General features: G+C 45.9%; 54 protein-coding genes (2 of these 54 running past the window's edge). 51 read left to right on the top strand and 3 right to left on the bottom strand.

The window, feature by feature from the left end; all coding sequences use genetic code 11:
• From recG to rplS, 17 genes are all read left to right on the top strand, one after another.
• On the top strand, nt 1-1,293 hold the 3' portion of the coding sequence (recG, locus tag G343_RS14725; protein WP_020008685.1) for an ATP-dependent DNA helicase RecG. It extends 663 nt beyond the left edge of the window; 1,293 of the gene's 1,956 nt are visible here — the last part of the coding sequence; its start codon lies off the left edge, out of view; its stop codon occupies nt 1,291-1,293.
• A 19-nt stretch (nt 1,294-1,312) separates the two neighbouring features.
• Nucleotides 1,313-2,002, top strand: coding sequence for a sortase (locus G343_RS0113455; RefSeq protein WP_020008684.1), 690 nt, complete (start codon nt 1,313-1,315; stop codon nt 2,000-2,002).
• A 129-nt stretch (nt 2,003-2,131) separates the two neighbouring features.
• A complete protein-coding gene (gene fapR / locus G343_RS0113450) occupies nt 2,132-2,713 on the top strand; it encodes a transcription factor FapR (RefSeq protein WP_020008683.1) in 582 nt (193 codons plus the stop codon).
• A complete protein-coding gene (gene plsX / locus G343_RS0113445; RefSeq protein ID WP_026366410.1) occupies nt 2,706-3,686 on the top strand; it encodes a phosphate acyltransferase PlsX in 981 nt (326 codons plus the stop codon). The genes fapR and plsX overlap by 8 nt, the downstream gene beginning before the upstream one ends.
• Nucleotides 3,683-4,588, top strand: a complete 906-nt coding sequence (gene fabD / locus G343_RS0113440) for an ACP S-malonyltransferase (protein WP_020008681.1) — start codon at nt 3,683-3,685, stop codon at nt 4,586-4,588. The genes plsX and fabD overlap by 4 nt, the downstream gene beginning before the upstream one ends.
• A complete protein-coding gene (gene fabG / locus G343_RS0113435) occupies nt 4,581-5,315 on the top strand; it encodes a 3-oxoacyl-[acyl-carrier-protein] reductase (protein ID WP_020008680.1) in 735 nt (244 codons plus the stop codon). The genes fabD and fabG overlap by 8 nt, the downstream gene beginning before the upstream one ends.
• A gap of 34 nt (nt 5,316-5,349) precedes the next feature.
• Nucleotides 5,350-5,586, top strand: a complete 237-nt coding sequence (locus tag G343_RS0113430) for an acyl carrier protein (RefSeq protein ID WP_020008679.1) — start codon at nt 5,350-5,352, stop codon at nt 5,584-5,586.
• 99 nt (nt 5,587-5,685) lie between these two features.
• Entirely contained in the window at nt 5,686-6,453 is a 768-nt protein-coding gene (gene rnc / locus G343_RS0113425; protein ID WP_020008678.1) for a ribonuclease III, read from the top strand.
• Entirely contained in the window at nt 6,453-10,007 is a 3,555-nt protein-coding gene (gene smc / locus G343_RS0113420; protein ID WP_020008677.1) for a chromosome segregation protein SMC, read from the top strand. Before rnc ends, smc begins: the two co-directional genes overlap by 1 nt.
• The gene (ftsY, locus tag G343_RS0113415) at nt 10,004-11,128 is read left to right on the top strand and encodes a signal recognition particle-docking protein FtsY (protein WP_020008676.1); all 1,125 of its coding nucleotides are present in this window, start codon (nt 10,004-10,006) and stop codon (nt 11,126-11,128) included. The genes smc and ftsY overlap by 4 nt, the downstream gene beginning before the upstream one ends.
• The gene (locus G343_RS0113410; RefSeq protein ID WP_026366408.1) at nt 11,125-11,463 is read left to right on the top strand and encodes a putative DNA-binding protein; all 339 of its coding nucleotides are present in this window, start codon (nt 11,125-11,127) and stop codon (nt 11,461-11,463) included. Before ftsY ends, G343_RS0113410 begins: the two co-directional genes overlap by 4 nt.
• An 11-nt stretch (nt 11,464-11,474) precedes the next feature.
• A complete protein-coding gene (gene ffh, locus G343_RS0113405) occupies nt 11,475-12,821 on the top strand; it encodes a signal recognition particle protein (RefSeq protein ID WP_020008674.1) in 1,347 nt (448 codons plus the stop codon).
• A 99-nt stretch (nt 12,822-12,920) separates the two neighbouring features.
• Nucleotides 12,921-13,196 carry a 30S ribosomal protein S16 gene (gene rpsP / locus G343_RS0113400; RefSeq protein WP_020008673.1) on the top strand — a complete coding sequence of 92 codons (276 nt, stop codon included), beginning with the start codon at nt 12,921-12,923 and terminating at the stop codon, nt 13,194-13,196.
• Between the two features lie 6 nt (nt 13,197-13,202).
• Nucleotides 13,203-13,430 carry a KH domain-containing protein gene (locus G343_RS0113395; RefSeq protein ID WP_020008672.1) on the top strand — a complete coding sequence of 76 codons (228 nt, stop codon included), beginning with the start codon at nt 13,203-13,205 and terminating at the stop codon, nt 13,428-13,430.
• Between the two features lie 60 nt (nt 13,431-13,490).
• Nucleotides 13,491-13,985 (top strand): ribosome maturation factor RimM, encoded by a 495-nt coding sequence (rimM, locus tag G343_RS0113390; RefSeq protein WP_020008671.1) that lies wholly within the window; start codon nt 13,491-13,493, stop codon nt 13,983-13,985.
• Nucleotides 13,982-14,656: a tRNA (guanosine(37)-N1)-methyltransferase TrmD gene (trmD, locus tag G343_RS14720; protein WP_020008670.1), complete on the top strand. Its 675-nt coding sequence runs from the start codon at nt 13,982-13,984 to the stop codon at nt 14,654-14,656. Before rimM ends, trmD begins: the two co-directional genes overlap by 4 nt.
• Before the next feature lie 131 nt (nt 14,657-14,787).
• Nucleotides 14,788-15,135, top strand: coding sequence for a 50S ribosomal protein L19 (gene rplS / locus G343_RS0113380; protein WP_020008669.1), 348 nt, complete (start codon nt 14,788-14,790; stop codon nt 15,133-15,135).
• A 53-nt stretch (nt 15,136-15,188) separates the two neighbouring features.
• On the opposite strand, the gene G343_RS0113375 is transcribed toward rplS, so the two are convergent.
• The 3 genes from G343_RS0113375 to G343_RS0113365 are packed head-to-tail and all read right to left on the bottom strand — an operon-like array spanning nt 15,189 to nt 19,142.
• Entirely contained in the window at nt 15,189-17,816 is a 2,628-nt protein-coding gene (locus G343_RS0113375; protein ID WP_020008668.1) for a YfhO family protein, read from the bottom strand.
• A 1-nt stretch (nt 17,817) separates the two neighbouring features.
• A complete protein-coding gene (locus G343_RS0113370; protein WP_020008667.1) occupies nt 17,818-18,207 on the bottom strand; it encodes a GtrA family protein in 390 nt (129 codons plus the stop codon).
• A complete protein-coding gene (locus G343_RS0113365; protein ID WP_020008666.1) occupies nt 18,204-19,142 on the bottom strand; it encodes a glycosyltransferase family 2 protein in 939 nt (312 codons plus the stop codon). Before G343_RS0113365 ends, G343_RS0113370 begins: the two co-directional genes overlap by 4 nt.
• Before the next feature lie 89 nt (nt 19,143-19,231).
• Between G343_RS0113365 and ylqF the strand changes: the two genes are divergently transcribed.
• The 34 genes from ylqF to yfmF form a co-directional block, all read left to right on the top strand.
• Nucleotides 19,232-20,083, top strand: a complete 852-nt coding sequence (gene ylqF / locus G343_RS0113360) for a ribosome biogenesis GTPase YlqF (protein ID WP_026366407.1) — start codon at nt 19,232-19,234, stop codon at nt 20,081-20,083.
• On the top strand, nt 20,083-20,862 hold the full coding sequence (locus G343_RS0113355) for a ribonuclease HII (RefSeq protein WP_020008664.1): 780 nt from the start codon (nt 20,083-20,085) through the stop codon (nt 20,860-20,862). Before ylqF ends, G343_RS0113355 begins: the two co-directional genes overlap by 1 nt.
• 67 nt (nt 20,863-20,929) lie before the next feature.
• Nucleotides 20,930-22,099, top strand: a complete 1,170-nt coding sequence (gene sucC, locus G343_RS0113350; protein ID WP_020008663.1) for an ADP-forming succinate--CoA ligase subunit beta — start codon at nt 20,930-20,932, stop codon at nt 22,097-22,099.
• A 17-nt stretch (nt 22,100-22,116) separates the two neighbouring features.
• A complete protein-coding gene (gene sucD, locus G343_RS0113345; RefSeq protein WP_020008662.1) occupies nt 22,117-23,025 on the top strand; it encodes a succinate--CoA ligase subunit alpha in 909 nt (302 codons plus the stop codon).
• Nucleotides 23,026-23,184: 159 nt separating this feature from the next.
• A complete protein-coding gene (gene dprA / locus G343_RS0113340) occupies nt 23,185-23,985 on the top strand; it encodes a DNA-processing protein DprA (protein ID WP_020008661.1) in 801 nt (266 codons plus the stop codon).
• Nucleotides 23,986-24,091: 106 nt separating this feature from the next.
• The gene (topA, locus tag G343_RS0113330; protein WP_020008659.1) at nt 24,092-26,158 is read left to right on the top strand and encodes a type I DNA topoisomerase; all 2,067 of its coding nucleotides are present in this window, start codon (nt 24,092-24,094) and stop codon (nt 26,156-26,158) included.
• 215 nt (nt 26,159-26,373) lie between these two features.
• Entirely contained in the window at nt 26,374-27,255 is an 882-nt protein-coding gene (gene xerA / locus G343_RS0113325) for a site-specific tyrosine recombinase/integron integrase (RefSeq protein WP_033426629.1), read from the top strand.
• A 4-nt stretch (nt 27,256-27,259) separates the two neighbouring features.
• Nucleotides 27,260-27,799 (top strand): ATP-dependent protease subunit HslV, encoded by a 540-nt coding sequence (gene hslV / locus G343_RS0113320; RefSeq protein ID WP_020008657.1) that lies wholly within the window; start codon nt 27,260-27,262, stop codon nt 27,797-27,799.
• Between the two features lie 13 nt (nt 27,800-27,812).
• A complete protein-coding gene (hslU, locus tag G343_RS0113315; RefSeq protein ID WP_020008656.1) occupies nt 27,813-29,180 on the top strand; it encodes an ATP-dependent protease ATPase subunit HslU in 1,368 nt (455 codons plus the stop codon).
• Nucleotides 29,181-29,199: 19 nt separating this feature from the next.
• The gene (codY, locus tag G343_RS0113310) at nt 29,200-29,970 is read left to right on the top strand and encodes a GTP-sensing pleiotropic transcriptional regulator CodY (protein WP_020008655.1); all 771 of its coding nucleotides are present in this window, start codon (nt 29,200-29,202) and stop codon (nt 29,968-29,970) included.
• 148 nt (nt 29,971-30,118) lie between these two features.
• The gene (rpsB, locus tag G343_RS0113305) at nt 30,119-30,922 is read left to right on the top strand and encodes a 30S ribosomal protein S2 (RefSeq protein ID WP_020008654.1); all 804 of its coding nucleotides are present in this window, start codon (nt 30,119-30,121) and stop codon (nt 30,920-30,922) included.
• A gap of 132 nt (nt 30,923-31,054) precedes the next feature.
• Complete coding sequence (gene tsf / locus G343_RS0113300; RefSeq protein ID WP_020008653.1) at nt 31,055-31,933, top strand: translation elongation factor Ts; 879 nt, start codon at nt 31,055-31,057, stop codon at nt 31,931-31,933.
• 68 nt (nt 31,934-32,001) lie between these two features.
• A complete protein-coding gene (gene pyrH, locus G343_RS0113295; RefSeq protein ID WP_020008652.1) occupies nt 32,002-32,742 on the top strand; it encodes a UMP kinase in 741 nt (246 codons plus the stop codon).
• The gene (gene frr / locus G343_RS0113290) at nt 32,739-33,296 is read left to right on the top strand and encodes a ribosome recycling factor (RefSeq protein WP_020008651.1); all 558 of its coding nucleotides are present in this window, start codon (nt 32,739-32,741) and stop codon (nt 33,294-33,296) included. Before pyrH ends, frr begins: the two co-directional genes overlap by 4 nt.
• A 134-nt stretch (nt 33,297-33,430) precedes the next feature.
• On the top strand, nt 33,431-34,183 hold the full coding sequence (locus G343_RS0113285; protein ID WP_020008650.1) for an undecaprenyl pyrophosphate synthase: 753 nt from the start codon (nt 33,431-33,433) through the stop codon (nt 34,181-34,183).
• 1 nt (nt 34,184) lies between these two features.
• Complete coding sequence (locus G343_RS0113280; RefSeq protein ID WP_020008649.1) at nt 34,185-34,973, top strand: phosphatidate cytidylyltransferase; 789 nt, start codon at nt 34,185-34,187, stop codon at nt 34,971-34,973.
• A gap of 23 nt (nt 34,974-34,996) precedes the next feature.
• Complete coding sequence (locus G343_RS0113275) at nt 34,997-36,121, top strand: 1-deoxy-D-xylulose-5-phosphate reductoisomerase (protein ID WP_020008648.1); 1,125 nt, start codon at nt 34,997-34,999, stop codon at nt 36,119-36,121.
• Between the two features lie 4 nt (nt 36,122-36,125).
• Nucleotides 36,126-37,409 (top strand): RIP metalloprotease RseP, encoded by a 1,284-nt coding sequence (gene rseP / locus G343_RS0113270; protein ID WP_020008647.1) that lies wholly within the window; start codon nt 36,126-36,128, stop codon nt 37,407-37,409.
• A gap of 12 nt (nt 37,410-37,421) precedes the next feature.
• Nucleotides 37,422-39,110, top strand: coding sequence for a proline--tRNA ligase (locus G343_RS0113265; protein WP_020008646.1), 1,689 nt, complete (start codon nt 37,422-37,424; stop codon nt 39,108-39,110).
• A gap of 56 nt (nt 39,111-39,166) precedes the next feature.
• Complete coding sequence (locus G343_RS0113260; protein ID WP_020008645.1) at nt 39,167-43,447, top strand: PolC-type DNA polymerase III; 4,281 nt, start codon at nt 39,167-39,169, stop codon at nt 43,445-43,447.
• Between the two features lie 121 nt (nt 43,448-43,568).
• On the top strand, nt 43,569-44,036 hold the full coding sequence (gene rimP / locus G343_RS0113255; RefSeq protein WP_020008644.1) for a ribosome maturation factor RimP: 468 nt from the start codon (nt 43,569-43,571) through the stop codon (nt 44,034-44,036).
• A gap of 16 nt (nt 44,037-44,052) precedes the next feature.
• Nucleotides 44,053-45,105, top strand: a complete 1,053-nt coding sequence (gene nusA / locus G343_RS0113250) for a transcription termination factor NusA (protein ID WP_020008643.1) — start codon at nt 44,053-44,055, stop codon at nt 45,103-45,105.
• Between the two features lie 19 nt (nt 45,106-45,124).
• On the top strand, nt 45,125-45,409 hold the full coding sequence (gene rnpM / locus G343_RS0113245; protein WP_020008642.1) for an RNase P modulator RnpM: 285 nt from the start codon (nt 45,125-45,127) through the stop codon (nt 45,407-45,409).
• On the top strand, nt 45,406-45,717 hold the full coding sequence (locus G343_RS0113240; protein WP_020008641.1) for a L7Ae/L30e/S12e/Gadd45 family ribosomal protein: 312 nt from the start codon (nt 45,406-45,408) through the stop codon (nt 45,715-45,717). The genes rnpM and G343_RS0113240 overlap by 4 nt, the downstream gene beginning before the upstream one ends.
• 4 nt (nt 45,718-45,721) lie before the next feature.
• Complete coding sequence (gene infB / locus G343_RS0113235) at nt 45,722-47,857, top strand: translation initiation factor IF-2 (RefSeq protein ID WP_020008640.1); 2,136 nt, start codon at nt 45,722-45,724, stop codon at nt 47,855-47,857.
• 6 nt (nt 47,858-47,863) lie between these two features.
• Entirely contained in the window at nt 47,864-48,199 is a 336-nt protein-coding gene (gene rbfA, locus G343_RS0113230; RefSeq protein ID WP_020008639.1) for a 30S ribosome-binding factor RbfA, read from the top strand.
• A gap of 52 nt (nt 48,200-48,251) precedes the next feature.
• Complete coding sequence (truB, locus tag G343_RS0113225; protein WP_020008638.1) at nt 48,252-49,160, top strand: tRNA pseudouridine(55) synthase TruB; 909 nt, start codon at nt 48,252-48,254, stop codon at nt 49,158-49,160.
• An 11-nt stretch (nt 49,161-49,171) separates the two neighbouring features.
• The gene (locus G343_RS0113220) at nt 49,172-50,125 is read left to right on the top strand and encodes a bifunctional riboflavin kinase/FAD synthetase (protein ID WP_020008637.1); all 954 of its coding nucleotides are present in this window, start codon (nt 49,172-49,174) and stop codon (nt 50,123-50,125) included.
• Between the two features lie 98 nt (nt 50,126-50,223).
• Complete coding sequence (rpsO, locus tag G343_RS0113215; RefSeq protein ID WP_020008636.1) at nt 50,224-50,493, top strand: 30S ribosomal protein S15; 270 nt, start codon at nt 50,224-50,226, stop codon at nt 50,491-50,493.
• Between the two features lie 108 nt (nt 50,494-50,601).
• Nucleotides 50,602-52,710, top strand: a complete 2,109-nt coding sequence (gene pnp, locus G343_RS0113210) for a polyribonucleotide nucleotidyltransferase (RefSeq protein ID WP_156823648.1) — start codon at nt 50,602-50,604, stop codon at nt 52,708-52,710.
• Nucleotides 52,707-52,973: a hypothetical protein gene (locus G343_RS0113205; RefSeq protein ID WP_020008634.1), complete on the top strand. Its 267-nt coding sequence runs from the start codon at nt 52,707-52,709 to the stop codon at nt 52,971-52,973. Before pnp ends, G343_RS0113205 begins: the two co-directional genes overlap by 4 nt.
• A gap of 18 nt (nt 52,974-52,991) precedes the next feature.
• Nucleotides 52,992-54,665 (top strand): ribonuclease J, encoded by a 1,674-nt coding sequence (locus tag G343_RS0113200; protein WP_020008633.1) that lies wholly within the window; start codon nt 52,992-52,994, stop codon nt 54,663-54,665.
• Nucleotides 54,666-54,721: 56 nt separating this feature from the next.
• On the top strand, nt 54,722-57,163 hold the full coding sequence (locus G343_RS0113195; RefSeq protein ID WP_020008632.1) for an FtsK/SpoIIIE family DNA translocase: 2,442 nt from the start codon (nt 54,722-54,724) through the stop codon (nt 57,161-57,163).
• An 11-nt stretch (nt 57,164-57,174) separates the two neighbouring features.
• Nucleotides 57,175-57,671 carry the beginning of an EF-P 5-aminopentanol modification-associated protein YfmF gene (yfmF, locus tag G343_RS0113190; protein WP_020008631.1) on the top strand. 769 nt of this gene lie beyond the right edge of the window, so 497 of the gene's 1,266 nt are visible here — the first part of the coding sequence; the start codon lies at nt 57,175-57,177; the stop codon falls past the right edge of the window.

The following is a 57,671-nucleotide window of genomic DNA, read 5'->3' as shown; positions in this document are numbered from 1 at the left end:
CAGCTGCTTGAGCGACGCAACAAAGAACGTGTCAGAAACGAACGGTATGTCATCGATTATGATGCCGCCCGTTTGAAGTCTTTTATCTCTACACTCCCTTTCGAACTGACGGATGATCAGAAAAAAAGCGCCAACGAAATATGCAGGGATCTGAAGCAAAATGTATCGATGCATCGGCTGCTGCAGGGGGATGTCGGGAGTGGAAAGACAATCGTGGCAGGAATCGCCGCATTTTCAGTGAAAACAATCGGAGAGCAGACAGCGCTGATGGTTCCGACAGAAGTGCTGGCCAACCAGCATTATCAGTCGTTTACAGAAACATTCGGCGGTCTGTTGAATATCAGAAAACTTACAGGGAACACAACGAAGAAGCAGAAATTGGAAATCGCGGCATCGCTCGCAAATGGAGAAATCGATCTGATCATAGGAACACATGCATTGATTGAAGCAGATGTTCTGTTCGACAAGCTCTCCCTGATCATCACTGATGAACAGCACCGTTTTGGTGTTGGGCACCGCAGAAAATTAAATGATAAAGCCTATAGAAAGAATGTGCTTTATATGACAGCCACCCCGATTCCGAGAACGTTATCCATCACTACTTTCGGAGACATGGATGTATCCATCATCCGGGAGATGCCAAAAGGCAGGAAACCGGTACTGACTTATTGGAAGAAGGAAGATGAGGTAAATGAAGTGCTGGGGCAGGTGGCTGATGAAGTACAGCAAGGGCGCAGTTCATACATAGTTGCCCCATTAATAGAAGAGTCAGAGACGCTTGATCTGAAAAATGTCCAGGAGATCCATGGAATGTTCATCGACTATTTTGGGGAGGAGAAAGTGGAACTGGTCCACGGCCGCATGAAGCCATCTGAAAAAGAGGCAGGGATGGGCCGGTTCGAACGTCTGGAAAAACCGATCTTAGTATCGACGACAGTGATTGAAGTCGGTATCAATGTACCCAATGCCACTTTTATGGTAATATTTAACGCAGAAAGATTCGGTCTGTCCACTCTGCATCAGCTGCGCGGGCGTGTCGGCAGGAGCGGGCTGCAGAGTACCTGTATCCTGGTCAGTGATCCGAAAACCGACAATGCCAAACAAAGAATTGATATTATGACAAAAGTGACCGATGGCTTTGAACTCAGCGAACAAGATCTTGAAATGCGGGGGCCCGGTGATTACTTCGGCGTGAGACAGAGCGGACTGCCGCAATTTAAACTGGCGGATCTGAGCGAAGATTACAGAATGCTCGAACATGCGAGGATGAGTGCTTTCGAATTATCCAATTGAGAAATGGAGGGCATGAAAAATGAGAATGATTTTAAGGGCAGCGGGACTTCTGATGATTTTGTCGGCAGCTGTTCTGTTTTTCTGGCAGGATATTCGCGAGCATTTTACAGACAGAGTTAACACGAGGTTGATAGAAGCCTATCAGGATGGAGATACATCCGTGGATGTCAATCCGGTTGAAACAATGATTACGGGCATTGAACCGATGAATATCGGTACAGGCACAGCATCATCGGAAACCTCAGTGGAATCAACGAATAATGCTTCAGGGAGTGACAAAAGCAGCCCCCCTGATTTTGGCGGCGGAATGATCGGTGTATTGAATATCGATGCTGCGAATATCAACGAACCGTTGTTTTCGGGACCTGTTACAGAGGAGAAGCTGAAGAACGGGATCTCCCTCGTCAATGACGCTGACAATCTGGATATGCAGAATATCCCGATTGCCGGCCACAAAGTGGAAGGTGCGGGCATCCGATTCAATCATCTGGATCAGGCTGAAATTGGTGATCGGGTTGAAATGCAGACGAATGGCGGAACGAAAGTATATGAAATTTCAGACATCTTTGAAGTGAATCCGTCCCAGACCGAAGTCATGAACCAGAGTGAAGGGGACCCCCAGCAGCTGACACTGATCACGTGTGAAGATTATAATCCGGATACATTATTGTTTGAAAAACGCCTCATCGTACAAGCAACTATAGTATAAAATCCGCATTTCTGCTGCACTTTGAAAACAGAGTGCAGTTTTTTGTTTACGCTTTAATAATTTTATTTGAAATCGAAATAACAGTTATATATACTGATGCTAGTACCAACTACTAAATGAGGGTGTCCTATGGCTAGATATAAGAAAAAAGAACGCCAGGAACTGCTTGTTGAGAGCGTATCTTCAGACCCTTTTCTAACGGATGAACGGTTGTCGGAAATGTTTGCAGTAAGTATTCAGACGATCCGTCTGGACAGGCTCGAACTTAACATCCCGGAACTGCGGGAAAGGATCAAGCATGTTGCCCGTGAGGAAACGGAAAAGATCAGAAGTCTTTCTCTCCAGGAAGTCATCGGTGAAATTATTGATATCGAATTGAATAGTCATGCACTTTCATTATTTATAGTTGAAGAAGGTCATGTCTTCCAAAAGAACAGAATTGCTCGGGGGCATTATTTATTTGCACAGGCAAATTCTTTGTGTGTGGCCGTCATTGATGAACCGCTCGCATTGACAAAAGCTGCGGATATCGAATTCGTCAGACCGGCGAAACTTGGTGATAAGGTGGTTTCCAAAGCGTCTGTAGAGCAGATGGACGGCAATACTGCTGTGATTTCTATGGAATCCACCGTAGAGCAAAGGCTGGTCTTTAAAGGGGTGTTTGAAATGTATTACAGAGATGAAGATAATGAAGGTGAAAAAAATGGTTAAAATTGCTGTGGATCTAATGGGCGGGGACAATGCGCCAGAGGAGATTGAAACAGGTGTTTTAAAGGCTGTTGAAGAAGATGCATCACTGGAAGTGAAAGTGTTCGGGACTAAGGGTTCATATACAGGACAGCATCCTCGCATAGAATTCATTGAAGTCACAGAAAAGATCGAATCGGAGGATGATCCGGTACGGTCCGTCAGACGCAAAAAGGACAGTTCACTGGTGCGGACGGCTGAAGCGGTGAAGGACGGCGAAGCGGCAGCCTGTCTGTCTGCCGGCAATACCGGCGCGCTGATGAGTGCGGGGTTGTTTGTCGTCGGCCGGATCAAAGGCATAGAAAGACCAGCGATCGGCACACTTCTGCCTTCGGTCGACGGGGCGGGCATGATGCTCCTGGATATGGGGGCGAACGCAGACAACAAACCCGAACATCTGGCGCAGTTCGCCATGATGGCTGACATCTACATGCGCGATATTGACGGCCGTGACAACCCGTCGATCGGGCTGGTGAACAATGGCAGCGAGAAAAATAAGGGCAGTGAGCTGACGAAAGAAGCCTATCAGCTGTTAAATGAAAGCGGCATGAATTTTACAGGAAACTTCGAAACGAGGGATATCCTTTCAGGAAAAGTTGATGTCGCTGTTGCCGACGGGTTTACCGGCAACGTCATTTTAAAGACGATTGAGGGGACAGCTTCTGCATTGATGGGTGAAATCCAGGATGTCTTCCTTAAAAACACTAAGAATAAACTGGCGGCAATGGCGCTGAAAAATGACTTTAAATCCGTCAAAGATTTGCTGGATTACCGTCAGTACGGCGGTGCACCACTGCTTGGTCTTAACGGCAACGTGCTGAAAGCACACGGCTCAAGCGACTCCGTAGCGATGGTCTCCGCGCTGAGACAGGCTAAGCGGATGGCGGAATCAGATACAGTCAATAAAATCAAAGAAAGAATTGAGGAGAGCTCATGAAACGATTAATACTCTTCCCTGGCCAGGGCGCACAGTACAACGAAATGGCAAAAGATATTTATGAGGCTTCTTCAGAAGGGAAAACGGTGCTTGATGAAATATTCATGAATGTGGATTTTGACCTGAAGTCCATCATGTTTGAAGCGGACGAACGTTTAAATGACACACAGTATACCCAGCCCGCACTTTTTGCACACAGTTTAGCTGTTATTGCAGCCACAGGCATTGAAGGGGACATCGTTCTCGGACACAGCCTGGGAGAGCTGCCGGCACTGGTGCATGCTGGCGTGCTTGACATAAATGACGGCACCCGGATTGTCAGCAGGCGCGGGGAATTGATGGCTCAATCCACAGGCGGCGGTATGGCTGCGGTCATCGGCATGGAGTATTCAGAGCTGAAAGCATTGTGTGATTCCCTTTCAGGGAACGGTCTGGCTGTTCAGCCTGCAAATTTGAATACATCCGATCAGACAGTAGTGTCCGGCGATGCAGCATTGATGGACCAGTTTGCCGAAAAAGCCAAAGAAGCGGGCGCCAGGCGTGTGATGCCGCTTAACGTTTCCGGCGCATTCCACTCCCATCTGATGGAAGGCGCCAAAGCGGATTTTGCTCGTTTCATAGAAGGTATTGAATTCAAATCACCCAGGATTCCTGTCATTCAAAACGTTTCAGCCAAGCCCGAGACGGATCCTGATGTAATCAAATCGCAGCTTATTGAACAGATTACAAAGCCGGTGAGGTTTTTTGAATGTGTCCAGACAGCGGGTGAAATGGGGGCGGAAAACGCTGTAGAAGTCGGTCCGAAGAAAGTATTGTCGGGGCTGGTAAGGAAAATCGACCGCTCGATTGCAACATCAAACATCGACACTATGGAACAGGTAAAGGAGTTTAATGATGAGTAAAATTGCATTGGTAACGGGTGCTTCCAGAGGAATTGGCAGAGCGATTGCACTTTCACTTGGCAATGAGTACACTGTCATTGTGAACTATTCAGGCTCTAAAGATAAGGCGGAAGCGGTGGTACATGAAATCATCGATAATGGCGGACAGGCAGAAGCATATCAGTGCCATGTGCAAAATTTCGATGATGTTAAAGCAATGATCCGCCATATCACAGACACGCATGGGTCGATTGATCTGGTTGTCAATAACGCCGGTGTTAACAGGGACAACCTGCTGATGCGTATGAAAGAGTCCGAATGGGATCAGGTCATTGATGTGAATCTTAAGGGGACATTCAATGTCATACAGAATGTCACCCGCCCGATGATCAAGCAAAAGGGCGGCAGGATCATCAATATCTCCAGCATCGTCGGTTCATTGGGAAACGCTGGGCAGACCAATTATGTTGCTTCAAAAGCAGGGGTCGACGGCATTACCAAATCTGTTGCCAGAGAACTGGCACCGAAAGGGATTACTGTGAATGCAGTGGCACCGGGATTTATTAAAAGTGACATGACGGATGAACTGTCTGAGGACATTAAGGCTCAGATGCTTTCGCAGATTCCGCTTAACTTTTTCGGTGCGTCGAAGAATGTTTCGGAGACCGTGAAGTTTCTTGCTTCAGATGCCGCGGACTATATCACAGGCCAGACGATTCATGTCAATGGCGGTATGTACATGGGGTAAGACCTGTGATAATATTAAAAGGAGGTGAATTTGGATGGCAAATTTTGATAAAGTGAAAGACATCATCGTCGATAAATTGGGAATCGATGAAGAGAAAATAACTAAGGAAGCTTCATTTAAAGATGATCTCGGTGCTGACTCTCTGGATATCGCTGAACTTGTAATGGAACTGGAAGACGAGTTTGAAATGGAAATCCCGGATGAGGAAGCTGAAAAGATTAATACAGTAGGCGATGCGCTCGACTACATTGATAAATTGGAAGCGAAGTAATATTAAAATCCACTTTCCGGAGTGGATTTTATTTTTGTGACCAAACTTTTATTTACAGGGCCTATCCTATAAAATAAGGAAAGCAAGGAGGAATGCCGAATGGAAATCAGAGCGCTTGAAAAATATATTAACGATGATGCACATGCAAGGAAAGCGCTTCTCAATTTCAGGAAAGAATTTTTCAATTTTAAAGCCAGGACCGGTATCACCATCAATGAGGAGTCATTTTATATCCAGGCTTTTATGCACAGTTCGTTCATCAACGATCTTCAGCTTGATAAGATCCATAATAATGAAAGGCTCGAATTTCTAGGTGACGCAGTACTAGAATTGATGGTGTCAGACTATATCTTCAATCGGTTCAAAGAATTGCCTGAGGGGGATTTGACCAAACTCAGAGCAAACATTGTGTGTGAACCCTCACTTGTAGTATTTGCTTCCAAACTGAAAATGGAACCTCTGATTATGCTGGGGCGCGGGGAAGAAAAAACCGGCGGCAGACAGAGAGCTTCCATCATCTCGGATACCTTTGAAGCCTTTTTAGGCGCGCTTTATCTCGATATGGGCGCAGATGAAGTGCTGAAATTCCTCGAGCGATTTGTATTTCCCCATGTCAAAAATGAAAATTACAATGCAGTGGCCGATTACAAAACGCTGCTGCAGGAGCACATGCACCGCAGTTTTCAAAAAGGCGTCGAATACAAGCTGATAGAGGCGAGCGGCCCAAGTCATAACAAGAGATTTGTCACTGGTGTCTACCTGGAGAACACCCTTATCGGCCAGGGGGAGGGCCGGTCCAAAAAAGAGTCGGAACAGCATGCGGCCCAAGCGGCACTCGATAAATCTATGAGCGGGGAGAGCCACTGATGGTATATTTGAAAGCGATTGAAGCCCATGGCTTCAAATCATTTGCTGAGAAAGTGAATATAAAATTCGACGCCGGTGTGACGGCTGTGGTCGGTCCAAACGGCAGCGGCAAGAGCAATATCACAGATGCCATCCGCTGGGTGCTTGGCGAGCAGTCGGCGAGGAGTATCCGCGGGGTAAAGATGGAAGATGTCATCTTTAACGGCACTTCAGACAGAAAGGCGATGAACTATGCTTACGTGCGTCTCGTGCTGGATAATCAATCAGGCATGCTTGCTGTTGATGAAAGTACTGTTAATATTACACGCAAATTGTACAGGAATGGCGATAGTGAGTATTACATCAATGAGGACCGGTGCCGGCTGAAAGAAATCAATGAGCTGTTTTTGGACTCGGGCCTTGGTAAAAATGCCTACAATATCATTTCCCAGGGTGAGGTGGACGAAGTTTTAAAAGCCAGGCCGGAACACCGCAGAAGTATGATTGAAGAAACAGCCGGTGTGATGAAATACAAAGTCAGAAAAAACGAATCCGAAAAACGTCTGGAAGAGACGCGGTCAAATCTCAGCCGCGTGCATGATATCATTTCGGAACTTGACTCAAGAGTCGGCAGGCTCGAGCGCGAGAGTGCCAATGCCAAAGAATATCTGGCGTTAAAAGAAGAGATGGCCAAAAGCGATATCGAGGTCACCTTATACGATATCAATGAACTTTTAACCTCACTTGAAAATGAGGAATCAGGGTACAGGGATGTTGAGGCAGAGGTTGAAGCGCACAACAGCAATGTGGAAAATATGAATCGCCGGATATCAGATGTGAGCAAGCGTCGTGATGAATATGATCAGGAGAATCAGGCATTGAACAGCAGGCTTGTCGAGCTCTCAAAAAAGCTTGAAAGTACAAACGGCAGAATCGAACTGTACAAAGAGAGGAAAACCAATAAGGGGGAGTTTTCAAAAGAGCTTGAAGCAAGACTTGCCGAACAATCGCAGCGCAGGGATACTACTCTGGAACAGATCAATTCGGTAAAAAAGACCATTGGAGAGTTGAAAGGAACAGCTGAGACGCTCAAAGGCACGCTTAAAGATACTGAAATGCAGAAAGAATATCTTGCAGGAGACAAAGAAGGTGAAATCGAAAAACTGAAGGACAGCTATTATGATAAGATGGTTGAAAAAACCACACTTGAAAATGATCAGCGGCGGGAGGAGACAGAGAAATCCCGTAATCTGGGCAATGTCCGTCAAAAAGAGGAAAGATTGTCTTTACTTAAAACAGAATATGCCAATGAGGAACAGGAATTTGCCAGCTTCAATGATAAGATAGAGGCATCTGAAGCCGAACTGAAGCAGCAGAGGGAAAAGTACCGGGACAAAAAAGACGATTTGACAGCGCTCAACAGAAAGTATGATGAAGAACGGGAAAAACTCGGAAAAGCCACCCGGTACATCGAACAGCAGCAATCGAAGCTTGAAATGCTGAAGAATATGCAGAACGAATACCGGGGATATTATCCGGGCGTCCGTGCAGTATTAAAGAATAGGGATCAATTGAAGGGCATAAGGGGTTCGGTCGGAGAACTGATTGCCACTGATAAAGAATATATGACCGCGCTTGATACGGCACTCGGCGCACAGGCGCAAAACATCGTTATACAGGATGAACAAAGCGCCAAATCAGCAATCAGATTCCTGAAGGCGCAGAAGAACGGCTTTGCTACCTTTCTCCCGATGGATACCATCAGGCCCAGACATCTGTCAGGCGAAATCAGAAAACAGATTGAAAATTCCCGTATAGACGCACAGATCATGTCTGAAATATCATACGCTCCAAATGATATCATCGATGTTTTAAAGCATCTCCTCGGCACCACTGTTGTTGCTGAGAATATCGATGCAGCCGGAGCGCTGGCTGGGGAAATCAACCATCGGGCACGCATTGTCACAAAAGATGGCGAAACAATCATGCCGGGCGGTGCAATGAGCGGCGGGTCAAGGAACAATAAAGGTTCTGTCATTGAGAACCAGCGGGAAATGACTGAGACCGAAGAAAAATTAAAAGCGTATCAATCGACTGCTGCCAGCATGAAGGAAACGGTAAAAAAGCGGGGCGAAGAAGTGGCCGGGATGATGCAGGATTTGTCTGAGATTGAATCCGAAGTGGAAGGGCTGGCGGAGTCACATGAAAACCTGATTTCCCAAAAAGAACGCCTGGGCTATCAAATGGATGCTAAATCTGAAACGATGAAAGTGCTGGCGGATGAGCTGAAGCTGGCGGATGATCAGCCAGGGGCTGTGGATTATGACCGGCGGATTAAAGACGCAGCTGATGAGCTCGAAGTTCTGGATGAACGCATTCGGATGATGAGTGCTTCAGATAAGGATAAGAAGGCGGAGCTTGCCCAGTTGAACGATGAAGAGAATGCCATAGAACGGGAACTGGCTGCAGTAAAGGAACGCTCCGCACATAATGAAACAGAGCTGCAAAGACTTGAAGAAGCGCATGAAGAGATACTCGAAGCAATTGAAGAAACAAAAAACCAGCAGGCGATGGTTGCTGCGGATCTGAATAATCTGGATATTGATCAGCTGGAAAATGAGAAGGCGGAGCTGGCTGCTAAAGTTGAACATCTGTATGAAGATACGGAACTTGTATCCGACAAACAGAGTGAACTCAGGAGAGAATATAATTCATTGATCGAATCCCGCGATCAGAGTTCGAAAAAACTGGATGAACTACAGGAAACTTTACGCGGCTATACCGGCCGCAAAGAAAAATTGGATGTTAAAATAGAAACAAGGATAGAATATCTGTCCGAAACCTATAAAATCACTTATGAAAAAGCGAAAGAGACCTACACTGATCTTACAGATATCGATCAGAAGCGCAGGCAGATTTCCCTGAATAAGAAAAGCATCGAAGAGTTGGGACCGGTAAATATCGGAGCGATCGAAGAATTTGAACAGGTGAGTGAACGCTATGAATTCCTGAAATCACAGGAAAATGATTTAATGGAAGCCAGGGAGACACTGCTTGAAGTGATTGCAGAAATGGATGAGGAAGTTGCAGTCAGATTCAAAACGGCTTTTGAGAAGATCAATGCGCACTTCGCCAGTGTATTCAAGGAAATGTTCGGCGGCGGACAGGCAGAACTGCGCTTGACTGACGCGGATAATTATCTCGAGTCCGGCGTGGAAATATATGCTCAGCCGCCCGGGAAGAAGTTGTCTTCCCTGTCATTACTCTCCGGCGGAGAGCGTGCGCTGACAGCTATCAGTGTACTTTTCAGCATACTGAAAGTCCGGGTGAGCCCATTCATTATATTGGATGAAGTTGAAGCAGCACTGGATGAATCCAATGTCATCAGATATGCGGAATATCTGAAACAGCTGGCGAACGATACACAGTTCATTGTTATCACCCACAGGAAAGGGACCATGGAGCACAGTGACAGACTGTTTGGCGTCACAATGGCTGAACGTGGTGTCAGTCAGCTCATCAGTGTTGATCTGAAAAATTATGAAGAAAAGATTAGAGAGGAAGAGACAGTGTGAGCTTTCTAAAACGTCTAAAGGACAGGTTCCAGCCGAATAAGGAAAATAAACAGGAAAGAGCGGAACAAACGGTGGCAGAACAAGCGGAAGCGCTGGATGACGGTCTGATCAGTATTGATGAATTCGAGGAATGGGAACAGGAACGGATCGGTTATAAATTCAAAGCCGGACTTGAGAAAAGCCGTGAAAAGTTCCAGACTGAAATCAATGAACTGATGGCACGTTACCGTACGGTGGATGAAGACTTCTTTGAAGCTTTGGAAGAAGTGCTCATCGGCGCCGATGTGGGTTTCAACACAGTAATGGAATTGACCGATGAACTGCGTCATACAGCTAAAGTCAAAAATATTACCGAAACGAAGGATTTGAAAGAGACGATCGTTGAGAAGGTGGTCGAAATCTATGAACGCAACGACGATTTTCCTGAGACAATGAATATACAGGAAGATGGTCTGACGGTTATTCTTGTCGTTGGTGTAAACGGCGTCGGTAAAACGACAAGCATTGGCAAGCTTGCCCATAAGTACAAAACAGAAGGTAAAAATGTAATGCTGGCAGCCGGGGACACCTTCCGGGCCGGCGCAATCAACCAGCTCAGAGTGTGGGGGGAGCGTGTGGACGTGGATGTCATCAGCCAGTCAGAAGGCAGTGACCCGGCAGCAGTGATGTTCGATGCGATCAATGCAGCCAAAAAGCGCGGCACCGATGTATTAATCTGTGATACAGCCGGCCGTCTGCAGAACAAAGGGAATCTGATGAATGAACTTTCAAAAATGAAAAAAGTCATTCAGAGAACAGTGCCTGAAGCCCCGCATGAGTCGTTGCTTGTACTTGACGCGACCACTGGGCAGAATGCGCTCAATCAGGCTAAATCGTTTAAGGAGGTCACCGATGTTTCCGGTATTGTACTGGCTAAACTGGACGGTACGGCCAAAGGGGGCATCGTTCTGGCAATCAAGAATGAACTGGGCATCCCTGTCAAATTTGTCGGACTCGGGGAACAGCTGGATGACCTGCAGGAATTCAATGCAGAAAATTATGTTTACGGCCTTTTTGCTGATATGGTCTCTCACGCAGAAGAATTGGATGAAGATTCTAAAACTGCAGAGGATGATGCCTGATGGAACATGAATTAGAACGTACGATGCGTATGAATTACCTCTATGATTTTTATCATTCGCTGCTTACGGACAAGCAGAGAATCTATATAGAACTTTATTATCTGGAGGATTTTGCGTTCAGCGAAATTGCTGAGGAACTTGAAGTGACAAGACAGGCGGTATATGATAATCTAAAACGTTCCGGAGATCTGCTTGAACATTATGAGGGTAATTTAGGCATGTATCGTAATTTTATATACAGACAACAGCTGTACAACCAGCTTAAGAAAACCCTGGGAGAAGATATGGAGCCCGAAGTGGAAACCATCATCACCCAGCTTGAGGAATTAGATTAGGAGGAGCAAATATGGCTTTTGAAGGTTTAGGTGAACGTCTGCAGGCGACGATGAGTCGTATCAAGAGCAAGGGCAAAGTAACCGAAGCAGATATAAAAGTGATGATGCGGGAAGTCCGCCTGGCACTGCTCGAAGCGGATGTCAACTTCAAAGTGGTCAAACAATTCATCAACCAGGTAAAGGAGCGGGCGCTGGGTTCCGATGTAATGAAGTCATTAACACCCGGCCAGCAGGTTATAAAAATTGTGAAGGAAGAACTGACGGCGCTGATGGGCGGCGATAACCAGAAAATCAATCTGGCTCAAAAACCGCCGACAGTAATCATGATGGTCGGTCTGCAGGGCTCAGGTAAAACGACAACCGCCGGAAAACTGGCACTGCACTTGAGAAAGAACTTCAATAAGAAACCGCTTATGGTCGCTGGGGATATTTACCGTCCGGCAGCAATCGACCAGCTGGAGACTGTTGGCAAACAGATAGATGTACCTGTGTTCGCAATGGGAGATAAAGTGAAACCGCAGCAGATTGTCACAGAAGCAATGGATCATGCCAAAAATGAGCATCTTGATACAGTGATTATCGATACTGCAGGACGTTTGCATATTGATGAAGCACTAATGGATGAACTTAAAGATATTAAAGAAATTGCGCAGCCTGACGAAACCATGCTTGTCGTCGATTCGATGACAGGCCAGGATGCTGTCAATGTCGCTGAATCATTTAATGATCTGCTTGACATTACCGGTGTCACCCTCACAAAACTTGACGGCGACACCCGTGGCGGCGCTGCACTTTCCATCCGTTCGGTGACTGAAAAACCGATTAAATTTGCGGGTATGTCAGAAAAGATGGACGGTCTGGAAACTTTTCATCCGGAACGCATGGCTCAAAGGATCCTCGGCATGGGGGACATGATGTCAATCATTGAGAAAGCCGAGGAGACCGTGGATGAAGATGAACAGAAAGAACTGCAGCAGAAAATTAAAGATCAGAGCTTTACGCTCGATGATTTTCTTGACCAGATGGACCAGGTGAAAAATCTGGGTCCGCTTGATGAGCTCCTTAAGATGATGCCGGGGGCCAACAAGGTTAAAGGTCTCGACAAAATGCAAATGAGCGGCAATGAGATTGACCACGTCCAGGCGATCATTCGTTCGATGACCATGGATGAGCGTGAGAACCCGGCCAAACTCAATGCGAGCCGGAAAAAACGTATCGCAAAAGGTTCCGGACGCTCATTGCAGGAGGTTAACCGCCTGCTGAAGCAGTTTGATGAAATGAAGAAAATGATGAAACAGATGACCAGTAAAAAAGGGCGTAAAAAAAATCCATTTGGCGATATGGGACTGCCGTTCTAAAATTTCACCTCCTTGTAAAGATAAAACTCTTTACAAGGAGGTGTTTATCTGTTATCGTTGTAAAAGTGAAATTGAAAGCAGAAAGGAGTTCACATATACATGGCAGTTAGACTTAGATTGACACGTATGGGATCTAAAAAGAACCCTTATTACCGTATCGTAGTTGCAGATTCCCGCAGCCCGAGAGACGGCCGCATCATCGAACAGCTCGGTGCCTATAACCCGGTGTCCAAAGACGAAAACAATGTGACACTTGATGAAGATAAGGCGCTTGAATGGTTGCAGCATGGTGCGAAACCCAGTGATACGGTTCGTAATATCCTCAGCACCAGAGGCATTATGGAACGTTACCACAATGCAAAAATCGGGAAGTAAGCGCGTATGAAACAATTATTGCAAACCATTCTTGAACCAATGCTGGAATATCCCGGGGCACTCCATATCAAAAGCGAGGAAACGCAGCATAATGTTTCCTGCAGGATAGAAGTCCATGATGACGATGTTGGCCGTGTGATCGGCAAGGGCGGCCGTGTAATTAAAGCGGTGCGTACAATCGTCTCCAATGCGAACCATGGCAGTTCAAAGAAAGTGTTTGTCGATGTAGATTAGGCACACCGCAGGTGTGCCTTTTTTACATCAGCTGTTCAAATAATACTTGAGGGGTGACGCATGTTGATAACAGTCGGGCGTGTGGCCGGTTTTCACGGCGTACGCGGGGAGGTCAGAGTCCTCAGTGATTCAGACTTTACGTCTGAGCGGTTTGCCGCCGGTAATGAAATCACAATCAATGGTGAAACATGGATCATAGACAGCTATCGCACTCATAAGAATTTTCACCTCCTGAAGTTTTATGGCATCGATAACCTGAATCAGGTGGAGCATTTAAAAAATTCAGATGTCATGCAGGATATGAATGCTGTTGATATCGAACTTGAAGAGAATGAATTTCACTATTGGCAGATTATCGGGCTGAAAGTGAAACTCCAAGAGAATATGGAAACAATCGGTGAAGTCAGTGAAATATTCCAGACCGGTGCCAATGATGTCTGGGTGGTGCAGGGTGAGCGGGAACACCTGATTCCCTATATAGCAGAAGTGGTCAAGGCGGTTGACCTTGAATCCGGCAGTGTGATTATTGATCCGATGGAGGGGATGCTCGAATGAACATTCATTATCTGACTCTGTTCCCGGAGATGTATGAAGGGGTATTGAATGCTTCGATACTGAAACGGGCTCAGGAAAAGAATATTGTCGCCTACCATCTGGTTAACTTCAGGGATTATTCCTTGAGCAAACACAATAAAGTTGATGATTATCCATATGGCGGCGGTGCAGGTATGGTCTTGAAGCCTGAACCGGTATTCAATGCCATGGATGCCCTCGATTTAAAGAATCCAAGAGTGGTTCTCATGTCCCCCCAGGGCAGGCCGTTTGATCAGAAGATGGCTGAATCCCTGTCAAAGGCAGATGATATTGTCTTCATATGCGGTCATTATGAAGGCTATGATGAACGGATCCGGACATTGGCTACAGATGAAGTATCGATTGGAGATTATGTACTGACGGGCGGAGAACTCCCCAGCATGGCAATGACGGATGCCGTGGTCAGACTGATCCCCGGTGTGCTGAGCCGTGAGGAAAGCCACCAGAAAGATTCATTTTCCACGGGAGTGCTGGAACACCCGCATTATACCAGGCCAAGGGAATTTCGCGGCATGAAAGTGCCGGATGTGCTGTTAAACGGCAACCATAGACTGATAGAAGAGTGGCGCATGGAAGAAAGCTTCAAAAGAACCAGGGAACGGCGTCCGGATCTGCTGGATGATAGAAACTGATAAAAAACGATGGATGTGCCGTTGAAAAAGAAACCAATCTATGGTAATATTATACGAGTGTTTGAGTACACATATACACAACGATCCGCTGCTGCATCGGGCAAGATGGTTGGAAGAAGGAGAAGATAATTATGTCACAGCAATTAATTCATGAGCTCACCAAAGATCAGCTCAAAACGGATCTGCCGAATTTTAGACCGGGCGATACCGTAAAAGTACACGTACGTATTGTTGAAGGCAGCCGTGAACGTATCCAGGTCTTCGAGGGTGTTGTTATTAAACGCCGTGGCGGAGGCATTTCTGAAACATTCACAGTACGTAAAGTTTCTTATGGTGTAGGTGTTGAACGTACATTCCCTGTACATACACCTAAAATTGAGAAACTTGAAGTGACCCGCCGTGGTCGTGTGCGCCGTGCCAAATTGTATTATCTGCGTAACCTGCGTGGTAAAGCGGCACGTATCAAGGAACTTAGATAAAAATAAAAAAATTCCGTGTTCATTAAAAAATGGACACGGAATTTTTTTATGCCTTATGATTTAATCAGCCGCTTCAGCCCCCTTTTTATACCAAACAGATCAATATATATGATGGACAGGATGATTGATATCACCGTGATCATCAGAGTCAGCCAATAATAGGGCGGGGAATAGCTGATCTCAATACGGGTGTCATTCTCACCCACTTCAAACCCTGTCATCAGATAATTTGCCCGGAATGGTTCCAGATCGCCTGAGGCATTGCCTGTCACCTCTACCCCTTCTCTGTAGACGATTGGAATAGTCGCCAGTCCGCTCCGGGAGCCGTTCAGTGTGATTTCATATGAATTTGGATTTTCCTGAGTTTCATAGTCAACGTCCGGTTGTTCGCTGGCTGTTTCGAGCGTGCTGTAATCTTCGATGAAAATATTCTGGAGATCCATGTCATATGTGCCTGCGGATAACGTGATCGGTATCTCATTTTGCAGTTTGGCACGATAGAGCAGGTCATCGGCATATGTCCTGTATTTACTGTCCGCAAACAGTCGGTCGTTTGGATAGCCGTCGACAGTGATGGTAAAACGGGAGTGCGGTTCAATCAGCTGCAGGAACATCTGGATATAGACATCCGCGTCTTCAACCGGTCCGTTAATGATATCTTCAAAGTTCAGGATGAGACCGCCGCCGTCTTCATGGACTTCCAGGGTGTCTCCGTCATAAGTGGCGTTGACAGGCTTGATATTAACATCTTCCAGCCGGTTTTCCGGGGGATCGATGCGGCTGTCTGCCGGCCGTTCATCGGTGACGATACCGTTAAGCATCGCATGTTCTCGATGCAGCGGGTTATCCAGGTCCTCCGGGTCGTATACATTGTCACTGAATCTGATGAAGTTGAGCGGGGCCTGGTTTTCATATATTGTGTATGTCCCATCCGCATAAGCTGCTTCAAATTTCGTCGGCAGGCTGTGTGTGTTTCGGTCAGCACGCATCATATAATCCGTATTAAAAAGGGAGAACAGATTGCTGCGGTACTGGAATGATGAGTATCTGCTGATGGATTCATGTGTAAAGTTCACTTTTAAGTCGTTATAGTAGAAATCGATGATACTGCCGTTGATGATACTGGAATAGATACTCGTACCATTGAATCCCATATACATCGGTGTGTTGTCCTGGTCCCTGACTTTAAAATCAATTTTTTGTTCAGGTGTCTTCATCTGCTGGATCTGATCAATATTATAACGCTGTCTCTCGCTGGAGTAGTGGTTGCTGTTGATATAAAACAGATGATTCCTGTCAATAATGCCCGGATGGTAGATTTCTTCGTTGGTATGCGACGCGCTAACGATCAATGTAAAAAATATGATCAGCGCCGTTGCTGCACCAGTGAGCGCTTTCCTTTCCCCGCGGGACACAATGATGAAAAGGAGGACGGCATGTACGACCGGAATCAGCCATACCCATTCGACGATTTCCCCGGCCCACCACGCAGACAGCGGAATGATAATATATATCGGTATCAGGCTGAGCAGATATTCTTTCACCGACACTTCTCTGATATGTGACAGATACTGCGCAATCAATACGGCATGGAAGAACACCAGCATGTAGTGCCAGCGTTTCTGCGGCTGCTGGAAGCCGTTAAAGAATGTATCGATATACGGAGATAATGTAAATATCATAAAGACGATGGTTAGTATGGCAAACAGTTTATAGAAGTAGTAACGGTACAGTTTCTTTGTGAATAAAGCCTGGACGGCGATGAAAATAATGACAATCAAATAATTTTCATAAAAAATATTACTCTGGGCAGTGATATCGTCCAGAAAAGGAACTTCCACTTCATATTCTCGGTCATCATTATTCAAAAACCCTCTGACGGCATGAAGAAATGCGACCAGTGATATGCCAAATCCTAAAAGCCCGGAAGGTATGGCGCGCTTCAGCACTGATTGTCTGTTCAGGTCCCCTTTTCGTCTGAATATCAATCGGATTAAGAGATAGACCATTGAAATAATCAGCTGGAAATATGCAAAATAGAAATTGTTGATCAGTGTGATCGCTACTGCGAATATGAACAGCCCGGGTTTCCCCCGCCTGATAAGCACTTCAAGCGCCAGCAGTGTCAAGGGCAGCCATATGAATACATCACTGAAGAAAGACCAGAAAATCGTGAATCGGAAATAGGTCGGGGATGCGGCGAATATAAAGCCGCCGAGCACAGCATGGACCGGACGGACCCCGATATAGGTCAGAAATTTATAAGTGAAATATATGATTGCAAAAGTTTTAAGTATCGAGATAAAAAAACCGTTGTAAGCCCAGAATTCTATAGAACCGGTATCATACTGAAATAAAAATTCTCCGATCCTCACGAAGAATATATTGATATAATAGACGATATTTGTCGAATAATAGTAAGCGAGGTCGGTGTAAAAATCGCCGCCGAGTCCGAGAGCGGTATCGAAAAACAATGTGCCCTCCTTAAACTGCTCATAAAGATAGAGCTGCATCGGGAGCATCTGCTCCAAGCCGTCATTCGCTCCGGTCATAAAAACTTTCTGCTTTTCATCGTCAGGCGCGATGAGACGGTATAATACATATGCATGGGACAATACGGCGAGCGCCATGATTATAATCAAGTATTTGGCGCGCACCATTAATTTTCCTATACGCTTCATTTCACTGTACCTCTTTATCTGTTAGTACCCACCGTGTAATCGAATAAGTGACCGGCACTGTGACGAGCAGCACGGGAAGGGGTGAAAGGATTTCATTCCATCCGAAGATATCAACAAAAATATATAAAAGCAATGTCTGCAACCCCATATTGATCACCTGGGTGAGAGGGAATTTCAAAAATTTCGCCCAAGTGGGTTTCACGCCATATACAAAAAAGCAATTCAGGAAGAAAGAGATGATAAAGGCGGTGACAAAACCGAGTAAATGTGCAGCTATGTATGGGCAGCCTGCCCAGAAGAGCAGGGTGTAGATGACATAATAATTTATCGTATTTGACAGCCCGACCGCTATAAAACGGAAGAATTCATTGTTCAGTCTGCTTTTTCTCATCTAATCTTTTCCTCTTCCTGGGCCATTGAATCCGATTGTTCCCGGACGATATATTTTGGCCTGCTTTTCGTCTCGATGTAGATCCGCCCGACATATTCCCCGATGATACCGAGGGAAAAGAGCTGGATGCTGCCGAGCAGCAGAAGGCTTGCGATGATGGTGAAGTAGCCGGGCACGTCCACGCCATTGATCACGATATTAACCAGCATATAAGCGATATAGGCCAGCGAAATTAGCAGCACCATGAGCCCGAGATAGAAACATATCCTTAACGGCCGGTGGTTATAGGCGCTGATGCCGTCAATGGCATAATCCGCGAGCTTTAATGGATTGAAAGTGGATCGGCCGGAAGTTCTATGAATATGATCAAATTCAATCACTTTTTTATTGAATCCGACCCATTCGAAAATCCCTTTGGAAAACCGGTTGTTTTCACTGAGCAGCAGTATTGAGTCGATGACTTTTCTTGAAATCAGCCTGAAGTCGCCTTCTCCGTCCTCCAGATGCACTGTACTGGTATAGTTCATCAGTTTATAGAATATATTTGAAGGAATTCTGCGGCGCATGGGCTCGCCGTTCTTATTGCGTCTGGCGACCACCTGATCGTAGCCTGCCCTGTACTGGTCAATCATCTCTGTAATCAATGATGCAGGATGTTGCAGATCACCATCCATAATGATTGCCGCCTCCCCCCGGGCATGTTCAAGGCCGGCGACAATGGCAGCTTCTTTGCCAAAGTTTCTCGAAAAGGAAATGAAACGGCTATAATTATCATCGAGTTTTTTTATCGCATTCAGAGTGCCGTCCCGGGAGCCGTCATCTATGAATATTATTTCGTGATCCAGATTGATGACTGACATTACCTTTTTAACACTCTCATCGAGAATCGGTATATTTGACGCTTCGTTCAGGACAGGAACGATAATTGTAATCATGCAGCCGCCCTCCCTGTATTTTAATTGATGGTGTCTGTATTATATAATATGAGAGAGAATTTATGAAATATAAGGAACGGGTGGATTGTATGAATATAAATTGGTTTCCGGGTCATATGGCCAAAGCCAGACGGGAAATAGAAGAGATTCTAAAGAAAATTGATGTGGTGATCGAAATCGTGGACGCCCGGATTCCGGTATCCAGCCATAATCCGATGATGGATGAAGTGACCTCGGAAAAGCCCAAGGTTATCGTTTTAAACAAAAGGGATATGGCGGATGAGGACGAGACGAATAAATGGCTCAGCAAATTCAGATCGGAAGGACTGCATCCTGTGGCAGTCAACGGTCGTGATGAGCAGATCATACGCAAAATTGAACCGCTTGCCGTTGAAGCGACGGAGGCTATGTTCCGCAAAATGGAAGAGAAAGGAATCAACCGGCGCGCCATACGGGCGCTGATCATTGGCATTCCGAACGTCGGTAAATCGACAGTCATCAATAATATCGCAAAAAGGAAAATCGCTGATACAGCGAATAAACCGGGTGTGACGAAGCGCCAGCAATGGATTAAAGCAGGATCGAGGCTGGAGCTGATGGATACACCGGGAATTCTCTGGCCGAAATTTGAAGGGGAGGAGACGGGGAGAAAACTCTCCCTGACCGGTGCGATCAAAGATGATGTGGTGCCGCTGGATGAAGTAGCTATTTACGGAATGAACTTTGTGCTGAGACATGATCCGGAGGCGTTCAATAAATTTTATAGTATCCATGTGAATGCAGCATCGGATATTGTTGAGATTTATGAAGCGATTGGCAGAGTGCGCGGACTCAAAGCCGGCGGCAATGAAATCAATTATGAAGCGGTGACCAGCCGCATCATTTATGACATCAGGAATGCCAAAATCGGCAGATATACATTTGACCGGGTGGGGGAATGATGAAAACAGTAACTGAGATCAAAGCGGAGATAGCCGGGATAAAGTCCCTCACACAACTGGAGAGCTGTGAATTTATAAATGACACCAGAAAAGGAGTCATCCTTGCGCTTAAAAAACAGAGGCGCCTCATTGAAAAAGAGCAGCTGCTTATTGAAAAATATGAAAAAATGAGTACTTACGAAAATAATCTCCGATCGAATCACCCGCATATCGCAGGGGTGGATGAAGCCGGGCGGGGGCCGATTGCCGGTGAAGTGGTTGCTGCGGCAGTGGTCCTGCCGGAAGGCTTCAGACTGATCGGCCTTGATGATTCGAAAAAATTGTCGTCTGAAAAACGCATGTCGTTCAGGAAAATCATCATGCAGGAGGCGGATTACGCCGTCGGTGTTGCGAGTGTCATTGAAATCGAAAATTTGAACATTTATGAAGCTTCAAGACTTGCGATGGGGCGGGCTGTCCAAGGTTTGCAGCACCCCCCGCATCATCTGCTGGTGGATGCAATGACCGTAGGCGGTGATATTCCGGAGACGTCAATCATTAAAGGCGATTCAAACTCAGTGTCGATTGCGGCAGCGAGCGTGATTGCAAAAACCGAAAGAGATCTGATGATGGAGGCTTATGACCAGGTTTATCCAGGGTACAATTTCAAAACACATAAAGGTTATGGTACAAAGTCGCATTTGAAATCTCTGGATCAGTTAGGTACATCACCAATTCATAGGAAAACCTTTGAACCGGTCAAAAAATATATTGACAGTCAAAGAATTCAGCTTCATTAGTTTACTTTAAACGCGCGTTTTTCTATAATTGAGAGGTAAGCTTTAATAAAGTCTTAGGAGGATGAACATGAATATCCATGAGTATCAAGGAAAAGAAATCTTTCGCTCCATGGGCGTAGCCGTGCCCAACGGCACCGTTGCATATACACCGGAAGAAGCAGTGGATGCTGCTAAAACACTGGAATCAGATGTATATGTCGTAAAAGCCCAGATCCATGCGGGCGGACGCGGTAAAGCCGGCGGTGTAAAAATCGCTAAATCCATTGATGAGGTCAGGGAGTACGCCAAGGAATTACTTGGTGAAGTGCTTGTTACCCATCAAACAGGTCCGGAGGGCAAGGAAGTGAAACGCCTGCTCATCGAAGAGGGCTGCGATATCCAGAATGAGTTCTATGTAGGCTTTGTCGTTGATCGTCTGACCGACCGCGTTGTACTGATGGGCTCTGAAGAGGGCGGTACAGAAATCGAAGAAGTGGCGGCAGAAACACCTGAGAAGATCTTCAGGGAAACGATAGACCCTGTCCTTGGATTAATGCCTTATCAGGCGAAAAGACTTGCTTTTAACATGAACATCCCTAAGGAGTCTGTTAACAAAGCGGCTAAATTGATGCTTTCACTGTACAATGTATTCATTGAAAAAGATTGTTCAGTGGTAGAGATCAATCCGCTCGTCACGACCGGTGACGGTGACGCACTTGCACTGGATGCGAAAGTGAACTTTGATGACAATGCACTTTTCAGAAACAAGGATATCTTGGAAATGCGTGACATTGATGAAGAAGATCCAAAGGAGATCGAAGCATCCAAATATGATCTGTCCTACGTTGCACTTGACGGCAACATCGGTTGTATGGTCAACGGTGCCGGTCTGGCGATGGCGACGATGGACACCATCCACCATTTCGGCGGCGAACCTGCGAACTTCCTCGATGTAGGAGGCGGCGCAACAACGGAAAAGGTTACCGAAGCATTCAAAATCATCCTTGGCGATGAAGGTGTCCAAGGTATCCTGGTCAATATATTCGGCGGCATCATGAGATGTGATGTCATTGCTGAAGGTGTTGTTGAAGCTGTCAAGAATATTGGATTGGATATACCGCTTGTTGTACGTTTAGAAGGTACAAATGTCGATGATGGTAAAGCGATCCTTAACGAATCCGACTTCGACATCATCCCTGCAAACACTATGGCGGAAGGCGCGCAGAAAATCATTGAAGCGGTCAACCAAAATAACTAAAAACGGAGGAATCTATTGTGGGTGTATTTATTGATAAAAATACAAAAGTATTGGTACAAGGTATTACCGGTTCTACAGCACTGTTCCATACGAAACAGATGCTCGATTACGGTACACAAATCGTTGCCGGTGTAACACCTGGCAAAGGCGGCCAGGAAGTTGAGGGCGTGCCTGTCTTCAACACGGTTGAAGAAGCGAAGGCAGAGACAGGTGCAACAGTATCGGTCGTTTATGTCCCCGCCCCATTTGCCGCGGATTCTATCATAGAAAGCGCGGATGCCGAACTGGATATGGCGATCTGTATCACTGAACATATTCCTGTGATCGATATGGTGAAAGTCAAGCGTTACCTGGAAGACAAGAAGACACGCCTTGTAGGGCCAAACTGCCCGGGTGTCATTACTGCTGACGAATGTAAGATCGGAATTATGCCGGGATATATTCATAAGAAAGGTCATGTTGGCGTTGTCAGCCGTTCCGGCACGCTGACTTATGAAGCTGTGCATCAGCTGACGCAGGCCGGCATTGGTCAGACGACTGCTGTCGGCATCGGGGGCGACCCTGTAAACGGCACTGACTTCATCGATGCGCTGAATGCTTTCAATGATGATCCTGAAACTGAAGCGGTGGTAATGATCGGTGAAATCGGCGGTACTGCCGAAGAAGAAGCTGCCGAATGGGTTAAAGAAAACATGGATAAGCCGGTCGTCGGTTTCATCGGCGGGGTGACAGCACCGCCCGGAAAACGCATGGGTCATGCCGGTGCAATCATCTCCGGCGGTAAAGGTACTGCTGAAGAGAAGATCAAAACGATGAATGAATGCGGCATTGAAACAGCGGATACGCCATCAGAAATCGGTCAGACCCTGATTGACCGTATCCAAAAAGAAGATGGTTTATATGAAAAATGCTTAACTGTAAAGTAAATGTCATATAGTGCATGGATAAAGCATGAAAGAGGAGAATCCCTTAAGGATTTCTCCTCTTTTTTACTTTTTCTGGAAACAAAATTATTACATTATTAATCTAAGATTTCTGTAATTTCCTCTATAATAATAGATGACTATTTAAGAGGAGGGAAATTGATGGATTACTTGTGTATGAGTTATGCGAACATTACACCGCACGAATTTTCGTATTTAGCAGGCAAAACCCGCAAGCCGGATGGGAGTGACCTGCATCAAAAATTATCCCATGCAGGGCGGCTGGACCAAAGGTTGTTAATGGATGACCTTGACAAAAGGGGTGTCAGTTACATAACAATAGAAGATAAGGGCTATCCGGTGATGCTCAAAGAAATTTATGATCCCCCGTATATTTTATATTACCGAGGCGACATCAGTATTCTTGATGCCCCGGTACTGGGCGTTGTCGGCAGCCGTAAAGCGACCAGCTATACCAGGCATGCACTATTGAATATCCTCCCTGCTTTAAACAAAAAAATTGCAATCGTTTCAGGACTCGCTTATGGTGCAGATGAAATGGCTCATCATATCGCCATAGATTCAGGACTGAAAACAATCGGTGTACTTGCATTCGGCTTTGATATCCATTATCCGAAAACGACGGAAAAATTAAGGATGGTAATGGAAAAGGAGCATCTGGTAATCAGCGAATATCCACCCCGCACGCCAATAGACAAGTGGCGGTTCGTTGCAAGGAACCGCATAATATCAGGGTTCAGTAAAGGCGTCGTTGTGACAGAAGCCGAAGAGAAAAGCGGCAGTCTGATCACTCTGGACATGGCATTGAATGAAAACAGGATCGCTTATTGTGTACCCGGCAACATTACATCCTCCATATCAAAAGGAACAAACTTAAGATTACAGGAAGGTGCGAAACCTGTGCTCTCGGCAGAAGATATTATGGAAGATTTTTACGTATGATTTCATATACAGATAAAATGATTAAAACTTTTATAGTTGACAAACAATTTTACTTCACTGTATTATTTGGATTTGAAAATACAAGTTGAAAAAGGAGGCGGTCGAAATGGCAGATAATTTGGTTATTGTGGAATCACCAGCCAAAGCCAAAACCATCGAGAAATATCTGGGCAAACGCTATAAAGTCGTTGCTTCGATGGGTCATGTTCGTGATTTGCCTCGCAGTCAAACGGGAATAGATACAGAAAATAATTATAAGCCGAAATACATCACCATCCGCGGCAAAGGGCCACTGCTTAAAGATTTAAAAAAAGAGGCCAAAAAAGCAAAGAAAATATTCCTGGCAAGTGACCCTGACCGCGAAGGTGAAGCAATCGCCTGGCATTTAAGTCACGCACTGGGCGAAGATAATGATTATTACAGAGTCGTATTCAATGAAATTACCAAAGATGCGGTGAAGGAAAGCTTCAAGCATCCGAGCGGGATTAATCAGGAACTGGTGGATGCCCAGCAGGCAAGGCGTATACTTGACCGCCTTGTAGGCTATAACATATCACCGGTACTCTGGAAAAAAGTAAAAAAAGGGTTGTCTGCGGGCAGAGTACAATCTGTGGCACTCAGACTGATCATCGATCGTGAAAATGAAATCCGCAACTTTAAACCGGAAGAATACTGGACGATAACTGGTAAATTTAAACATGGCAGAAGCAGTTTTGAAGGTAAATTCAACAGGCTGGCAAATGACAAAATCAAGCTTCAAACCAAAGATGATGTGGATAAAGTGCTCAGACAGCTTGACGGAGATACATTCAATGTGGATAAAGTCGAGAAAAAAGAGAAGAAAAAATATCCTGCAGCCCCGTTTACGACAAGTTCCCTGCAACAGGAATCTGCGAGAAAACTGAACTTTAAAGCACGTAAAACCATGATGGTCGCACAGCAATTATATGAAGGAATTGACATTAAAAAAGAAGGAACTGTCGGTCTGATCACATATATGAGGACTGATTCAACGAGAATTTCACCGGTGGCCCAAAATGAAGCGACAGACTTCATAGTCAATGAATACGGAAAAGAATATGCCGGCGGGGGAAAGACCGGCAAACAATCTGAATCCGCGCAGGATGCTCACGAAGCTGTGCGCCCGACATCGGCCGGCCGCTCTCCTGCGAACATGAAACAATATCTTACCCGTGACCAGTACAGGCTGTACAAACTGATCTGGGAGCGTTTTATCGCTGCTCATATGGCACCGGCGATACTGGATACGGTTAAAATGGATATGTCCAACAACGGCGTAATATTCAGAAGTACCGGCCAGACAATCAAATTCAAAGGCTTCATGCGCATATATATCGAAAGCCAGGATGACGCGGAAGAGGATTTAAACAACCGTCTCCCGGACATCAAAGAAGGGGAGCAGGTCCGATCGGAACAAATAGACCCCAAACAGCACTTCACTCAGCCGCCGCCAAGGTTCACTGAAGCGAGACTCGTCAAAACACTTGAGGAACTCGGCATCGGCCGGCCGTCAACCTATGCGCCGACGATTGACACCATACAAAAGAGAAACTATGTAAAAATGGATCAGAAGCGTTTTATGCCGACTGAAATCGGGGAAATCGTCAATGAATCCATGACCGAGTATTTCCCGGATATCATAGATGTCGATTTTACAAGATCGATGGAAAAAAGTCTGGATAACATCGCGGATGGTGAGGCTTCATGGGTCAAAGTCATAGACGATTTCTATAAAAATTTCAGCCCTCAGGTGGCAAGAGCGGATGAGGAGATGGAGAAGATAGAGATCAAGGATGAACCGGTCGGTGAAGACTGCGAAAGATGTGGTTCGCCGATGGTCTACAAGATGGGACGCTATGGTAAATTTATGGCATGCTCCAACTTTCCTGAGTGCCGCAATACAAAGGCTATAGTGAAGAAGATCGGGGTCACATGTCCGAAGTGCGGTGAAGGGGACGTAGTGGAGAGAAAATCCAAGAAGAACAGACTCTTCTACGGCTGTGACAGATATCCGGAATGTGATTTTGTCTCATGGGATCGGCCAATCGGCAGAAATTGTCCCAAGTGTGAAAATTATCTTGTTGAAACTAAAAAAGGGAAAAACGCCAAAGTCAAATGTACAAACTGTGATTATGAGGAGAAAGCGGAATAAGTTGCGTTGCCCATATTGAAAATATGGGTATTTTTTCGCGACAATAAATTGTTATAAAAATATTCGTATTATTTTGTGCAATTTATCATCAAATGGTTTACAATATCTAATTGGACACAAAAAGCATGAATGTATATGATCAGTAACGTTCACACGTATCAGTTGAATGATTTTTTAAAATTGTGATAAGATTCTGATAAAGGGGGTGGAGATGTATCCAATACCTTAAAAAATTTCTGGATACACTGTCTTTCCAGAGAAATCTGTCAGAACATACGGTGTCAAGCTATGAAAAAGACATTCTGGAGTTTGGCAGATTCCTGGAAGTGGAGAGACTGACTATAGACGATTTCAAATATATGGATGCCAGAAATTATCTCAACTTCTTATATCAGAAGGGGCTGAAAAAGCCGACGGTTTCCAGGAAAATTTCTGCTTTAAGGAGTTTCTATAATTTCCTGCTGGATGGCAAAGCAGTAGATAATAATCCATTTGTCAATCTCCCCAGCCCCAAGCAGGAAAAGCCGCTGCCCGGTTTTTTGTATGAAAACGAAATCAATACGCTGTTTGACAGCCTGGACAAGGACTCAAAGATGTATGAACGGGACCTTGCCATACTTGAACTGTTCTACGCGACCGGTATCAGGGCATCAGAGCTGCTGACGCTCAAAACGTCGAATATCGATTTTACCGGTCAGTTGATAAAAGTTGCGGGTAAAGGCGGTAAAGAACGCGTCCTTCCCTTTGGTGAGCCGGCAAAAGAGGCATTGGAGGCCTATATTGATGCCAACAGGGAAGCGATAGAGCATGCGGGATCACTCTGGATCAATCATCGCAGAGGGCCTCTTACCGGGAGAGGCCTTAGATATGTCATCAATATGATGGTCAAACGGAGTGCGAGCAGCCTTCATGTGCATCCCCATAAGATCAGACACAGTTTTGCCACGCATCTGTTGAACAATGGGGCAGATCTGCGTGCGGTGCAGGATCTGCTCGGACATGAATCGCTGTCGACAACCCAGCGGTATACGCATATTTCCAAGGAACAATTGAGAAAGACCTATTTAACACATCATCCGGCAAATAATAAGAGGTGAAAGAATGGCGTTTGAAGGTACAACAATATTTGCAGTCAGGCACAGGGAGAAAATGGCGATGGCCGGAGACGGTCAGGTGACACTCGGCAATCAGGTCGTGATGAAGCATACAGCCAGAAAGGTGAGACGGCTGTTTGATGATAAGGTTGTTGCCGGTTTTGCCGGCAGTGTTGCCGATGCTTTTACGCTGTTTGAAAAATTTGAGGCCAACCTGCATGCCTATAATGGCAACCTGTCCCGGGCTGCAGTTGAACTCGCCAAAGAATGGCGCGGGGATAAGATCCTCCGACAGCTTGAAGCAATGCTGATTGTCATGGACAAGGAGTCGATGCTTCTTGTGAGCGGAACAGGTGAAGTGATCGAACCTGACGACGGTATACTTGCAATCGGGAGCGGGGGCAATTATGCTCTAAGCGCAGGGCGTGCCATGGTAAAACACGGAGACGGTCTCGGGGCGGAAGCGATTGCCCGGGACAGCTTGAACATTGCCAGTGAAATCTGCGTATTTACCAACGACAATATTATAGTTGAAACGATTGATTAAAGGAGCGTTTGAAGTGAAGCAAAACCTTTCTCCGAGAGAAATCACTGCAAGACTCGATGAAGATATCATCGGTCAGACGGATGCAAAACGCAAAGTGGCGATTGCGATGAGAAACCGCTATAGAAGGATGAAACTGGATGATGATTTGAAGGAAGAAGTTATCCCGAAAAATATACTGATGATCGGACCGACAGGTGTGGGAAAAACAGAAATAGCGCGGCGGATGGCCAAGCTTACTGGTGCACCATTCACTAAGGTTGAAGCAACGAAGTTCACCGAAGTCGGCTATGTCGGACGCGATGTTGAGAGCATGGTCAGGGATCTTGTGGAGGCAAGCGTGCGCATAGTGAAGGAAAAACAGATGGCACTCGTTGAGGATGATGCGGTGAAACTGGCTGATGAACGGCTCGTCGGTCTGCTGGCTCCAGGGGAAAAGCGGACCAAACAGGCCAGCAATCCGTTCGAGATGTTTATGAACCAGCAGGGGGATAATGAATATGAGGAAGTTACGGATGAAGTGCGTTCCAAAAGGATGAACCTGCGCGAGAAACTTTCGGCCGGTATGCTTGAAGACGAGAAAGTCACCATTGAAGTGGAGCAGAGCCAGAATCCAACGGGCATGATGCCGGGGATGGATGAAGGCGCTATGCAGGATATGTTCAAACAGCTGATGCCAAAGCAGAAGCATAAACGTACACTGTCGGTAAGGCAGGCCCGGGGGCATCTGCAGCGTGAAGAAGCTGAAAAGATCATTGATACTGATACAGTGAACAGTGATGCAATCGATCTTGCTGAAACAATGGGCATCATCTTCATCGATGAGATGGATAAAGTGACCAAAGGCGGACAGAATTCAGGCGATGTATCCAGAGAGGGCGTCCAGCGGGATATACTCCCAATCGTAGAAGGGAGTACCATTCAGACTAAATACGGCCCGATAGATACTAATCATATTCTTTTTATCGGCGCAGGCGCTTTTCATGTTTCCAAGCCAAGTGACCTGATTCCGGAACTCCAGGGCAGATTTCCGATCCGGGTTGAACTGGATAAACTGAAAGCAGAGGATTTTGAAAACATTTTAAGGGAACCAAAAAGCTCACTCCTGAAACAGTATGAAGCACTTCTCAAAACCGAAGGTGTAACAATATCCTTCACAGATGAAGCTGTCAGCGAGCTTGCCCATATCGCTTTTCAGGTCAACACCGATACAGATGATATCGGTGCCAGAAGGCTCCATACCATACTGGAAACACTGCTTGAAGAACTTCTGTATGAAGCCAGCGGCATGGAAGGCGCCCAGGTAGAAATCACCAGACAATATGTTGTTTCAAAACTGGACAAAATCAAATCAGATAAAAACTTAAGCGCATTTATCTTATAACTCACAAAGGAGAACAAAAATGACAAGCCTATTACAAAAGACAAGAGAGATTAACTCACTGATTCAAGGACAAAGAGGTATTAAAGTAGATTTTAAAGAAGTTTCCGAGATCGTCAGCAGAGTGCTGGAATGTAATGTGTTCATCGTTTCACGGAAAGGCAAGCTGCTCGGATTCGGGGTCAATCAGGAAATTGAGAACCCGCGCATCAGGGAAATGATTGAAAACAGGCGTTTCCCGGACGAGTACGTCAACAGAATCATGAAGCTTGATGAGACACAGGAAAGCATAGGATTTGATAATAATATGACAGTCTTCCCGACAGAAGATTCTTTCCAGGACTCAGATACATGTGTCCTGCCGATTCACGGTGGCGGAGAACGTCTGGGAACATTGGTGCTCGGACGGGTCAGCGTTCCTTTCAACGAAGACGACCTGGTGCTGGCTGAGTATGCAGGTACAGTTGTGGGCATGGAAGTATTGCGTGAAAAGCAGGAGGAAATCGAGAAAAAAGCGCGTGATAAAGCAAGCATTGCGATGGCAATCCGTTCATTGTCCTATTCAGAACGCGAAGCAATCGAACATATTTTTGAAGAGCTCGACGCGGATGAAGGTCTGCTTGTGGCTTCAAAAGTGGCGGATCGTGTCGGAATTACCCGTTCTGTTATTGTCAACGCGCTGCGTAAACTTGAAAGTGCAGGTGTCATCGAATCACGTTCGCTGGGAATGAAGGGCACGTTCATTAAAGTTAAGAAAGAGGATTTCCTGCCTGAACTCAGAAAAGAAGGCTAAAAGATATTTGATTCGAAGACTCCGATATGTTATATTTTATGATGGCTGAAACAGAGCTAATACGCACAGTATTACCGACTGGCAACTGGTGCCTGATGGTCGTTGCCATAGTGATGCTGGAGGCAAAAAACCGAAGGAGGAAATATTCATGGCAGTTATTACAATGAAACAACTTCTCGAGGCCGGTGTACATTTTGGACATCAGACTCGCCGTTGGAACCCTAAGATGAAAAGGTACATTTTCACTGAAAGAAACGGTATCTATATCATCGATCTGCAAAAGACAGTTAAAAAGGTGGCAGAGGCTTATGACTTTGTCAAAAGCATCTCTGAAGAAGGCGGAAAAGTCCTTTTCGTCGGTACTAAAAAACAGGCGCAGGATTCTATCAGGGAAGAAGCAGAAAGAGCCGGTCACCTCTACGTGAACCAAAGATGGCTCGGCGGTATCCTGACGAATTATAAGACGATTTCCAAACGAATCAAGCGTATCTCTGAAATTGAAAAGATGGAAGCGGATGGCACTTTTGATGTACTTCCTAAGAAGGAAGTGACTGAACTCCGCAAGGAATATGAACGTCTAAACAAATTCCTTGGCGGTATCCGCGAAATGAAAGAAATGCCGAAAGCACTCTTTATCGTGGATCCGAGGAAAGAACGCAACGCAATCAACGAAGCGAAAAAATTAAACATTCCAATCGTAGCAATGGTTGATACGAACTGCGATCCGGATGAAATTGATTATGTCATCCCGGCAAATGACGATGCGATCCGTGCGGTGCGGTTGATGACAAGCAAAATGGCAGATGCAGTTCTTGAAGGTCAGAAGGGTGTTTCTGATGAAGAAATTGCAGAAGAACAAAACATTGACCTGACTGAAAAGGAAGCTGAAGGCATTGAAGAGTCAGCAGAAGATGCCGAAACAATTGAAACTGCTGAAGCAGAAGAGAGATAATCTTGAAATATCGGTGATAAGTGACTATTCTTATCACCTTTTTTTACAAGATTAGGAAAATACAGCCTTTCTTATCTTGCATAAGTTTTCTAAAAAAATTCCATTTAAAATAATTGCTCAGGAGGATGAACAATGGCTATTTCCGCAAAATTGGTTAAAGAATTACGTGAAAAAACCGGTGCAGGTATGATGGACTGCAAAAAAGCACTGAGTGAAACAGACGGAGATCTTGATAAAGCACTGGATTATCTTCGGGAAAAAGGAATTTCAAAAGCTGCTAAAAAGGCAGATCGTGTAGCTGCTGAAGGTCTGGTCGGAGTCAAATCTGAAGGCAATGCTGCAGCAATTGTCGAGATAAACTCTGAAACTGACTTCGTTGCGCGCAATGAGAGTTTCCAGGCGCTGGTGGATGATATTGCGTCTCATATTCTTCAAATCCGGCCGGCTGACTTAGACGAGTTGAATGAATCTGAATTGAACGGCAGAAAAGTTCAGGATGTCGTCACTGAGGCAGTTTCAAAGATCGGAGAAAAATTGACGCTGAGAAGGTTTGCAGTTGCTGAAAAAGGCGAGGGCGACGCTTTCGGAGAATATCTCCATATGGGCGGACGTATTGGTGTCCTCACAGTTGTTGAAGGAACAACGGATAAAGATGTCGCTAAGGATGTAGCAATGCATGCAGCTGCACTCAATCCTAAATATGTCTCCAAAGATCAGGTGTCTTCTGAAGAACTTGAATATGAAAGGGAAGTACTAAAACAGCAGGCAATCAATGAAGGCAAGCCGGAAAAAATCGTCGATAAAATGGTTGAAGGCAGAATGCGCAAATATCTTGAAGAAATTTGCATTGTTGATCAGCCGTTCGTCAAAGATTCAGAACAGACGGTGGAAGAGTTCCTGAAATCCAAAGGCGGAATTCTCAAAGACTTCACCCGTTTTGAAGTCGGAGAAGGTATAGAGAAAAAAGAAGAGAATTTTGCTGACGAGGTACTCGATCAGGTAAATAGATAAAAAAGACACTCCGGTGTCTTTTTTTCTAAACAGTTTGCTGAGAATAAATGATAAGGATGGAGACATATATGCCTGAAACTTCCAGATACAATCGTATTGTACTTAAATTGAGCGGTGAAGCTCTGGCAGGGGAAGATGGTTATGGCATTAACCCTGTAGTGATTAAAAATATTGCCAATCAGATCGTGGAGGCAAAGACCCTTGGTGCTGAAATTGCAGTGATCGTCGGCGGCGGAAACATTTGGAGAGGCCGGATCGGCAGCGACCTCGGTATGGATCGCGGTACTGCCGATTACATGGGAATGCTGGCAACCGTGATGAATTCACTGGCGCTGCAGGACAGCCTGGAACAGTTCGGGTGTGAAACGAGAGTGCTGACATCCATTGAGATGAAGCAGGTTGCCGAGCCATATATCCGGAGACGGGCAATCAGGCATCTTGAAAAAGAGCGCATTGTCATATTTGCAGGCGGTATAGGGAATCCGTATTTCTCCACCGATACGACTGCAGCGCTGCGGGCAGCAGAGGTGGAAGCCGATGTTATCCTGATGGGTAAAAATAATGTTGACGGTGTTTATTCTGCAGATCCTAAAGTTGACAGCGGTGCCTTCAAGTACGATACGCTGACCTATATGGAAATGCTCCAGGAAAACCTCCAGGTAATGGATGCCACGGCTTCATCCTTTTGTATGGACAATGATATACCGCTTGTGGTATTTTCGATTACAGAAGATGGTAATATCAAACGTGCCGTCTCAGGTGAAACAATCGGCACGGTTATTAAAAGTAATGGGAGAGAAATAATATGAGTGATTCAGTATTAAAAGATACCAAAGCCAAGATGCAGAACGCCCTTGAGAATCTGCAACGGGAACTTGCATCGATCCGCACAGGCCAGGCCAATGCGAGTCTCCTTGACCGGGTCACCGTGGATTATTACGGCGCGCCTGCGCCCGTCAACCAGCTGGCTTCAATATCCGTACCGGAAGCACGCATGCTCACGGTAACGCCGTATGATAAAAGTTCTGTAGACGATGTATTAAAAGCGATACAAATGGCAGACTTAGGTATCAACCCGACATCTGACGGGACAATGATCCGTATTACCGTGCCGCAGCTGACAGAAGAACGCCGTAAGGAATATGTAAAAGATGCACGCAAAGAAGGCGAGAATGCCAAAGTTGCGGTGCGCAACATCAGACGTGAGTCAAACGATGAGCTGAAATCCCTGGAGAAAGACAGTGAGCTATCCGAAGATGAACTTAAACGTGCGACAGATCAAGTTCAAAAGCTCACTGATGAGCACATCTCAAAGATCGACGCTGCATGTGACGACAAAGAAAAGGACATCATGGAAGTTTAGTCCAATCTATCCTTTACAGGCGGGATTTCCCTGCCTGTTTTTTTGTGGCTCCTTTACTGTGATAGAATAAAGTGATTGAGGACGTCTGCCTATCAATGTATACTAATGAATATAAATGCTTCAGGAGGATTATCATGTTTGGATGGAGAAAGCAGAAAAGGGCGGATAAGGAACGGGCGCTGCCTGAACATATCGCCATTATAATGGATGGCAACGGCAGATATGCAAAAGAGAGAAACAGACCCAGGATAAACGGTCATTATGAAGGTATGCAGAATGTAAAGAAAATTACCCGCCATGCTTCAGATATCGGGATAAAGTATCTGACACTTTATGCTTTTTCTACAGAAAACTGGTCCCGTCCCCAAAATGAAATCAGCTACCTGATGAAATTGCCGGGAGATTTTCTGAGTACTTTCCTGCCGGAGCTCATAGAAAAGAATGTCAGGGTACTGACAATCGGCAGCCCGGAAGAGCTGCCTGATTACACTGTGAAAACAGTTTCCGAAGCAGTAGAAAAGACGCAGGATAACACCGGGCTGAATCTGGTATTCGCGCTAAATTACGGCGGCCGGGATGAGCTCGTCCAGGCAATCAGGTCCATGTCTGCAGATGCAGTGGCAGGGGCGATTGACCCTGAGGACATTAGTCAGGGAACAATAGATCAATATTTGATGACACGTAATATACCAGAGCCGGAAATGATGATACGGACAAGCGGCGAATACCGTTTGAGCAACTTCCTTCTCTGGCAGTCATCATACAGTGAATTGTTTTTCACTGATACATTTTGGCCGGAATTTGCAACTGAAGAACTCGATCTGATGATTTCACAATATCAAAAACGTTCAAGAAGGTTCGGGGGAATCGACGAAGAGGAGGTATGACATGAAGACAAGGACAATTACTGCCATAGTTGCAATATTGCTGTTCATTCCAATAATAATCACTGGCTCCTGGCCGATGCTCATATTGGTTTATCTTCTTGCTTATACCGCATTGTACGAAATTCTGAAAATGAATCGCATCCATATTCTGTCTATCCCCGGTATGCTGTCGATGGTTGCATTATTCATCGTGATGATGCCCCAGGAAAGTTACGTTCCCCGCATATCAGGCCTGCAGGGTGATCTTATAATAGTCATGGCACTGGTCATGTTGAGCTTTACAGTAATTAGTAAAAACCGTTTTTCGTTCGTGGATATGGGATTCTGCGTCCTGGCGGTGGCTTATGTTGGTATTGGATTTATGTATTTTTATGAAACCCGCGATGCAGGACTCATATACATACTCTACGGTCTTCTGATCGTCTGGGTGACGGATACGGGCGCATATTTTGCCGGCCGCGGCTTCGGCAGCAAAAAGCTGTGGCCGCAAATCAGCCCGAACAAAACAATTGAAGGGTTCATCGGGGGTATACTGAGCAGTCTGCTTCTGGCTGTCCTGTTCTATACTGCCGGCTGGATCCAGAGTTCACCCTTCCCTCTGTTCATCCTATTCACCATCATTCTGAGCGTGTTCGGTCAGCTCGGCGATCTTGTGGAATCTGGATTAAAACGCCATTTCGACGTCAAGGACTCCGGCAGGCTGCTGCCAGGTCACGGGGGGATACTCGACCGCTTTGACAGCTTTATATTCGTCCTTCCCCTGATGAATATATTACCGCTAATAAACTAATCAGATAGTTAAGGTGAAGATAAATGAAAAAGATATCAGTACTTGGTGCGACAGGTTCAATTGGTTTCCAGGCGCTCGAAGTCATCAGCAGTCAGCCGGAAAGTTTTTCACTTGAAAGTATTTCAGCAGGCAGAAACATTCAAAGGCTCCAAGAAATCATCGCTTTACACAGACCGAAAATGGTCAGCGTAATGCTTGAAGCTGACAGGAAGAACCTCTCACAAAAATACCCGGATATTGACTTTCTTTCCGGTGCCGAAGGCCTGGCTGCAGTTGCTGAAGATAACTCTGATATGCTGCTCACAGCAATCATGGGAAGCGTTGGCCTCGAACCGACATTGAAAGCGATCGATGAAGGTAAGGATATTGCGCTGGCCAATAAGGAGACACTGGTCGCTGCAGGTGAAATCGTGATGACAAAAGCCAGGGAAAAAGGAGTGTCAATCATCCCTGTTGACAGTGAACATTCAGCGGTTTTCCAATGCCTCAGAGGGGAGCGGCCAGCAGAAGTCAAACGCATTATTTTAACAGCCAGCGGCGGTTCATTCCGGGATCTCTCCAGAAAAGAACTCACGGAAGTAACGCTTGATGATGCGCTTGATCATCCGAACTGGGCGATGGGGCAGAAAATAACAATCGATTCTGCCACAATGATGAATAAAGGACTCGAAGTTATTGAGGCGAAATGGCTGTTTGACACTGCTCCGGATCAGATAGACACAATCCTTCACAGGGAAAGCACCATACATTCCATGGTAGAATTTGTGGATAACAGTTTTATGGCACAGATGGGGGCAGCGGATATGAAGCACTGCATACAGTTTGCGTTCAGCTATCCGGACAGGCTGCCGGCCAGTCACCCGATGGATCTGAATGCACTCAGCCAGCTCAACTTCGAGCCGATGGATCTGGCACGGTTCAGGATGCTGCAGTATGCTTATGATGCTCTGGATGCCGGCGGTACGATGCCGGCTGTACTGAATGCAGCCAACGAATATGCAGTGGGACAATTTTTAAATGGTGCAATTTCTTTTACAGATATTGAAAAGATAGTAGAATTACGTATGAATGATCACACTCCGGTCAAGCATCCGGATCTCGAATCCATTCTGTATTACGATCGGCTTTATAAGTCCGATATGAGGTGATTAAATGGTTGGAATTTTAGCGTTTATAGTCGTCTTCGGCGTGCTCGTGACGGCACACGAATGGGGGCATATGGTCGTGGCCAAAAGAGCGGGCATCATGTGCCCCGAGTTCGCAATCGGAATGGGTCCGAAGCTGTTTTCCTATAAATATAATGACACACTTTATACAATCAGACTGGTGCCTGTCGGCGGCTATGTCCGCATGGCTTCGGAAGATATGGAAATCAACCCGTTGAATTCCGGGATGCGCATCCAGCTCAAGGTCAATGATAAAGATGAAATCACCCATGTAATCCTTGACGACAAGCACAACTTCACCCAGGTGGAGGAAGTTGAAGTCGTCGATTCGGATATCAGTAAAAACATGTATGTGAAAGCGACTAGACTTCATGATAATGAAGTTGTCCGGTATCACATTGCACGTGAAGCCTATTATGTTCAGAATTCACAGCTTGAAAGAATTGCGCCCCGCGACGCAAGGTTCGAATCGAAATCGGTGCCGGCGAGATTTTTAACAATGTTCGCCGGGCCGCTGATGAACTTTGTGCTTGCCTTCGTACTGTTTACAGTATTGTTTTACATCAACGGTAAACCTGTTGAAGAGCCTGTCGTCGGAACGGTAGCCGAAGATACACCTGCTGAAGAGGCAGGCCTCGCTGAAGGGGACAGGCTCCAGACGATCAATGGGACTGAAGTCGATTCTTGGGATCATATGTCCCAGCTCATACAGAATGAAGGTGAATCTGAACTGGCCATTGATGTGGTCAACGATGGTGAAGAAAGAACCGTGGAAATGACGCCGGTGATCGAGGAGACTGAGCTCCCTGACGGGGAGGTTTCTGAACGTCTGATCATTGGCATCGGTGCAGCGATGGAAACCGGTACGTTCGCCCCGCTTGTGTGGGGTGTGCAGGAGACCTATGAAATGGGGACATTGATATTCGAGCTTGTCGTGCAGATGATACTGAGTATTTTCGAAGGCACATTTTCATTTGATATGCTGAATGGTCCAGTAGGCATATATCAGGTGACTGAAGAAGTCGCTTCACAAGGGCTGCTTGTACTCATGAATTTTACTGCCATTCTCAGTGTTAACCTTGGGATTATGAACCTTCTGCCCATCCCTGCCCTGGATGGTGGCAGAATACTGTTCATCCTTTATGAAGGTATATTCAGAAAACCATTGAACAAACAGGTGGAAATCAACATCCAGCTTGTGGGCGTTTTATTCCTGCTGGTCGTGATGGTGCTTGTGACATGGAATGACATAAAGACATTTTTCCTTTAGGAGTGAAGCAAAATGAGACAATCCAAAATGTTTATACCGACGATGAGAGAGACACCGCAGGACGCAGACAGTCTGAGTCACCGCCTGATGCTCAAGTCCGGCATGATCAAGCAGATGGCGAGCGGCATATATACCTATCTGCCAATAACCAAGCTTGTGCTTAATAACATTGAGCATATTGTCAGAGAAGAGATGAACAATATCGACGGTGTTGAAATTCACATGCCGGTCCTCCACTCGAGAGAGCTATGGGAAGAGTCCGGCAGATGGCAGGCATACGGCGATGAACTCATGCGTATGAAAGACCGTCATGAGCGGGAGTTTGCACTCGCTCCGACGCATGAGGAAATGATCACTGCATTACTTCGCGACGAACTCAAGAGTTATAAGAAGCTGCCGCTGACCCTCTTTCAGATTCAGACGAAATTCCGCGATGAGAGAAGGCCGCGATTCGGCCTTCTGCGCGGCAGGGAATTCATCATGAAGGATGCCTACTCGTTCCATAGCAATGAGGAATCTCTGGATGTCACCTACCATGATATGTACGAGGCATACGCCAGAATTTTCAGCCGGGTCAGTCTGGAGTACCGTGCGGTAGAAGCAGATTCCGGCGCTATCGGCGGTTCCCATACACACGAATTCATGGCGCTGGCTGATATCGGGGAAGACACGATTGTTTATACAACTGAAAGTAACTACGCCGCCAATATTGAGAAGGCTTACTGTCCTGTACCTGAACCTCCGGAATTGTCCGCCATGAAGGCATTCGATAAGGTTGCGACACCGGGCGTCACGTCCTGCCAAACCCTGGCTGACTTTCTTGAAATCAATTTGGAGGAGACCACCAAAACGATGATTCTTAAAGTCGATGGAGATTTTATCATGCTGCTCATCAGGGGTGATCACGAATTGAATGACATAAAGGTCAGGGATTATTTCGGCGCACAAGATGTAGAATTTGCCACGGATGCAGATATCAGGGATACCCTGAACGCGTCCCCAGGCAGTCTCGGGCCCGTCGGCACAGAGCTGCCGGTATATATAGACCATCAGGTGAAAATAATGCCGGATTATCCCACCGGGGCGAATGTCGATGAATACCACTATATCAATGTGAACCATGAGCGTGATTTTGAAGTTGCGGGTTATGGAGACTTTCGTTTCATCACCGAAGGGGAAATGGCTGAAGACGGCAGCGGTAAAGTGAAATTCATGAGAGGCATTGAAGTTGGACAGGTGTTCAAACTGGGCACCAAATATTCAGAGTCCATGAATCTCCATGTTCTGGACGAAAACGGCCGCAGCGTGCCTGTACTCATGGGCTGCTACGGTATCGGCATATCCCGTACACTGTCAGCAATCATTGAAAGCCATCATGATGGACGCGGGATTATTTGGCCGAAGAGCGTGACTCCATTTGATGTCCATATTGTTACCGCCAATCACAAGGACGGCCTTGCAAGAGAAGAGGCTGAAACACTTTATGAATCGCTCAGTCAGGATTATAATGTTTTGTACGATGACAGAAAAGAGCGCGCAGGTGTAAAGTTTGCGGATTCCGATCTGATTGGCCTGCCATACAGGATAGTGATCGGCAGAAGCATCAAAGAGGGCAAAGTCGAAGTGAAACCAAGAGACAGTGAAACAGCTGTTGAAATAGGTACGGAAGAAGTCCATGGATATTTGGAAAAGAACTATTGACTGAAATGTACAGCGCGTAAATCATGGATTTACGCGCTTTTATAGGAGTGTTGCACGTGAAAGGGAAGGAACAGTTCGACATTCTGCTTGAACAGGCCGGCCTCAGGGGCCACGAGCAGCTGTCAGACGGGTATCTCGAAAAGATTGTCACTGATGATGCACAGAGGGTATGGGAGTTTCATATGCACTTTGCCAATATGATACCCGCGGCTCTCAGGAATTTGATGGAAAACAACATCACCGAAGCTTTCTCCTCCATCGCACACATTGAAATATATATTAGCTGTGACCATTATGAAGATAAGGATGTGCTGGATTATCTGGAATACGCGCTGGATAAAGCCGGTGTGAATGCCAATATCAAATTTCAGCTGCTTAACTGTGATAAAGAATTCAGTGATGGACAGCTGATCTTTTCGGTCCAAAATGAAATCGAAGTGTCACATTTCAATAAACATATCAACGGCAATCTTGCCCAGGTCTACAATACATTCGGCATGCCGTTGAAGGGCATATCATTTAAGGCGGACACGAATCTTGACACTGACCGGCGCACAAAACTTGAAGAGCGGCTGAAAGAAGAGAAAACAGAGCTTGTCCAGGATTTTATAGAAAACCGTAAAGAGCAGGAACAGGACATCAGGAAAAAGACAGAAGTGACCAGCAAACAAATCGGCAAAGCCCTGAATTTTGACGGGGTCAGACTACTTTCAGATGTTATTGATGAAGAGTTTAATGTCAAGGTTGAGGGTGTCATTTTCGATTCTGAAGTGCGTGAACTGCGCACTGGCAGGAAGATTCTTCAGCTTAAAATCACAGATTATACGGATTCCATTGCTGTTAAAATGTTTTCCCGCCATGGTAAGAATGATGAGGATGTCTTTGACGCACTCTCTAAAAATGACTGGGTGGTCATTGAGGGCAATGTTGAATATGATGAGTTTGCCCGTGATATGGTGCTGATGATCAGAAACCTGAATGTCATCAACAAGCCTGCCAAAGAAGATACGATGGCAGAAAAGCGTGTGGAACTCCACCTGCATTCTGAAATGAGCCAGATGGACGGCCTCCGAAACATCGGCGAATATGTGCAGCGTGCCAGTGATTATGGCCATTCTGCCATCGCTGTCACTGACCATAATAATGTTCAGGCGTATCCGGATGCATACCATGCGGCACAGTCTGCCGGCATCAAAATGATCTATGGTATGGAAGGGCTGCTTGTTGATGATGGTGCACCGATTGCGTATAACCCCCAGGATCTTGTACTTGAAGATCAGCAATATGTCGTATTTGACGTTGAAACGACAGGACTTTCCTCAAAATACGATAAGATTATAGAGCTCGCCGGCGCGAAGGTACAAAACGGGGAGATTATCGATCGTTTTGAACGCTTCAGTAATCCAGGTGAAAAACTGACGGAAACGATCAAGGAAATTACAGGCATTACAGATGATATGCTGGCGGATGCCCCGGATATCAGTGCGGTCATTAGAGAGTTCAAGGAATGGGTTGGGGATGCAATATTCGTTGCCCATAACGCCAGTTTTGATATGGGTTTCATAGAAGCGGCCTATCAGCGTGAAGGCATCGGTGCCTATACAAATGGGGTCATTGATACTTTGGAGCTTTCCCGGACGATCAACAAGGATTTCAAAAAGCACGGACTGAACATACTGGCAAAAAGGTATAACGTGGAACTCGCACAGCATCACAGAGCCATTTACGATACTGAAGCCACAGCCTATATTTTTATTAAAATGCTTGCGCAGATCAAAAAGCTGGGCATCGTCAATCACAATGAAATCAATACCATACTGGCAGACTCTGAGTCATATAAACGGGCGATGCCAACACATGTCACGCTTCTCGTCAAAAATCAGACGGGTCTTAAGAACCTGTTTAAAATCGTCTCTGCTTCATTGACGGATAACTATTATAAATCTCCAAGGATCAGAAAACAGCTGCTTGAATCGCACCGTGAAGGAATTCTGATCGGCAGCGCATGTGATTCCGGAGAAGTGTTTACCGCGATGATGCAGAAACCTTATGAGGAAGCGAAAAGAGCGGCAGAATTTTATGATTATCTGGAAGTCTTTCCAAAAGCACTGTATCAGCGGCTGCTGGACCGAGAAATCGTACGCGATGAAGGCACGCTGGAAGAGATCATCAAAAATATGATCAGACTGGGTCATGAAACAGACAAACCGGTTGTTGCCACCGGCAATGTGCATTATCTGGATGAATCTGAAAAATTGTGCCGCGATATACTGGTGAAAAGCAACCCGGGGAATCCGCTCAGCCGGGGCAGGCTTCCGGATGCACATTTCAGGACCACCACAGAGATGTATGAAGCATTTTCATTTCTCGATGAAGAAATAAGGCAGGAAATAGTCATCGATGCTCCAAACAGAGTGGCGGATTCCATTGACGAAGTGGTACCGATCCAAGATCAGCTTTATACACCGGAAATCGAAGGCGCCGATGAAGAGATACGGGAGATATGTTTTACCAATGCCACAAATCTTTATGGTGAAAATCTCCCCGGGATTGTTACAGATCGATTGGAAACAGAACTTGAGAGTATCATCCGCAATGGCTTTTCTGTCATTTATCTGATCAGTCAGAAGCTGGTTAAAAAATCTCTTCATGATGGCTACCTTGTCGGCTCCAGGGGATCTGTCGGTTCCAGTTTTGTTGCTACTATGATGGAAATTACTGAGGTCAATCCACTGCCGGCACACTATGTCTGTCCTTCGTGCAATAAGAATGAGTTCTTTACCGATGGCAGTATCAGTTCCGGCTATGACCTGCCCGATAAGTCATGCGAGCACTGCGGTACGCCGCTCCTTAAAGAAGGGCAGGATATCCCATTTGAAACTTTCCTTGGTTTCACCGGAAATAAAGTGCCGGATATCGATTTGAACTTCAGCGGTGATTATCAGCCGATCGCCCATAACTATACAAAGGAACTGTTCGGTGAGGACAAGGTCTTCAGAGCAGGGACTATCGGCACTGTGGCTGAAAAGACTGCATTCGGTTATGTTAAGGGATATATGAACGACAACGGACTGAGCCGGCGCGGTGCGGAAATAGACCGGCTGGTTCTGGGCTGTACAGGCGTGAAACGTACGACCGGCCAGCATCCCGGCGGGATCATCGTCGTCCCGGATTATATGGACATCTATGATTTTACACCGATCCAGTATCCGGCGGATGATACTGAAGCAGAGTGGAAAACAACCCACTTTGACTTCCATTCGATTGAAGACAATCTTTTGAAACTGGATATTCTCGGGCACGACGATCCGACGATGATCCGCATGCTGCAGGATCTTTCAGATATCGATCCCAAGACGCTTCCAGTGGATGATGCGGAAACGATGTCATTGTTCAGCTCTCCGGAAGTACTCGGCGTGAGCGAGGAAGATATCATATGCAGGACAGGTACGCTCGGCGTCCCTGAATTCGGAACGGGTTTCGTCAGACAGATGCTGGAAGATACAAGGCCCTCCACGTTCAGTGAACTGGTGCAGATTTCCGGGCTTTCACATGGTACAGATGTGTGGCTCGGCAACGCACAGGAGTTGATCAGGAACGGGACATGTGACCTTAAGAATGTCATCGGCTGCCGTGATGATATCATGGTTACCTTGATGTATCAGGGACTGGAGCCGTCTCTGGCATTCAATATCATGGAAAAGGTGAGAAAAGGCAAGGGGCTCACTGAAGAACACGAATCAGCGATGCGCGAAAATGGGGTTCAGGACTGGTATATCGAGTCATGCAAGAAGATCAAGTATATGTTCCCGAAAGCGCATGCGGCTGCTTATGTGCTCATGGCTGTAAGGATTGCCTATTTCAAAGTTCATTACCCGCTTTATTACTACGCGAGCTACTTCACTGTCCGCGCTTCAGATTTTGATCTGCTGACGATGGTCAAAGACAGTTCTACGATCAGATATAAAGTCAAAGAGATGAATCAGAACGCCCAGGAACTGACCAAAAAGGAAAAGGACACGCTGGTGGTTCTTGAAATTGTGAATGAAATGGCACAGAGGGGGTATAAAGTGCAGCCTGTAAGTGTTGAATCCTCAGACAGCTTTGATTTCAAAATTGAAGGTGACAGCCTGATTCCCCCATTCATTGCCGTGCCGGGTCTTGGTGCGAGTGTTGCCAAGCGTCTCGTTGAAGCCAGGGAGACTGAATCTTTCATCTCAAAAGAGGATCTTAACAAACGTGCAGGGGTGTCGCAGAAAATTATTGATTATCTGACTGAACTCGGCAGCCTCGGTCATCTTCCGGATAAGGCGCAGCTTTCAATATTTGACATATAACTTTAAGTTGCGGCCGGGTTCGCATTATGATATAATAACTTTGATATTTTATGACTGAAGTCACACGGAGAAGAACGGGCGCGCCCGTTCTTCTCTTAGTTTTGAAGGAGGCGAATGGACAATGAACCGTACTGAGCAAAAAGTCATGGACCACGCACAGCCGGTTGTTGAAGAGTTGGGGTATAAGCTGATCGATGTTGAATATGTCAAAGAAGGTCCGGACTACTTTCTCAGGCTCTACCTTGATAAAAGGGGCGGTATCACGCTTGAAGATTGTGCTGAGGCAAGTGAAACACTGAGCGGGAAGCTGGATGCCTGGGACTTGATTCAGGGATCATATTACCTCGACGTTTCATCTCCAGGAGCCGAACGTCCGATCAGAAATGACGAGGATTTAGAAATGACGCTTGCAGAGGGGATCTATGTCAAGACTTACCAGCAGATTGACGGCGAGAAGGAATGGACAGGTATACTTGCCGATTACGATCGAGAGTCAGTAACTGTTGAATTCAAGGTTAAGACCCGTAAGAAATCTGTAAGGATTGACAGAGACAAGATAGCCACGATTAGAAAGGCGGTATTATTATGATTGGGGGCGCTGGTCAATGAATCAGGAGCTGTTGAATGCGATTAACTACCTTGAGAAAGAGAAGAGCATTCCAAATGAAGTGTTGCTTGAAACAATAGAAGCGGCACTGATGACTGCTTATAAAAAGAATTACACACAGCACAGGAATGTTAAGGTGGATCTTAACATAGAAAATGGATCGTATCGTGTGATTTCCAGAAAAGATGTTGTGGAAGAAGTGGAGGATCCAACGGCCGAGGTCGATCTTGCAACCGCCCGGACTGTAAATCCGGCGTATGAAATCGGCGATCCTTTTGATGAGGATGTCACGCCCAAAGATTTCAACCGCGTCGGTGCACAGGCTGCTAAGCAGGCTGTCATGCAGAGACTTAGAGATGCTGAACGCGGAATACTCTACGATGAATTCATCGAAAAGGAAGATGAAGTAATGACCGGGCTCATAGACAGGGTGGATAACCGCTTTGTCCATATCCAGCTGGGTCGCACAGATGCAGTGTTGAGTGAATCCGAACGGATGCCGAATGAAACATATACGCCGAATGAAAGGGTTAAAGTATATGTTAATAAGGTTGAACAGACAACAAAAGGCCCGCAAATTTTTGTGTCCAGGACGCATCCCAATCTGCTTAAGCGCCTTTTCGAAAGAGAAGTGCCGGAAATCTTTGACGGCACAGTAGAGATTATGAGTGTGGCACGGGAAGCGGGTGAACGTTCCAAAATAAGTGTTCATGCCGAGAATCCGGATGTGGATGCTGTGGGTTCATGTGTCGGCGCCAAAGGCACACGTGTTGAAGCCATTGTAAATGAATTGTCGGGAGAAAAGATTGATATTGTGCTATGGGATGAAGATCCGACAGTCTTCGTTAGAAATGCTCTCAGCCCTTCGCAGGTCCTGGACGTTCTGGTTGATGAAGCGGAGCAGGCGACGACAGTAATTGTCCCGGATAACCAGCTGTCGCTTGCAATCGGCAAAAAAGGTCAGAATGCCCGCCTGGCTGCAAAGCTTACAGGGTGGAAAATTGATATTAAAAGTGAATCGGATGCCAGGGAAGATGGCAGTTTAGAATAATATTTGCAGGTGATTATTTATGAAAAGGAAAACACCTCTCAGAAAATGTATTTTAACGAATGAAATGCATCCCAAAAAAGAATTGCTCAGAATTGTAGTCAATAAGGAGCGCGAAATATTTGTCGATCCGACAGGGAAGAAAAACGGCCGGGGCAGTTATGTTGTCAAAAACCTGGAAAAAGTGAATAAAGCACGTGAAAACGCTGTGCTTGAATCCAAACTTGGTTTTGACAGGGAAACGCTCGAGCCTGTATATGATGAAATCATACGCCTGATCTACAGGGAGGCCATCCCGAAAAGATGAATGACCACAGGGTTTTGAACATGCTTGGATTGGCCAAACGTGCCGGCAGGATCATCGCTGGTGAGGAAAGAACACTTGAATCAGTAAGGTCAGAAAATGCAAAAATTGTCTTTATTGCAAATGATGCCGGCGAAAGCACTGCTAAAAAAATAAAAGATAAGTGCAGTTACTATAAAATACCGTTGATCGATCAGTTTACCAGCCATGAGTTAAGCCTTGCTACAGGTGCTTCCAACAGGGTTACACTGTCGATAGCGGACCCAGGTTTCAGCAGAAAGCTGCTGGAGCTTATAGAGAAAGGAAAGTGATTCAATGAGTAAAATCAGAATCTACGAATACGCAAAAGAACATAAAGTTCCCAGTAAAGAGGTCATTGGAATTCTTAGGGCCGAGGGCATAGAAGTGAACAGCCATATGGAGTCTTTAAAAGACAATGAGATTACCATACTGGATAAGAAATTTAAAAACTCCCAACCAAATGCATCCGTTGGTGCCGATAAGACTGACCGCAAGAAAGGCAGCCAGCAAAAATCCGGTCAAAAACAGAATGACAGACCTGCCAGTGATAAAAAACAGCAGGGCCAAGGCAAAGGCCAGAACAATAGTAAAGGTAAAAACCAGAATAAGAACAGGAATCAGAAACCACAAAATAAAGGCAAAAAACAAAATACCCGGAAACCTGCCCAAAAGCAGAAGGAACTGCCTAAAGAGTTCACTTATAAGGAAGGGATCACAGTCGGAGAACTGGCTGAGAAGATCGGTGTAGAAGCTTCCCAGATCGTTAAAGATCTCTTCTTAGTCGGCGTGGTGACCAACATCAATCAGGCGCTTGATAATGAATCAGTGGAGCTGATTGCAGCTGATTATGGTTTTACTGCTGAACAGGAAGTAATTGTCGACGATACTGATCTTGAAAATTATTTCGAACTTGGAGAGGATCTTACGGAGGAAAGACCAAGTGTAGTAACCATCATGGGGCACGTGGACCATGGTAAAACAACGCTTCTTGACTCCATCCGCCATACCAAGGTGACAGCGGGGGAAGCCGGAGGCATCACCCAGCATATCGGTGCTTATCAGATTGAATCCGGCGGTAAGAAAATCACATTCCTTGATACACCTGGCCATGCCGCTTTTACGACGATGCGCTCCAGAGGTGCGCAGGTCACCGATATTACAATCCTGGTGGTGGCTGCAGATGATGGTGTGATGCCTCAGACAATTGAAGCGATCAACCATGCAAAAGCCGCCGAAGTGCCGATCATTGTTGCTGTCAACAAGTCCGATAAACCGACAGCAAATCCAGATCGGGTGATGACTGAACTGGGCGAACACGGATTATACCCTGAAGCCTGGGGCGGGGATACGATCTTCGTGCATCTATCTGCATTAAGCGGTGAAGGTATTGAGGAACTTCTCGAAATGATCACCCTTGTCGGCGAAGTGGAAGAGCTTAAGACAAAAAGTGATATACCTGCCGTTGGTACCGTCATCGAAGCGGAACTGGACAAGTCACGCGGACCCGCTGCCTCGCTGCTTGTTCAGCATGGCACACTCAATGTGGGCGATTCTCTGGTCGTAGGCAGTACGCACGGCAAAGTCAGAGCGATGGTCAGTGACCTGGGCCAGCGCATTAAACAGGCAGGACCGTCGACCCCCGCTGAGGTTACCGGACTGAACAGCGTGCCGCAGGCAGGGGACAGATTCGTTGTCTTCAAAGATGATAAAAAAGCCAGAAGCATCGGTGAGGCGCGATCAGAGCAGAAGGTATTGAAAGAACGTGAACAAACACAGACAGTATCGCTCGATAATCTGTTTGAACAGATGAAAGAAGGGGAGATGAAAGATCTCAACCTCATTATCAAAGGTGACGTTCAGGGTTCAGTAGAGGCACTTAGCGCGTCATTGATGAAAATTGATGTCGATGGTGTCAATGTCCGCATCATTCATACTGGTGTCGGCGCAATCAATGAATCCGATGTTACACTGGCTTCGGCATCAAGCGCAATCATCATCGGTTTCAATGTACGTCCTGACGCCAATGCCAAAAAAGCGGCAGATCAGGAAAAAGTCGATATGAGATTACACACCATCATCTATAAAGTGATCGAAGAGATCGAATCGGCGATGAAAGGCATGCTGGACCCTGAATATGAAGAGAAGGTCATCGGTAATGTGGAAGTGCGTCAGATATTCAAAGTCTCCAAAGTTGGTACAATTGCCGGGGCGTACGTTACTGACGGCAAAGTGACACGGGATTCGGGTGTAAGAGTGATCAGAGAGGGTATAGTCATTTATGAAGGCGAGCTCGACACCCTAAAGCGTTACAAGGATGATGTCAAAGAAGTGACCAACGGTTATGAATGTGGTATCACGATTAAAAACTTCAACGATCTCAAAGAAGGAGACCAGATTGAACCTTATATCATGGTCGAAATTGAAAGGTGATAATCTATGAGTAACAGAAATGAGAGAGTCGCTGAGGAAATTAAAAAAGTAGTAAGTGAAGCGATCAGAACGAAAGTTTCAGATCCTGACATCGGCATGGTGACTGTTACCGATGTCGAGGTGTCTACTGAAATGGAAACAGCCACTGTCTACTTTACGTCGCTCAATGACAACAAGGACGAAGTACACGCCGGGCTCGATAAAGCCAAAGGATTGATCCGTACTGAAGTTGCGAAGGGTGTCAGACTCAGAAAAGCGCCTGAAATTGAATTCAAGTACGATAATTCAATTGAATATGGTAACAGGATTGAATCACTGCTTAATGAAATTAAGGATAAATAAGCCTGAGGGGATGCCCCCCCGGGCTTTTATTTTTACATACAGGGAGGCAACTATGTTAAACGGAGTAATCCCGGTGGATAAACCACGAGGAATGACGAGCCATGACGTCGTCTTTCATATGAGAAAAATCTTAAAGATGAAAAAAGTCGGACATACAGGGACGCTTGATCCCGAAGTGACCGGTGTCCTGCCAATATGTGCCGGAGAGGCGACGAAACTGACGGAGTACATGCAGTCGCAAAGTAAAAGCTATCACGCCAGGGTTACTCTGGGGTGTTCGACAGATACAGAAGATCAGATTGGTAAAATACTCTCAGATAGCGATCCTTCGCACGTCACCGAAGAAATGATCCAATCGGCTGTTAACTCTTTTTCCGGAGATTATCGTCAGCAGGTACCGGCATACTCTTCAGTGAAGGTAGGCGGCCGGAAACTTTATGAATATGCACGCGAGGGAAAACCCGTTGAACGGCCGTTCAAAACCGTGAAAATTCATGGCATTGAGCAGACCGGGGCAATCATTCGTGAGGACGGCCGGATTCACTTTGATATTGATGTCGTCTGCTCCAAGGGCACGTATGTCAGGTCGCTTGCCAGGGATATCGGCGGTGAGCTTGGTACAGAAGCACATATGTCCTCGCTTGTAAGGACAGGATCATGTGGTATTGATATTAGCCAAGCGGTTTCTCTGGAATCTTTGGAAAAACACGGGGGCGGTCATTCGGTAATCCCTATTATGGATGTTCTTAAAGATGAACCGGTCGTCGATATTAAAGATGAGTCGTTGCGCTTCAAAATACGAAACGGGCAGAAAATGCTTAAATCTGATATTATGGAAAGGGTTGAATATAACGATATTTACTATGTGGTCTTTACCCATAATGGCAATCCGCTCGGGATGTATTATCCACATCCGGATAAGCCTGAAGTTATGAAACCTTACCAAATGTTTAATATCTAAGAGGCGATGAAATGAAAACTATAAGATTACAATATCCACTGGACACTGAAACGGACAAACACTCGACAGAAGTTGAAAATTCGGCGACAGCATTGGGTTTTTTTGACGGTTTACACAGAGGACACCAGGATGTACTTGATTCTATGATGGAAATTGCAGAGCGAAAAAAGTTGAAAAAAGCAGTGATGACTTTCGATCCGCATCCCTCTGTCGTACTCAGCCCCAAAAAGCAGCGGACCACTTATTTGACACCGCTTGACGTTAAACTGGGTATGCTTGAAGACAAAGGCATCGATTATTGCTTTATAATTAACTTTTCGAGTGCTTTTGCATCGCTGCCCCCCGAGTATTTCGTGCAGGAATATCTGATTAAGAATAATATTAAAGAAGTGATCGCCGGTTTCGATTTCACGTATGGCCAGTTTGGCAAAGGAACGATTGATACGTTGAAGGAATACACCGAATTTAATACCACAGGCATTGAAAAAGCAGTTGATGGAGATGAGAAGATTTCCACCACACGGATCCGCAGAGATATGGAGAATCATAATCTTGAAGCTGTGAACCAGTCCCTGGGCAGACCCTATGAAGTGAAAGGTGTGGTTGTACAGGGAGAGAAACGCGGGCATACAATTGGTTTTCCGACTGCCAATATCGAACCTGAGTATAGATACCACCTTCCGGCAAAAGGTGTATATGCGGTGACAATGAAACTCGATAATGAAGAAGAAATGTACAAAGGCGTGTGCAATGTCGGCGTTAAACCGACATTTCATGAAAATCGCGAACGTGTCTCCATAGAAGTGCATCTGTTTGATTTTGACAGAAGCATATATGGAGAAAATGTCACCGTTCACTGGCACTATTTCATCCGGGATGAAACCAAGTTCTCAGGCATTGAAGCGCTGAAGGCACAGATAGCGAGAGATAAGACAAAATCCAAAAAACTCCTTGAAAATGTATAGCATGTGAAGTATAATTATCCGAGTACCTTATCTGGGTGGAAAGAGACTCCGACTTTCACTCGGATAGTGGTGTACAAAATATTAAGGAGGCGTTTTTCATGGCTATTACACAGGAACGCAAAAATGAATTAATCGAAGAATATCGTACGCATGAATCGGATACAGGTTCCCCTGAAGTACAGGTTGCTGTATTGACGGCTGAAATCACTGCACTTAACCAGCATTTGAGTGTACACAAAAAAGACCACCATTCCAGAAGAGGTCTTTTGAAAATGGTTGGCCGCAGGAAACATCTGCTGAGCTATCTTCGTGATAAAGACATTCAAAGATATCGTGATCTTATCGGAAGACTTGGTCTTCGCCGTTAAGCGGAGGCTTGGCATATCCCAGTGATATGCCTTTTTTTATGTATATTTTTAAGTAAAAGTGATATGATTGAACTAAGCAGCCATACTAAGGAGAGTAGACAAATTATGATAGAAGCAACTAAAAAGGTATACGAAACTCAGTGGGGCGGACATAAGCTCACCGTTGAGTACGGCGAGGTGGCAAAACAGGCCAACGGTGCCGTATTGGTACGTTATGGCGATACTGTAGTGCTGAGTACAGCAACAGCATCCAAAGCGCCCAAAGATCTGCCGTTCTTTCCCCTGACTGTGGCATATGAAGAAAAACTCTATGCTGTCGGAAAGATTCCGGGTGGTTTCAATAAGCGTGAAGGACGGCCAAGTGAAGATGCAACATTGACCAGCCGATTGATCGACCGCCCGATCAGACCGCTATTCCCAGATGGCTACAGGCACGATGTCCAGGTGATTTCCCTGGTACTTTCCGTTGATCGTGATGCATCACCTCAGATGGCGGCCATGCTCGGATCTTCACTTGCACTCGGTGTGAGTGACATACCGTTCGAAGGCCCTATTGCGGGTGTGACAGTCGGATTGACAGATGGGGAATTCATCGTCAATCCCTCAGAGTCAGAGATGGAAAATTCCGAAATCAACCTGCAGGTGGCAGGAACTAAAAATGCTGTAAACATGGTTGAAGCAGGGGCGCAGGAAGTGACCGAAGAAACCATGCTTGAAGCAATCATGTTCGGCCATGAGAATATCAGGGAAATGGTCGGCTTTCAGGAGGACATCCTTGCCGAACTCGATATCGTCAAATCTGAATTCGACCAGCAGCAAGAGAATTTGGAATTGAGCAGGGATATCGAAGAGAAAGCCGATACAATGGGACTTTATTCTGCTATCCAGCATCCGGACAAGCAAACTCGGGATGAAACGATCAGCGCTGCTAAAGAAAGAATACTGGAGACGCTGGATGAGGAAGCGGAAGATTATGAAGAAGTTTACAGTGAAGCTTCCGGCATCGTTGAACGTCTGCTTAAAAACGAGGTGCGCCGGCTGATCACAGAAGATAAGGTTCGTCCGGACGGACGCGAGCCTTCGGAAATCAGGCCGCTGAATTCGCAGGTCGGCCTGCTGCCCAGAGCCCATGGATCCGGCATGTTCACACGGGGGCAGACGCAGGCCCTTTCAGTGGCGACACTCGGCGGTCTCGGAGAACATCAGATTATCGACGGGCTGGGTGCCGAGGAAAATAAACGCTATATGCACCATTATAACTTCCCGCAGTTTTCAGTCGGGGAAACAGGCCCGCTGCGCGGTCCCGGCAGAAGGGAAATCGGGCACGGCGCTCTCGGTGAACGGGCATTACTGCAGGTCATCCCGGATGAGACGGTTTTCCCGTACACCATCCGCGTTGTATCTGAAGTACTGGAATCCAACGGTTCCAGTTCACAGGCATCCATTTGTGGTTCAACATTGGCACTCATGGACGCAGGGGTGCCGATTAAAGCCCCTGTTGCAGGGATTGCGATGGGACTCGTAATGAAGGATGACCAGTATACCATCCTGTCTGACATCCAGGGTATGGAAGATGCACTGGGAGACATGGACTTTAAAGTGGCGGGTACCAAAAATGGCATTACTTCCATCCAGATGGATATCAAAGTTGAGGGATTGGGCAAATCAATTCTGGGTGAAGCGCTTGAACAAGCCAGAAAAGGCCGGTTGGATATTCTGGAAAATATGCTCGGTGTCATCAGTGAGCCGCGAACACAGTTGAGCGAACATGCACCGAAGGTCGAAGTGATCCACATCAACCCGGATAAAATCCGCGATGTCATCGGTCCCGGAGGTAAAAAAATCAATGAAATCATCGATGAAACCGGCGCTAAACTGGATATAGAGCAGGACGGTACAGTATATATCGGTCACAGCGACTCCGGGATGATTGAAAGAACAAAGAAAATCGTAGAAGATCTGACACGTGTGGCTGAAGTCGGTCAGGTATATATGGGGGAAGTGAAGCGCATTGAAAAATTTGGTGCTTTTGTTGAACTCTTCCCCGGCAAAGATGCACTTGTGCATATATCCCAGCTGGATACGACACGTGTGGGCAAAGTTGAAGACGTAACAAAAGTGGGAGAACAGTTCCTGGTTAAAGTGACCAATATTGATAATCAGGGACGAGTGAATGCTTCAAGGAAAGTATTGCTTGAAGACAAAAAGGGGGAATGATTCATTTGATTTTTAATACGATTGAATTGAATGGTTCAGCACACAAAATTACAGGACAGCTCAGAATCAAAGAGGATGATGAAGTAAAAATTACTTTTGATGACCTTATGTTTGGAAATTCACTAAAAGATTATTACAAAAGAAAAGAATCTATAGAACAGCTTGTTATAAAAAACAGTGAGGAAACAAGATATGAAACAAAGAATGTATTTGTTTCCCATCTGACAATTGATGGCAATCATTATCATGCCACATTCAAGTAGTGTTTAGGAGGAAATGTTTTGAACGCATCAAAAAATGCACAGTCAAATATAAAGATTATCCCTCTCGGCGGTGTGGGCGAAATTGCCAAAAACATGTATGTCGCAGAAGTGGATGATGAAATGTTTATCCTCGATGCGGGTCTGATGTTCCCTGAGGATGAAATGCTCGGCGTCGATATTGTCATTCCGGACATTTCATATATTCGGGAGCACAGGCAGAAACTGAAAGGAATCTTCCTGTCGCACGGACATGAAGATTCCATCGGCGCGATTCCGTATATCATCGAGGCGTTGGATGTACCCATCTACGGGTCCAAGCTCACCTTGGCCCTGGTCAAAGATCGCCTGAGGGCAAAAGGTGTAAATAAGAAAGTCAAATTCTATACCATCAACAGCAATTCGCGTATGAAGTTTAAAAATACAGAAATGGTATTTTTTGAAACAAGTCACAGCATTCCGGATTCCTATGGGGTATCTCTGGAAACAAAATATGGTTCTATCGTCTACACGGGGGAATTCAAATTTGATCAGAGTTTAAGCGGCGGCTACAGCTATAATATGGCGAAAATGTATGACGTTGCCCGGAAGGATATACTTGCGCTGATCAGCGATTCAACTGAAGCGGAGAAACGGGGATATAACACGCCGGAAAATGTCATCGAAGAACACATTATGGACGGTTTCCGCAAAGCGCGGGGCAGAATCGTCGTCTCATGTTATGCATCCAATTTCGTCCGTATACAGCAGGTATTGACAAACGCTGCAAAAACAAACCGCAAAGTATCATTTTTGGGACGTACATTGGAAAGTTCATTTAAAGTGGCCAGGAAAATGGGTTACTTTGATATACCGGAAGGACTTTTAATTCCGAGCCATGAAATTGAAAACTATCCGGATAATGAATTGGTCATCGTGGCTACGGGCTCACAGGGTGAACCGATTGAGGCCCTCGGCAGCATGTCTCGCGGCCAGCACGAAGTGACGAATATTAAGGATGGAGACATCGTTTACATACTGACGACGCCTTCATCCAATATGGAAGTCATTCTCTACAGCACGATGAATGAGCTGGTCAAGGCAGGCGCTTCCATCGTCACGCCGGAACAGAATATACATGCTTCCGGTCATGGTCTGTCAGAAGAGCTTAAGATGATGTTGAACGTGATGAAACCAAAATACTTCATCCCGGTACAGGGCGAATTTAAAATGCAGATTGCGCATGCTAAACTTGCTTCTGAGTCAGGTGTCCTGCCGGAAAACATCTTCCTGCTCGAAAAAGGGGATGTCGTAAGCTACGACGGAGCGGAAATGATCAGTGCTGAAAAAGTGACCGCTGGAAACGTGCTGATTGATGGCAGCGGGGTCGGTGATGTCGGCAACATCGTCCTCAGGGACAGGAGAATGCTCAGCGAAGATGGCATTTTCATAGCGGTCGTGACGATAGATCCGAAAAAACGCATGATCATGGCCGGTCCGGAAATCCAATCCAGAGGGTTTGTCTATGTCAAAGAGAGTGAAGATCTGCTTAAAGAAGCGGAGGGGCGCGTTTATGACATAGTCAACGATTCGCTTGATGAGAAAAAGATCGAGTGGAGCACACTCAAACAGGGCATCAGGGATGACCTCGGCAAGTATTTATATGACAACACCAAACGCCGCCCGATGATCATTCCAATCATATCTGAAATATAAAAAACATGAGACTGTCAATACCGGCAGTCTCATTGTAAATCAGAGAGGAGCTTAACATGGCAAGAAAGCGTAAAAAGACAAAGAAGAATAATCGGACATACTATTCTATTTCTGCATTCATTCTTATCGTTATCCTGTTCATCAGTGTCTTTCAGCTTGGTGTTATCGGAACATACATAGATGCGTTCTTTGCCTATCTCTTCGGTACAAGCAGATATTTCACCTATCTGATTATGTTCCTGGCCAGCATCTATCTTGCTGCTGAACAAAAAATCCCTTTTACTAAAAGAATGACAGGGTATATATTGCTCCAGTTTGGCTTATTGTTTTTATTCCATTCAATTCTTTATATGGCCAACCGCGCGAGAATAGAAAATTATTTTACACTGGGTGAGACGGTGGAAACGATCCAGTCAGACGGGATCATGCATTTCTTCGGCGGCGGAATCATCGGTCAGCTGCTGTTCACTTTCTCTTCAACCGGTGTGTCTTTTGCGGGGAGCCTGCTGCTCGGACTTATCTTTATCTACTTCAGCTTCCTTATCATCGCTTCAAAGGATATTGAGCAGTCACTATCAAAAGATTTATCACGGCTGGGCGCACTGCTTCAAAAAGCGGGACTGTTGCTGATAGCCGGGGTACAGCAGACCGGCAGGCTAATAACAAATCTCTTGAGGTCGCTGTTTAACAGCAGTAACAGCCAGAAAGGTAAAAAAGAAACAAAAGATAAGCCGGAAAAGGGCGAAGCATCGGCTTCGAAGAAACAGCCTAAACAAAGGGATGAGAATCAGAAGCCGAAACAGCTTTCCGATTTCGAGCCTGACGAATCCCTTATTGAAGATATGCACAGTTTTGACCGGGAAGAGCAGACAGAAGCCGGCAGCGGCAATGCTGCGAGTCAGAAAGCGTCAGACCGGCAGAGTGCCGGTAATGCTGAAAAGGAACAGGCCAAAGGACCGGAAATCGCTGAAGATTCCAATGAACCGCAAAAGATAGAATATGAATCGGATGATCCTGGCAGTATCCCACAGGACCATGAGTCGGAGGAAGTCGGTGAGGGCGGTTTTGCAACCTTTGAGGATCATGAGTACAATGCTCTGAAACAATATCAGGTGCCGTCGATAACAATGCTTAATGACGCAGAAGTGTCAGAGAAGGTAAGTAATAAGGAAGTGCTCGAACAGGGCAGGGTACTGGAAGAGACACTGAATAATTTCGGCGTCAAAGCGAAAGTGTCAAAAATACGTATCGGACCGGCTGTCACTCAATTTGAAATCCAGCCTGATGTCGGTGTGAAAGTGAGCAGGATCATCAATCTGCAAAATGATATTGCACTGAGTCTGGCAGCCAAGGATATCCGCATAGAGGCGCCGATTCCGGGTAAATCGGCTGTAGGCATCGAAGTGCCGAATTCTGTAGTCAGTACAGTGACGTTAAGGGAAGTGCTCAAGCGTAACACTTCCGACAATCCTCTAGAGGTTGCACTTGGCAAAGATATTTCTGGTTCACCGATCACGGCAGAACTGAACAAGATGCCGCACCTTCTTGTGGCAGGTGCGACCGGAAGCGGTAAATCCGTTGCCATCAACGGTATTATCCTCAGCCTCCTCATGAAGGCTAAACCTCATGAAGTGAAGCTAATGATGATTGACCCTAAAATGGTTGAATTGAATGTCTATAACGGTATACCTCATCTGCTTTCGCCCGTGGTTACAAATCCACAGAAAGCAAATGACGCCCTGAATAAAATCGTCAGTGAAATGGAAAGAAGATACGATCTGTTCTCCCATTCAGGCACAAGGAATATTGAAGCGTATAATCAGTATCTGGAAAGGGAAAGCGACACGCCCGAAAAAGTTCAGAAGCTGCCCTATATTGTCGTGATCATTGATGAACTTGCGGACCTGATGTTGGTGGCTTCCAAAGATGTCGAGGCATCGATTACAAGAATTGCCCAGATGGCGAGAGCGGCGGGAATACACATGATCATCGCTACTCAGCGTCCGTCTGTGGATGTCATTACAGGTATTATAAAAGCGAATATCCCTTCAAGGATTGCATTCAGTGTCAGTTCAAATACTGATTCAAGGACAATCATCGATTCGCAGGGTGCTGAGAAACTGCTTGGCAGAGGGGACATGCTCTTCCTGCCTTCAGGGCGTTCAAAACCCCTGCGTGTGCAGGGTGTTTTCCTCTCTGATGACGAAGTCACGGATGTGGTCGAATACATCACAGGCCAGATGAAAGCCAACTATGAAAAATCAATCATGAACAAACCGGTTCAAAAAGAGGAGACAGAGTCTGAAGATGAGCTCTATCCGGATGCCAAATGGTTCGTGATTGAAGAACAGCGCGCCAGTGCATCACTGCTGCAGCGGCAGTTCAGAATTGGTTACAACCGGGCGGCAAGACTGGTTGATGACCTGGAAGCAAACGGGATCATCGGCCCGTCGAGCGGCAGCAAGCCGAGGAATGTTCTGATTCAGAATGAAGAGTAAGGAGCTATTATATGTATAATGTCATAAAGTCAGAAGTGAATAATATCCCTGTAGTGATCATAGAAACCGGTAAGTTCAAAACAATCACCCTGCAGATACAGCTGAGATCTAAGATGACCCGTGATAGAGTTACCGCACGAAACCTGTTATCACAGATGATGATCAAACGTACTGACAGGCATAAGGGAGAGGCAGAACTGATGAACCATCTTGCACATTACTACGGGGCCCATCTGACCACAGGGGCCAGCCGTAAGGGGCAGGATCATATCGTGTCGTTTGCCATGGAGTTTGTCAATGACAAATTTATCAAAGAAGACATGAACGTTCCCCAGGAGATGTGCACCGTTTTAAATGAAGTGCTGAAGACGCCGTTCAATTATGATGGCGCATTCCAGGCTTTTTTTGAACGTGAAAAACGGCTTTATAAAAACCGCTTGAAAAGTATGAAGGATAATCGTGCCCAGGCCAGTTTTCAGGCAATGGTCGACACGATGTTCGAGCATGA

It is taken from the genome of Salinicoccus albus DSM 19776, assembly GCF_000385175.1.
Taxonomy (GTDB): domain Bacteria; phylum Bacillota; class Bacilli; order Staphylococcales; family Salinicoccaceae; genus Salinicoccus; species Salinicoccus albus.
Note: the sequence above shows the minus strand (reverse complement) of the source record. Positions and strands in the feature narration are given on the sequence as shown.

Bases quoted from the DNA above. Each gene is read 5' to 3' on its own strand.
- G343_RS0113455 (WP_020008684.1), top strand. From the start codon at position 1,313: ATGAGAATGATTTTAAGGGCAGCGGGACTTCTGATGATTTTGTCGGCA.
- fapR (WP_020008683.1), top strand. From the start codon at position 2,132: ATGGCTAGATATAAGAAAAAAGAACGCCAGGAACTGCTTGTTGAGAGC.
- plsX (WP_026366410.1), top strand. From the start codon at position 2,706: ATGGTTAAAATTGCTGTGGATCTAATGGGCGGGGACAATGCGCCAGAG.
- fabD (WP_020008681.1), top strand. From the start codon at position 3,683: ATGAAACGATTAATACTCTTCCCTGGCCAGGGCGCACAGTACAACGAA.
- fabG (WP_020008680.1), top strand. From the start codon at position 4,581: ATGAGTAAAATTGCATTGGTAACGGGTGCTTCCAGAGGAATTGGCAGA.
- G343_RS0113430 (WP_020008679.1), top strand. From the start codon at position 5,350: ATGGCAAATTTTGATAAAGTGAAAGACATCATCGTCGATAAATTGGGA.
- rnc (WP_020008678.1), top strand. From the start codon at position 5,686: ATGGAAATCAGAGCGCTTGAAAAATATATTAACGATGATGCACATGCA.
- smc (WP_020008677.1), top strand. From the start codon at position 6,453: ATGGTATATTTGAAAGCGATTGAAGCCCATGGCTTCAAATCATTTGCT.
- ffh (WP_020008674.1), top strand. From the start codon at position 11,475: ATGGCTTTTGAAGGTTTAGGTGAACGTCTGCAGGCGACGATGAGTCGT.
- rpsP (WP_020008673.1), top strand. From the start codon at position 12,921: ATGGCAGTTAGACTTAGATTGACACGTATGGGATCTAAAAAGAACCCT.
- G343_RS0113395 (WP_020008672.1), top strand. From the start codon at position 13,203: ATGAAACAATTATTGCAAACCATTCTTGAACCAATGCTGGAATATCCC.
- rimM (WP_020008671.1), top strand. From the start codon at position 13,491: ATGTTGATAACAGTCGGGCGTGTGGCCGGTTTTCACGGCGTACGCGGG.
- trmD (WP_020008670.1), top strand. From the start codon at position 13,982: ATGAACATTCATTATCTGACTCTGTTCCCGGAGATGTATGAAGGGGTA.
- rplS (WP_020008669.1), top strand. From the start codon at position 14,788: ATGTCACAGCAATTAATTCATGAGCTCACCAAAGATCAGCTCAAAACG.
- G343_RS0113375 (WP_020008668.1), bottom strand. From the start codon at position 17,816: ATGAAGCGTATAGGAAAATTAATGGTGCGCGCCAAATACTTGATTATA.
- G343_RS0113370 (WP_020008667.1), bottom strand. From the start codon at position 18,207: ATGAGAAAAAGCAGACTGAACAATGAATTCTTCCGTTTTATAGCGGTC.
- G343_RS0113365 (WP_020008666.1), bottom strand. From the start codon at position 19,142: ATGATTACAATTATCGTTCCTGTCCTGAACGAAGCGTCAAATATACCG.
- ylqF (WP_026366407.1), top strand. From the start codon at position 19,232: ATGAATATAAATTGGTTTCCGGGTCATATGGCCAAAGCCAGACGGGAA.
- G343_RS0113355 (WP_020008664.1), top strand. From the start codon at position 20,083: ATGAAAACAGTAACTGAGATCAAAGCGGAGATAGCCGGGATAAAGTCC.
- sucC (WP_020008663.1), top strand. From the start codon at position 20,930: ATGAATATCCATGAGTATCAAGGAAAAGAAATCTTTCGCTCCATGGGC.
- dprA (WP_020008661.1), top strand. From the start codon at position 23,185: ATGGATTACTTGTGTATGAGTTATGCGAACATTACACCGCACGAATTT.
- topA (WP_020008659.1), top strand. From the start codon at position 24,092: ATGGCAGATAATTTGGTTATTGTGGAATCACCAGCCAAAGCCAAAACC.
- hslV (WP_020008657.1), top strand. From the start codon at position 27,260: ATGGCGTTTGAAGGTACAACAATATTTGCAGTCAGGCACAGGGAGAAA.
- codY (WP_020008655.1), top strand. From the start codon at position 29,200: ATGACAAGCCTATTACAAAAGACAAGAGAGATTAACTCACTGATTCAA.
- rpsB (WP_020008654.1), top strand. From the start codon at position 30,119: ATGGCAGTTATTACAATGAAACAACTTCTCGAGGCCGGTGTACATTTT.
- tsf (WP_020008653.1), top strand. From the start codon at position 31,055: ATGGCTATTTCCGCAAAATTGGTTAAAGAATTACGTGAAAAAACCGGT.
- pyrH (WP_020008652.1), top strand. From the start codon at position 32,002: ATGCCTGAAACTTCCAGATACAATCGTATTGTACTTAAATTGAGCGGT.
- frr (WP_020008651.1), top strand. From the start codon at position 32,739: ATGAGTGATTCAGTATTAAAAGATACCAAAGCCAAGATGCAGAACGCC.
- G343_RS0113285 (WP_020008650.1), top strand. From the start codon at position 33,431: ATGTTTGGATGGAGAAAGCAGAAAAGGGCGGATAAGGAACGGGCGCTG.
- G343_RS0113280 (WP_020008649.1), top strand. From the start codon at position 34,185: ATGAAGACAAGGACAATTACTGCCATAGTTGCAATATTGCTGTTCATT.
- G343_RS0113275 (WP_020008648.1), top strand. From the start codon at position 34,997: ATGAAAAAGATATCAGTACTTGGTGCGACAGGTTCAATTGGTTTCCAG.
- rseP (WP_020008647.1), top strand. From the start codon at position 36,126: ATGGTTGGAATTTTAGCGTTTATAGTCGTCTTCGGCGTGCTCGTGACG.
- G343_RS0113265 (WP_020008646.1), top strand. From the start codon at position 37,422: ATGAGACAATCCAAAATGTTTATACCGACGATGAGAGAGACACCGCAG.
- rimP (WP_020008644.1), top strand. From the start codon at position 43,569: ATGAACCGTACTGAGCAAAAAGTCATGGACCACGCACAGCCGGTTGTT.
- nusA (WP_020008643.1), top strand. From the start codon at position 44,053: ATGAATCAGGAGCTGTTGAATGCGATTAACTACCTTGAGAAAGAGAAG.
- rnpM (WP_020008642.1), top strand. From the start codon at position 45,125: ATGAAAAGGAAAACACCTCTCAGAAAATGTATTTTAACGAATGAAATG.
- G343_RS0113240 (WP_020008641.1), top strand. From the start codon at position 45,406: ATGAATGACCACAGGGTTTTGAACATGCTTGGATTGGCCAAACGTGCC.
- infB (WP_020008640.1), top strand. From the start codon at position 45,722: ATGAGTAAAATCAGAATCTACGAATACGCAAAAGAACATAAAGTTCCC.
- rbfA (WP_020008639.1), top strand. From the start codon at position 47,864: ATGAGTAACAGAAATGAGAGAGTCGCTGAGGAAATTAAAAAAGTAGTA.
- truB (WP_020008638.1), top strand. From the start codon at position 48,252: ATGTTAAACGGAGTAATCCCGGTGGATAAACCACGAGGAATGACGAGC.
- G343_RS0113220 (WP_020008637.1), top strand. From the start codon at position 49,172: ATGAAAACTATAAGATTACAATATCCACTGGACACTGAAACGGACAAA.
- rpsO (WP_020008636.1), top strand. From the start codon at position 50,224: ATGGCTATTACACAGGAACGCAAAAATGAATTAATCGAAGAATATCGT.
- G343_RS0113205 (WP_020008634.1), top strand. From the start codon at position 52,707: ATGATTCATTTGATTTTTAATACGATTGAATTGAATGGTTCAGCACAC.
- G343_RS0113195 (WP_020008632.1), top strand. From the start codon at position 54,722: ATGGCAAGAAAGCGTAAAAAGACAAAGAAGAATAATCGGACATACTAT.